Origin of the sequence: Robinsoniella peoriensis (assembly GCF_000797495.1) — a bacterium.
Lineage (GTDB): Bacteria > Bacillota > Clostridia > Lachnospirales > Lachnospiraceae > Robinsoniella > Robinsoniella peoriensis.
On record NZ_JTGN01000010.1, the window covers coordinates 230,686 to 287,410 of the forward strand.

Consider the following 56,725-nt stretch of genomic DNA (forward strand, 5'->3'; position numbering starts at 1 on the left):
ATGTGGGTATTTTGTATGCCGGATTCCGGGAAAAACTGCAGGGGCAGTATATTACGGCAGAAGAAGTGCTGGAAGCCCTTTGCCAGGTGGCTGACCGGTCTGAGATTTTAAAGGGCAGCGTACTTGCATTGGACGGTTTTACCGGATTTACCCCGATTCAGCAAAAATTATTGGAGCGGCTTATGGTGCTGGCAAAGAGGGTCATGGTGACCATAACTATGGATGCCAATGAAAATCCTTTTAAAATTTATGGAGAGCATGAGCTTTTTTATCTGAGTAAGAAAACGATCCGCAGCCTGACTAAAATTGCAAAAGAAAAGCATGTAGAGATATCAGATCCGGTTTTACTGGGAAAGGGGCAGGTTTATCGTTTTAAAGATACCCCGGTACTGGGATTTCTGGAACAGAACCTTTTTCGGAGAAGGAGAGGGAAATACGAGTTCCCCATAGATGAAATTTCTATTCACAATGCCAAAAATCCAACGGAAGAGGCTAATTTTGTGGCGCGCACGATTAAGCAGCTTACAGGTGCAGGGTACCGCTATCAGGATATCGCTGTAATCACCGGAGATATGGCGGCTTACAGCAGTTATATCCGTAAAGTTTTTGAAGCCTGCCGGATTCCATGTTTTATTGATGAGACTAAGACTATTTTGTTAAATCCTTTCATAGAATTTATCCGTGCGGCTTTGGAGCTGGTGCAGAAAAACTATTCCTATGAAAGTGTATTTCGTCTGATGCGCACCGGGCTTTGTGATGTGTCACGGGAGGAAACGGATCTGCTGGAAAATTATATACTGGCGGCAGGTGTGCGGGGGTATGGTAAATGGCAGAAACCATTTGAAAAAGTTACCCAGCGAAATGATGAACAGGTGTTAGAACAGTGTAACGAAATCCGTGCAGCCCTTATGGAGAAGCTGGTGCCATTTACAAAGGTGCTGAAAAATAAAAATGCAACCGTAACCAAATGTACAGCGGCTTTGTATGAGTTTATTGTTTCCTGTGATATTCAGCGTAAGCTAACGATTTATGAAGAGGAATTCAAAGAGCAGAACCGGTTGGATATGGCAAAAGAATACAGTCAGATCTATGGGATTGTGATGAATCTTCTGGATAAATTAGTGGAACTTCTGGGGGAGGAGTGCTTATCCTTAAAGGATTTTGCTCAGATTCTGGATGCCGGTTTTGAAGAAGCAAAGGTAGGAATTATTCCCCCTGCGGTAGATCAGGTTGTTGTTGGTGATATCGAGCGAACGAGGTTAAAAGCCATAAAGGCGCTCTTTTTTGTAGGGCTTAATGATGGCTGGGTGCCAAAAGCAGGAGGAACGGGGGGGATATTATCTGACCTGGAACGAAATGCCCTGGAATTAAGCGGTGTGGAACTGGCTCCTACCGCAAGGGAAAATATGTATACGCAGAAGTTTTATTTATACCTGAATTTAACAAAGCCTTCCAGCCGGCTGTATTTGTCTTACAGCAAAGTGGATTCAGATGGAAAGACACTCCGTCCCTCTTACGTGCTGCATGATATGGCAAGACTGTTTCCGGCGGTGCCCCAAAAGGATGAAGATCTGTACGACAGCATGCTGGACCGGGTGGCATCACCTGGCAGCGGAATTCCGTATCTGATAGAGGGACTGCGCAATATCAGGGAAGGATGTCCCATGCCGGTGGATGAATGGATGGTGATGTTTGACTGGTATAATCAGAATGAAAATTACAGGAAGAAGATAGAAGGCCTGGTGGATGCCGCATTTTATAAGCGGAAGGATGAAGGGCTTCCAAAGGCAGTGGCTTCTTCCCTCTATGGAAGTGTGCTGGAAAACAGCGTAACCAGACTGGAACGATTTGCAGCCTGTGCATTTTCGCATTTTCTGATGTATGGACTGGACTTAAAGGAGCGGGAAACTTATCTGTTCCGGCCGATGGATATGGGGAATATCTTTCACCGGGTGATCGAGCTGTTTTCCAAAAAGGTGGAACACAGCCAATACAACTGGTTTAGTCTGCCGGAAGAAATAAGGGATTCCATGATTGAAGAAACGGTAGAGGAAGTTTCTTCTGAATATGGGGCAAAGATTCTCTACAGCTCTGCGCGGAATGAATATGCCATCGAGCGGATGAAGCGCATTATGCGCCGCACGGTGTGGGCACTACATGAACAGATTAAAGCCGGGACATTTGTGCCCAGCAATTACGAGGTATCTTTCTCCATGGTGGAGGATCTGGAAGCAGTCAATATTGCGCTGACAGAGGAGGACAAGATGAAGCTTCGTGGCAGGATTGACCGGACTGATGTGAAGGTGGAAGAGGATGAAGTATTTGTGAAGGTAATCGATTATAAGTCTGGAAATACAAGTTTTGATCTGGTTGCACTGTATTATGGACTCCAATTGCAGCTGGTGGTTTATCTCAATGCAGCAATGGAACTGGAACAGCGGATTTATCCAGATAAGGAAATTGTACCCGCGGGAATCTTCTATTACAACATGCAGGATCCCATGCTGGACCGTGAAGGGGGAGATACGCAGGAAATCATTAATCAGAAAATCCTGAAAAAACTCCGGCTGGACGGACTTGTGAATGATCGCAGAGAAATCATTGAGAATCTGGATACTCAGATTGGAAAAGATTCCAGCGTTATACCGGTTTCCTATAATAAGGATGGCAGTCCCTCGAAAGCATCCAGTATTGCCAGCAGGGAACAGTTTGGACAGATTTCTAAGTTTGTCAATGATAAGATTACGGAGATTGGAAAACAGATTGTAGACGGGCACATGGAAGCTCTTCCCTATGAGCGAAAGGACAAGACCGCCTGTGATTACTGCATATACCGGGAGATTTGCGGATTTGATGTGAGAATACCGGGCACCCGTTATAATCGTTTAAAAGAATATAAGCCGGACGAAATATGGAAAAAAATAAGCGGGCAGACGCAAGCCGAAGCAGAAAGTGAGGAAAGGTAAGCATGGGAGTAGCATGGACCGAAGACCAGCAAAAGGTCATTGACTTAAGAAATCGTAATATTCTGGTATCAGCGGCTGCGGGCTCAGGTAAAACTGCGGTGCTGGTGGAGCGTATTGTAACCATGGTAACGGATAAAAAGCATCCGGTGGATATCGATGAGCTGCTGATTGTAACCTTTACTAAAGCGGCGGCAGGCGAGATGCGGGAACGTATTGCAAAGGCACTGGACAATAAAGCAGCAGAAAATCCTCTGGATGTACATTTGGAACGCCAGCTTACGCTGGTGCATAATGCTCAGATTACCACTATTGACAGCTTTTGCCAGTATGTTATCCGTAATCATTTTCATGCAATCGGACTGGATCCCGGATTCCGTGTAGCGGATGAAGGAGAGCTGAAGCTTTTAAAAAGAGATGTGGCAGAGCAGTTAATTGAAGACTGTTATGAGAAAAAGGAAGAGGCATTTCTGAAATTTATTGAATGCTATGCATCCGGAAAAAATGATCAGGGGATTGAAGACCTGATTTTTGGACTCTACAATTTCTCTATGAGCTATCCCTGGCCGGAAAAATGGCTGCAGCAATGCAAGAAAGCTTATGAAATAGAATCTGCGGAAGAATTTTTGCAGTCGGACTGGCTGAAGAAATTAACCGATAACCTGAAGCGCCAGCTAAAGGACATAGAAGAGAAGACAGAAGAGGCACTTCGCATTGTCAGGGCGGAAGATGGACCTTATATGTATGAAGATGCTTTATGCCAGGATCAGGCGATGATCCGGAAGATACGTCAGGCAGATAATTACCGGGATTACGCACAGGCATTTGCAGCAATGGGTAAATACGCCAGACTCTCCACAAAAAAGGATGAAGCTGTCTCTGAAAACAAGAAAGAACAGGTAAAAGCAATCCGGGAACAGGTGAAAAAAAGCCTGAAGGGACTGCAGGAGCAGTACTTTTTTGGTGATTTAGAATCCGTGATTTCCGATATGCAGGAAAGCCGGGAAGTCATGGGCGTTCTGATTGATCTGGCATGTGAATTTACGGAGCGTTATGCACAGAAAAAAAGAGAAAAAAACGTGGTAGATTTTAGTGATCTGGAACATTTTGCCCTAGATATTCTCGTAGAGGATAAGGAAGGGGAAGCGGTGCCTACACAGACTGCAAAGGATCTGGCAGAACATTATGAAGAAATTCTGATTGATGAATACCAGGACAGCAACCTGGTCCAGGAATTGATCCTGACCAGCATATCTAAGAAATGTTTGGGAAAATATAATATTTTTATGGTAGGGGATGTCAAGCAGAGTATTTACCGGTTCCGACTGGCAAGGCCGGAATTGTTTATGGAAAAATATGATACGTATCCTGTCACTGACAATATATGCCAGAGGATTGACCTGCATAAGAATTTCCGAAGCAGAAGCCAGGTATTGGTCAGTGTAAACTATATCTTTGAGCAGATTATGGCAAGATATCTTGGAAATATCCAGTACGATGCAGATGCGGCCCTTTATCCGGGCGCAGATTTTCCCGAAAAGCAAAATGAGGTGGATGATTTTACGAATACGGAGATGCTCCTGGTAGATCTGGATACGTTGGATGAGGTAGTAGAGGATGTAGAAGAGAATGCCAGAGAACTGGAAGCCAGAGCCATTGGCAACCGCATTCTGGAGATTGTTGGAAAAGAAGAAGTGCTGGATAAATCTACCGGAATTTACCGAAAAGCCAGATATGGGGATATTGTGATTCTTTTGCGTACCATTTCAGGATGGGCGGATTCTTTTGCAAGAGTTTTAGAAAGTCAGGGAATACCGGCATATACCGGATCACAGACCGGATATTTTTCAACGGTTGAGATACAGACGATCCTGGCATTTCTGAAGATTGCAGACAATCCAAGACAGGAAATTCCCATGGCGGCAGTTCTGAAGTCTCCGATTGGAGGACTGGATGCCAGGGAACTGGCGGCTATAAAAAGTGCAAACCCGGATATGCCATTTTACGAATGCTGCAGGCTGTATGCAGCTGAGACAGCAGAAGAGGACAATGATCATTCTTTCCTGAAAGAAAAGTTAAAGAAATTTTTCGAAATTCTGGATCATTTCCGTATGCTGGTACCCTATACACCTATGCATGAACTTTTGTGGCAGGTGCTGGAGATCACCGGATACGGGGACTATGCAGCTGCAATGCCTGGAGGAGAACAGCGGACTGCAAATCTGAAAATGCTGGTGGAGAAAGCCATGACCTATGAGACTACCAGCTACCGGGGGTTGTTTAACTTTATCCGGTATATCGAGAATTTACAGAAATACAATGTAGATTACGGCGAGGCGAGCACTGTGGGGGAACAGGAAGATACGGTCCGTATAATGAGTATCCATAAAAGTAAGGGACTGGAGTTTCCGATTGTGTTTGCAGGAGGAATGGGCAAGACATTTAACCAGCAGGACAGCAGGAGCAGAGTGCTGCTGCATCCGGAGCTTGGAATTGGCTGTGATTATATTGATCCCGTTCTCCGTGTAAAAAGCCCGACCCTTTTGAAGAAAACCATACAGAGGGAAACCATCAATGAGAACCTGGGAGAAGAGCTGCGTGTATTGTATGTGGCTTTCACAAGAGCAAAAGAAAAGCTGATTATGACCGGTGCAGTAACCAGGATCGCCGATAAGATAAAAAAATGGAGCCAGATCTGCCGCAGGGAAGAGGAAAAACTATCTTTTACCGAGTTATCAGGTGCATCTGCCTATCTGGACTGGGTGATGCCTGCACTTATGCGTCACAAGTCCGCCCGGGAGCTTTTGGAAGCCTATGGGTTTACCAATAACCCGGCACATGAGCTGTATCAAAAAGAAGCATACTTTTCCATCCGGGTATGTCCGGTGAAAGAGCTGGTCACGAGAGAGGCGGCTCATCAAATGGCAATTAAAGTTTCCAAAGAAGAACTTTTGGAACGGGGACACCGGATGCTGAGTGAAGAACAGCTGGAAGCCTTGAATATGCGTATGGATCCGTTATATCCCTATGAACAGGATGCGGATATTCATGGTAAAATTACGGTTTCCGAACTTAAAAAATACAGTCAGTCAATGGATAATCTGCTGAGTATGGGGGAAGAAGAATTTTCTATTTACGAAGAACCGGATATTGTTCCTTTCATACCCCGGTTTATGCAGCAGAAAACCGAAGTACCCGGAGCAGTACGTGGTACGGCATATCATAAACTTTTAGAGGAACTGGACTTTGCCGCAGCTTCCAGCGGTAAGAAACTGGATGAACAGATTGAACGGCTCCTGGAAGAAGGAAAGATGACCGGGGAGGAAATAGATCTGATTGATAAAAGGAAGATGGTCCGCTTTGCCAATTCGGTTCTGGGAAAACGGATGGCAAAGGCCGAACAGAAGGGGAATCTGTACCGGGAACAACAGTTTGTACTGGGGGTTCCGGCATCTGAAATAAGAGCACTTTCAGGCCGTTTACCCGGGCAGTATCACAATCCGGCCTGCGATATGCCTGAGGATAATGAAGAAATTGTATTGATTCAGGGTATCATTGATGCATTTTTTTACGAAGATGAGGCAATAATTCTGGTTGACTATAAGACGGATTATGTACCGGATGACCATGCCGAAATACTGGTGGATAAATATAAGATCCAGCTGGACTGCTATGCCCGGGCATTGGAGCGTATGACCCGGAAAAAGGTGAAGGAGAAAATTCTTTATTCCTTCTGGATGCAGAAGGGAATCCGGATCAAATAAGAAGGGAGGGACCTTTTTGTTCCTTTCCATGTTAAGGAAGTTTTAAGGGGATTTCACACAATTATGGTTGATTTTTCAAATATCAAAAGCTATACTTAACACGACAGTATTTTAAATGAGGAGTGCAAAATGAACTGGATAAAAAAATTGTTTAAAAATCAGGCGGTCCGTTACATTTTCTTTGGCGGATGTACCACACTCGTTAACCTGGTTTCTTATACGCTTATGCGTACAGTATTGGGCATCGACATTACTATAGCCAACTTTATTTCCATATTGCTGGCAATTGCTTTTGCCTATGTGGTAAACAAAATCTTTGTATTTGAGAGTAAGCGAAATACCGTTTGGGAAGTCATTAAAGAATGTGCGCAGTTTGTAGGAATGCGGCTTTTGACCATGTATATTGAAGTATTTGGGGTCGTCCTGCTGAGCTGTGTCTGGGGCATGAATGATTTAATAGCCAAGCTGGTAATTCAGGTTGTAGTATTAGTATTAAATTATGTTTTCAGCAAAGCGTTTGTATTTAAAGAAAAAAAGGATATTTCTGAATTGACGGAAAAAGAATTGAAGATCCGCAGGACAAAGAAATGGTGTGTCATTGCATCTGCGGGAATTCCGGCAATTGTTATGCTGATTGCATACATTGCGAATGGAGTATTTCCGTTTGGGGATCATGGTGTGTTGATTATTGATTCCCTGCATCAGTATCTCCCGTTTTTTACGGATTTTCATGACAAGCTTGCTGCCAGTGAGTCTTTACTTTATTCTTTTGGCGGAGGTCTGGGATATAATTTCTGGGCAACGTATGCTTATTATCTGGCAAGCCCGCTGAATTTCCTGATCGTATTATTCCCGGCAAGGAATATGATGGATGTGATGGCTTACCTGATCATTATCAAGATCGCTTTATGCGGGGGATGTTTTGGATATTACTTAACCACGCGCAATAAAGGGAAGAATTTTACTCCGGTAGTGTTTGCCGTAATGTATGCCCTCAGCAGCTTTATGATTGGATATTATTTCAATTTGATGTGGCTGGACAGCATTGCCCTTCTTCCTATTGTCATGCTCGGCATTGAACGGATTGTAAAAGGGGAAAGCGGAAGGACCTTTGGTCTTTCACTGTTCCTGGGGCTTTATTGTAATTATTATATCGGATTTATGCTGTGTTTATTTTCCTGTCTATATTTTCTGGTACAGTGGATCGCAGCAAAGAGATTTACCATCAAGGCATTTTTTAAATCCGGAATTAACTTTGCCTGGTATGCACTGCTCAGCGGTGGAATGGCAGCGCTTGTTCTGATGCCGGCATATAAGGCGCTGGGAATTACAGAATCCATGGATGACAATGGATTTCCGGATAAGATCAAGTTCTTCACCAGCACCATCGATCAGCTCACCAGCCATTTTGCCTTTGTGGAGCCTATCAACATTGCGGACGACCAGGCTGGGGTAAATGCTTACTGCGGCGTCATTATACTGATCCTGGTAGTACTTTATCTGCTGGATAAAAAGGTGAGCCTGCGGGAACGAATTTCAAAAATTCTGCTCTGTGCACTTTTGGTGCTGAGTTTTAATTTCAATATGCTTAACTTTATATGGCATGGATTCCATACTCAGAATGGTCTGCCTAACCGTTTTTCATTTATTTATATCTGCTTAATTCTGATCATGGGGTATGAAGCTTTCACCCATGTGAAAAATATGCATGCAGTCAAAATTATAATATCCTGTCTTGTGCCCATTGGATTTGTGGTATACTGCATGATTACAAAAGCCGGGGAACGAGATATGTATGTTTATCTGGTAACGCTGGGACTGCTTGTGATTTACAGTATCCTGTTATTGCTCTACCGCTTTATGAAACTTCGGGCGGTGGTTGTACAGAACGTGATTCTGGGTGTTATGCTGGCGGAGATGATCACAATGGGAATCTATGGTGTCTGCAGTAATGGTACTGTTGGAAGAAGTACTTATCTGGATGAGCAGAGTGCCTATAAGAAATTAATGGCGGAGCAGGGAGATAAAGATTTCTACCGAAGTGAAATTGACAGTCAGAGAATGCGTAATGAAACGATGTTCATGGGCGGTAATGGTGTAGTGCTGTTTTCATCCACAATGCCGGCTGCTACGGTAAATATGTGCAAAGGTATTGGTATGGAAGCCCGCACAAATAAGAATGGCTATAACGGTATGACAAAATTGTTTAATGATGTATTTGGAGTCCGTTATCTGGTTTCCAAAGCCGATTCAGATACTCTTTATAATATGAACCGCGTCGGTTATGAAGAGCCACTGGCCCTTTATAAAAATGAAAATGCACTGTCACTAGGCTTTATGGTGGATTCAGCCATTAAGGACTGGCAGATTGAAGGGCTGGTTCCTATGGAAATCCAGGATCAGTTTGCCGGATTGGCTACGGGCAGTGATCCGATGTATACTTTGAGAGAAGAGTACGACATTGAAGAAGGTCCCACATATATTATCCGTCTGTACCCGGGCGAACAGACCTATCTGGAAATGACCTCCAATGTGGAAAAACTGGTGATCAAGACTCCGCAGTATGAGAAGACGATTAACGGTTATAATACCAATCTCTTTGATCTGGGAAGAGTAACCGAGGATGGCAAAGCTAACGTGACCATCACTTATAAAGAAGGAAACGAAAATCCGGTTGGAGTCCGTGTCTATACCTGCAAGGATGAAGATTATGCGAAGATGTATGAAAAACTTTCAGCAAACCAGATGAATGTAACAACGGCGGAAGATGGAAAAATAAGAGGCAATATCGATGTGAAAACAGCAGGAACCCTGCTTACCTCCATTCCATATGATACCGGCTGGAAAGTAATGGTGGATGGAAAAGAAATCGAAACGTATGCTGTTGGTACCGCGCTCATGGGATTTGACCTGAATGAGGGCGCACACGAGATTACTATGGACTTTACGCCGGAAGGATTATGGTCCGGAAGCTTTATCAGCATTGCCAGCATTGTTCTGTTTATGGTTACAATTATGCTGGAAGGAAGAAGCAGAAGGAAAAAAGGCATAATAGCTGAAAGCGAAGAAGAAGATATCGATGACGATGATTATGATGAAGATTATGAAAATGATTATCAAGGTATGACTGGAGCTTACGAAGAATCTGGGTTTGGAGAAAGTTATGAGGATTCAGGAAAATCTGAGTATGAAACAAGATATGGGACTGCAGGAGAATCTGAGTATGAGGAAGACTATGAGTCTGCAGGTAATAAATCTGAATATGAGGAAGACTATGAGCCTGTAGTTGATGAATCTGAGTATGAGGAAAACTATGAGCCAGCGGGTGATGGAACTGAATATGAGGAAGACTATGAGCCAGCAGTTGATGAATCTGAGTATGAGGAAAACTATGAGCCTGTGGGTGATGAATCTGAATATGAGGAAGACTATGAGCCTGAAGGTGATGAATCTGAGTATGAGGAAAACTATGAGCCAGCGGGTGATGAATCTGAATATGAAGAAAGCAATGAGTCTGCAGGGAAACCGGAATATAAAGAAAGTAAATAAGTCTTCATTAGCATCTGGCTATGAATAAGGTAATGCGTTTATAGGAGAACCTGAGCAAAAACGAAGTAAGTATAAGAGTAAAAATAATATGGTTCAAATATACAGCAGATACTGCATGTGTATTTGAACCATAAATTTATTGAAAATGAACAAATAAAAGCTAATCAGGTAAATTAGTTAAGTAGTGTCACATACATCGGAGAAAAGAGGGTTAAAAACGTTATGAATATTACATTTTCCAATAAGTCAAATATGTTTCAAGCGGGAATATTTGCCGTGCTCAATGAAAAAAAGGAAGAGTTAATCAGGCAGGGAAAGAAAATATATAATCTTTCGGTAGGTACACCGGACTTTAAAACCGCTCCACACATCATAGAAGCCGTATCTGAGGCTGCAAAAGACCCGGACAACTACAAATATGCCCTGGTAGATATTCCGCAGCTTATACAGGCTGTACAGGACTTCTACCAAAAAAGATTCCAGGTTGCGCTGGAAGCGGATGAAATTATGTCCATGAATGGATCCCAGGAAGGAATGGCACATTTTGCATGGACATTGTGCAACCCCCAGGATGTGGTGCTGGTTCCGAATCCTGGATATCCTATATTCAATATTGGTCCATCCCTATGCGATGCAAAGACAATACAGTATCCATTATACAAAGAAAATAATTTTTTACCCCGGCTGGATGAAATTCCGGAAGAAACAGCAAAAGCCGCAAAATTTATGGTAGTAAATTATCCGGCAAATCCGGTCTGCGCAGTTGCTCCTGACAGTTTTTATGAAGAGCTGATCGCATTTGCCAGAAAGTATGAAATTGTAATCTTACATGACAATGCCTATTCCGATATCATTTATGGCGGAAGAAAAGGAGGTTCCTTTTTGCAGTTTGAAGGGGCAAAAGAAGTAGGTGTTGAATTTTATTCCCTATCTAAATCATTTAACTACACCGGTGCCAGAATGTCCTTTGCCATTGGAAATAAAAAAATTATCGAGAAATTCCGGGCGGTCAGAACCCAGATCGATTACGGTGTATTTCTGCCTGTTCAGTATGGGGCAGCGGCAGCACTGAATGGACCGTTTTATATGGTAGAAGAGCAGTGCCGGGAATATGAAAAAAGAAATCAGGCGCTTTGCGGCGGACTTCGCAGCATCGGCTGGAATGTGCCAGACAGTGAGGGCACAATGTTTGTATGGGCGCCATTGCCGGATGGTTATACAGATTCGAATGAATTTGTAATGGAACTGATGGAAAAATCCGGCGTCATCTGTGTACCGGGCAGCAGCTTTGGAACTTTGGGTGAAGGATATGTGAGATTTGCCCTGGTGGAGAATGTGGAGCGGATAGAGGAGATTGTGGAGAGTATTCGGGCCAGTGGGATCTTATAAATAGTCTGATAAATTTACTCCGTATTACTTAGTGTTTATAGATTGCATTTATTGTATCAAGGAGAACATTTAAAAGTACTTAATGATAGAATATATTTCTGTAAAATTCACATAGTAAGAGAAATCCATCAAAAAGAGGGCTTGAAATAAAGCCCTCTTTATTGTATTATAGGGAGTAAAGTACAGGCCAAATAAAATGACTTTTATAAATCGGTACAACGATACCGGGCAGCCGGTCAAATTGCTGGTCTATTTTTCCGGTTTAAGGGTATATATGGTACTGGATATAAAAACAGATTAGGGGTAAAAAGTGAATCAGGATTTGTATAATCAGTTGTGTGAGATTGTCGGAAGTGACAATGTACATGTAGATGAAGAAATGAAGAAACATACCACTTTCCGAATTGGAGGTCCGGCAGATTTTTATGTATTGCCTCATTCCAAAGATGAAATTGGACGTGTGGTGCAGGTGTGTAAGAACACCGGAGAGCCGTTTTATGTTTTGGGAAACGGCAGTAATCTTTTGGTGGGTGACAAAGGTTATCGCGGAGTCATTATTCAAATTTTTAAGAATTACAGTGATATTATAATAGAAGGAACGCAGATCACTGCAAAGTCCGGGGCTTTATTGTCGAAAGTAGCTAAGAAAGCTTTAGATGCAGGACTTACCGGATTTGAATTTGCATCAGGGATTCCTGGAACAATCGGTGGTGCGGTAGTTATGAACGCAGGTGCCTATGGCGGAGAAATGAAAGATGTAATTCTTTCTGCCACGGTCATGACACAGGAAGGCAGCATTCAAAAGCTGTCAAATCAGGAACTTCAGTTAGGGTATCGAACCAGTCTGGTAGCCAGACAGAATGATATTGTATTGGAAGTAAGTCTTGAATTAAAAAAAGGTGATCCGGACCAGATCCGAAGCCTCATGGAAGAATTGAAAAATAAAAGAGTTACAAAACAGCCTCTGGAGTACCCCAGCGCCGGCAGTACGTTTAAACGGCCGGAAGGGTATTTTGCCGGAAAGCTGATTATGGATGCAGGACTGAGAGGATTTTCCGTTGGAGATGCTCAGGTTTCAGAAAAGCATTGTGGATTTGTGATTAATAAAGGGAATGCTTCTGCCAGAGACATTGTGGCACTGATGGATGAAGTTACCGGACGTGTGAAAGAACAGTTCGGTGTGACATTAGAGCCGGAAGTGAAAAGATTAGGAGAATTCTAAGGATGAGATTCGTAATTGTTACGGGAATGTCCGGAGCAGGTAAAAGTACGGCGCTTAAGATGCTGGAGGATGTTGGTTATTTTTGTGTAGATAATCTGCCGATACAGCTCCTGCGTAAGTTTGCAGAACTGGCCTGTACACCGGGAAACGAGATAAATAAAGTGGCAATGGGCGTAGATGTGCGAAACGGCAGGGCATTAAAGGAACTGGAACATGTTTTGGAGTCAATGGTAATAGAAGGATTCCATTATGAGATCCTCTTTCTGGATGCGGCAGATGCAGTTCTTGTGAAACGTTACAAGGAAACCAGAAGAGCCCATCCACTTGCAAAAAACGGCAGAATTGATAAGGGAATTGCCGCAGAGCGGGAACAGCTGGTTTTCTTAAAACAGCATGCGGATTATATCCTGGATACCAGTCAGCTGCTGACCAGGGAGCTGAAGCTGGAACTGGATAAGATATTTGTGCAAAACCAGGAATTTAAAAATATCATGATTACTATTTTATCCTTCGGCTTTAAATATGGGATACCAAGTGATTCAGATCTGGTATTTGATGTACGCTTTCTGCCAAATCCTTTCTATATTGAAGAGTTAAAGCACAAGACCGGAAATGACAGGGAAGTACAGGACTATGTTATGGGATATGACATAGCACATGAATTTTTGAATAAACTGACCGATATGGTAGAATTTCTCATACCGAATTACATTATAGAAGGAAAAAACCAGTTGGTTATCAGCATTGGCTGTACGGGAGGGAAACACCGTTCAGTAACATTGGCAAACAGGCTGTTCGAAACCCTTGGTCCCAAGGATGAATACGGACTGAAAATAGAACACAGGGATATTAATAGATAAGAGGGTGTGTTATGTCTTTTTCAAGCGATGTCAAAGAAGAATTATCAAGACAGTCCAGCAGCGCGAGACATTGCCAAATTGCAGAAATTACCGCAATCATAAGTATGTGCGGTGGTATATCCATCTCCAGCAAAGACAAATACAGTGTAAGAATCCAGACAGAAAATATCGCAGTCGCAAGAAAGTACTTTACTTTATTGAGAAAAACCTTTAATATAGAGACGGAGGTTTCTATCAGACAGAATGTGTCTGTAAGAAAAAGCCGCGTGTATATGGTTTTGGTAAAACGACACGAAGATTCACTTATGATTTTGAAGGCTGCCAAGCTCCTGAATAAGGATATGGAAGTAGAAGAAAATCTTTCCATAGTGAATAATATGGTGATTCAGAACACATGCTGTAAAAGGGCATTTATCAGAGGCGCTTTTCTGGCAGCAGGTTCGATCAGTGATCCGCAGAAGTTTTATCATTTTGAAATTGTCTGCACGACCATACATAAGGCAGAACAGCTGCAGGCGATTATTAATAGTTTCGATCTGGATGCCAAAATCGTAGCCAGAAAGAAATATTATGTTGTCTATATAAAAGAAGGCGCACAAATAGTCGATATATTGAATATCATGGAGGCACATGTGGCACTTATGAATTTAGAGAATGTCCGGATTTTGAAGGACATGCGCAACGAGGTGAACCGAAAGGTTAATTGCGAGACGGCTAATATTCATAAAACAGTCAGCGCGGCAGTAAAACAAATAGAAGATATCAAGTATATTCAGTCAACGGCAGGATTTGAGAGTCTGTCCGAAGGATTGGCTGAAATGGCAGAACTACGGTTAGCCCAGCCGGATGCGACACTAAAGGAATTGGGAATGTTGTTAACACCTCAAGTTGGAAAATCAGGAGTAAATCATAGATTGAGAAAATTAAGCAATTTAGCGGATGAGCTAAGAGAGAACAAGGAGGAGAAACATTATGATTAAAAAACCTATCACAATTCAGATTCCAAGTGGATTGGAAGCAAGACCGGTAGCACTTTTGGTGCAGGTGGCAAGCCAGTATGAGAGCGATATCCATGTAGAATGTGGTGACAAGAAAGTGAATGCTAAGAGTATAATGGGTATGATGACTTTGGGCCTGGTAGCAGGTGAAAATGTTAATGTCATTGTAGAAGGCAGCGATGAGCAGGAAGCTATGAACAATATTGAAAAATATTTAAGCAGCAAATAATAATTATAAAAGCAACAAGAAATAAGGGGAGTCGGGAGAACCCGGCTGAGAGTAAACTACACCAATGTTTAGACCCATAACCTGATCTGGATCATACCAGCGTAGGGAAATATACCAATGGAGCAGTTTTCGGAACTTTAGATAAATTGCAGCTGATTGATAAAACCCTATCGAGTAGATAGGGTTTTTGTTTTATATAAAATAATAATATAAGAAATGGAGAAATGAAAGATGAATGCAAGTGTAGCGATCCAAACTTTACCGAAAGCAAAAAATGATGAGGAATTAATCCGTATTGTAGATGAAGTTATTGCGTATATTAAAAGCACGGGTTTAAATTATTATGTAGGACCTTTTGAGACTGCAATCGAAGGTGATTATGATGAGTTAATGGATATTATCAAAGAATGCCAGCACATTGCAATACGCGCAGGTGCACCGTCTGTTGCGGCATATATTAAAGTTTCCTATAAGCCGGAAGGAGATGTACTTACGATTGAAAAGAAAGTTACAAAGCATCACCAGTAAGCTTTATTGTATCAGTGCGATCCTGGCTTTGCTTGTTTTATGGCAGGCGGCATCATCATTTGAACTGGTGCCTTCTTTTATGCTGCCGTCGCCGGTGGCTGTCATCAAAGCATTTGTAAGTGATTTCAACTTATTGATGATGCATTTGGGGACAACGCTGATTGAGGCTTTTCTGGGTCTGGGAATCGGCATATTGACCGGATTTCTGGCTGCGGTGTTGATGGATCGTTTTGAAGGGGTGTATAAGGCATTTTATCCGATCATGGTGATTACCCAGACGATCCCTACAATTGCCATTGCACCGCTTTTAGTATTGTGGATGGGATATGATGTTGCGCCGAAAGTTACATTGATTGTAATCGTAACTTTTTTCCCGATTGCAGTGGGACTTTTAGAAGGTTTCCGGGCGGCGGATAAAGATACCATGAATCTTATGAGATCCATGGGGGCAAGCCAGGGACAGATTTTTCGCTATGTGAAACTTCCCGGTGCGTTGGGCAATTTTTTTACAAGTCTTAAAATTTCAGTCTCTTATTCTGTAGTGGGAGCAGTGATTGCGGAATGGCTGGGTGGATTTCAGGGGCTTGGAGTATACATGACCCGGGTGCGGAGTGCTTATTCTTTTGATAAAATGTTTGCAGTAATTTTTCTGATATCAGCAATTAGTCTGGTTCTGATGTGGCTGGTAACAATACTGCGCAAGAAGTTGATGCCTTGGGATCATTTAGAATAATACATGAAAAAAATGTGATTTATAAATAGTAAAAACATTTGCAAATATTTGCAACAGTGAATGTAATTCGATTAGTGAATATATTTGAAACAGAGAATTTAGAGGAGAATACAAATGAAAAAGAATTTATTGGCGGTTACGTTAAGCCTGACTATGGTTATGGCTCTGGCAGGCTGCGGAACCAGTGCGTCAAAAGGAGAAATAACCGGTGCATCCGGTGATACACAAGCTGTAGAGACAGAAAATCCTGCAGCACAAAAGGACAGTACGGCAGAAGACGGCGGAGAAGCGCAGTCAGAGAGCCAGGCAAAAACAGCAGGAGAAAAGACAAAGCTCACATTTGTACTGGACTGGACACCAAATACCAACCATACCGGACTCTATGTAGCTCAGGAAAAGGGATATTTTGAGGAAGCCGGTCTGGAAGTTGAGATTGTACAGCCTCCGGAAGATGGTGCTACGGCACTTGTTGCTTCCGGAAAAGCACAGTTTGGCGTGGATTTCCAGGATTCGCTGGCTCCTGCATTTGCAAGGGAAGATCCGCTTCCGGTAACGGCAGTTGCAGCTGTGATCCAGCATAATACATCCGGAATTATTTCCAGAAAAGGGGAAGGCATGGACGCACCCAAAGGGATGGAAGACCATGTTTATGCTACCTGGGATCTACCGGTAGAAAAAGCGATGATTGCAAATGTAGTAGAGCAGGATGGCGGTGATTTCAGTAAAGTGAAACTGATTCCAAGCACAGTAACAGATGAAGTGACTGCTCTGAAATCAAAACAGGTGGATGCTATATGGGTATATTATGCGTGGGGTGGTATTGCTACAGAGGTAAATGACCTGCCAACAGATTATTTCGCATTTAAGGATATCAACCCGGTATTTGATTATTATACCCCTGTTATTGTAGCCAATAATGATTTTCTGAAAGATAATACGGATGCAGCAAAGGCATTTATGTCGGCTCTGGCAAAGGGATATGAGGATGCCATTAAGGACCCGGCTGGTGCGGCGGATATTCTCTGCAAGGCAGCACCGGAATTGGACAGCAAACTGGTTCAGGCGAGCCAGGAATATTTAAAGGACCAATATCAGTCGGATGCAAAGAGCTGGGGATATATCGATGCGGCAAGATGGGATGGGTTTTATGGCTGGCTTAATGAAAACAAGCTGGCAGATAAAGAAATTCCTGCAGGATACGGTTTTTCCAACGAGTATTTACCACAATAAGCAGCACGATTCAGGGGGACAAGTGTGAAAGAAAATCGCTTTCACACTGCTGATTAAGATATAGCACAGCTTTCACACTGCTGATTAAGGAATAGCACAAGCCAGCTTGCACGATTCAGGGGGACAAAATGATAAAATTAGCGGCAAACCATATATCAAAGGCATTTGAAGATAAACAGATATTATCAGATGTATCAATAGAGGTAAGTGAAGGGGAACTGGTCTGCCTTCTGGGGGTCAGCGGTGTGGGAAAGACCACACTCTTTAACGTTATTTCAGGGCTGGCTTCACCGGATGGCGGAGAAATTTTACTGGATGGAAAAAATATTACCGGACAGGCTGGGTACATCAGCTATATGCTTCAGAGAGACCTGCTGCTTCCGTACCGGACAATCGAAGATAATGTGGCGCTCCCCCTTCTGGTAAAAGGTATCGGTAAAAAAGCGGCGAGAGAAAAAGTATCTTCCTATTTTAAAGAATTTGGATTGGAAGGAACAGAGAAAAAATATCCCAGCCAGCTATCCGGTGGAATGAGGCAGAGAGCGGCGCTGCTAAGGACCTATATGTTTTCTCAGGGAGTGGCACTTCTGGACGAACCGTTCAGTGCCCTGGACACGATTACAAAAGGTGCAATGCATAAATGGTATCTGGATGTCATGGAACATATCCGGCTGTCAACCATATTTATCACCCATGATATAGACGAGGCCATTATCCTGTCGGACCGCATTTATTTATTAACCGGGCAGCCAGGGCAGATTACAAAAGAAATCCGGATACAGGAGCCAAAGCCCCGAAGGGCTGATTTCAACCTGACAGATACATTTCTGGATTATAAGCGGGAGATTATAAAAGCGTTAGAACAATAAGAAAAGCTGTTATATGAAGGGAGACCTTGATATAATGGCTTTTTTTAGGAATGAGAAATATTGTAAAAAAGCAAACAAATGTTTGAAAAATAGTGTGGGCTGTGGTATACTAGGACACAGTTAATAATGATGAAAAAAGAATCTGAAGTTTTTGCAGAAAGCGAATTTGAATAATATCGGATTTTGCAGGACAAAGAGTATGTGAGCAATTATGATGGATTATTGTTGGAAAGCAGTGAAGGATTAGCGTAACCTGCAAAAGACAGACATTCTTTGAACCTATACTTTTTCGGTCACCACGGAGGTAAAATACATTATGGAGTTCAAATTACAATCAGAATATCAGCCCACCGGCGACCAGCCGCAGGCTATAGCCGAGTTGGTTCAGGGCTTTAAAGAAGGCAACCAATTTGAAACGTTACTTGGAGTCACAGGTTCCGGTAAGACCTTTACGATGGCAAACGTCATCCAGCAACTACAAAAACCAACCCTGATTATCGCACATAATAAAACCCTTGCTGCCCAGCTTTACGGTGAGTTTAAGGAGTTCTTTCCGGAGAATGCGGTGGAGTATTTTGTGTCCTATTACGATTACTACCAGCCGGAAGCCTACGTCCCTTCATCGGACACCTATATAGCGAAGGATTCATCCATAAACGATGAAATAGATAAGCTTCGGCTTTCAGCGACCACATCCCTGGCAGAGAGAGATGATGTTATCATCATATCCAGTGTTTCCTGCATTTATGGATTGGGAAGCCCGGTGGACTATAAGGAGATGGTAATCTCACTGCGCCCGGGAATGGAAAAAGACCGTGACGAAGTGGTTCATAAGCTGATTGACATTCAGTATGACCGGAATGATATGGACTTTAAGCGTGGTACCTTCCGGGTAAGAGGGGATGTACTTGAAATATTTCCGGCAGATTCCAGTGATACGGCTGTAAGAGTGGAGTTCTTTGGAGATGAGGTTGACCGTATCGTAGAAATCGATGTATTAACGGGTGAGATTAAAAGTTCATTGGAGCACATTGCCATTTTCCCGGCGTCCCACTATGTTGTTCCCATGGAGAAAATACTGGAAGCAGCAGCCAATATTGAAGAAGAGCTGAAGGAACGAGTGGCATATTTCAAAAGTGAAGACAAGCTGCTGGAGGCTCAGAGAATTTCCGAGAGAACGAATTTTGATATAGAGATGATGAAGGAAACCGGATTCTGTTCCGGTATTGAAAATTATTCCAGACATTTATCGGGATTAGAGCCGGGAGCTACCCCTCATACACTGATTGATTATTTCCCGGATGATTTTCTGATGATTATAGATGAGTCTCATAAGACGGTACCCCAGATTCGGGGAATGTATGCAGGTGACCAGTCCAGAAAGAGTACCTTGGTTGATTATGGATTCCGGCTGCCCTCTGCAAAAGACAACAGACCATTGAACTTTGAAGAGTTTGAAAACAAAATTGATCAGATTATGTTTGTCTCTGCAACACCGGGAGATTATGAAGAACAGCATGAACTGCTGCGAGCACAGCAGATTATCCGGCCGACGGGACTTTTGGATCCCCAGGTTGAAGTTCGCCCGGTAGAAGGCCAGATCGATGATCTGGTTGGAGAAGTAAATAAAGAAGTAGATAAAGGCAATAAGATTCTGATTACAACCCTTACTAAGCGCATGGCTGAAGATTTGACAGATTATATGAGGGAAATTGGAATTAAAGTGAGGTATCTGCATTCGGATATCGATACATTGGAGCGGTCTGAAATTATCCGCGATATGCGTTTGGGTGTATTTGATGTTCTGGTTGGAATTAACCTGTTAAGAGAAGGCCTGGATATTCCGGAGATTACCCTTGTTGCAATTCTGGATGCGGATAAAGAAGGTTTCCTGCGTTCCGCTACCAGTCTGATACAGACAATAGGACGTGCGGCCAGAAACTCAGACGGGCATGTTATCATGTATGCAGATGTGATAACGGATTCTATGAGACTGGCAATTGGCGAGACACAGAGAAGGCGTGCCGTGCAGGAAGCTTATAACCGGGAGCATGGAATTACCCCTCAGACCATTAAAAAAGCGGTACGTGATATTATCAGTATATCCAAGGCAGTGGCTAAAAATGAAATGGAATTCGAAAAAGATCCGGAATCCATGAGCAGAAAAGAACTGGAAAAACTGGTTGGAGAGGTTCAAAAACAGATGAAGCAGGCAGCGGCAGAATTAAACTTTGAAGCAGCTGCAGATTTACGTGACAAGATGATCACACTAAAGAAACAATTACAGGAGATAGAATAGAATGGCAGTAAAAAATGGTAAGCAGTATATAAAAATAAGAGGAGCTAACGAGCATAATTTAAAGAATGTTACTTTGAATATTCCCAGAAATGAATTTGTGGTTTTGACCGGGCTAAGCGGATCGGGTAAATCTTCCCTGGCATTTGATACTATTTATGCAGAAGGGCAGAGACGATATATGGAGTCTCTGTCATCCTATGCAAGACAGTTCCTGGGACAGATGGAAAAACCTGAAGTAGAGAGTATTGAAGGTCTTCCGCCGGCGATTTCCATTGATCAGAAATCAACGAACAGAAACCCCAGATCCACAGTTGGAACGGTTACGGAAATTTATGACTACTTCCGTCTGCTGTATGCCAGAATTGGTATCCCACACTGTCCGAAGTGCGGGAAAGAGATCGCGAAGCAGACGGTGGACCAGATGGTGGATCAGATCATGGCCTTGCCGGAAAAATCAAAGATTCAGCTTCTTGCACCGGTAATCCGGGGCAGAAAAGGCGAGCATACGAAACTGTTTGAGCAGGCAAAGCGCAGTGGCTATGTCCGTGTCCGTGTAGATGGGAATATGTATGAGTTATCTGAAGAAATAAAACTGGATAAAAATAAAAAGCATAATATCGAAATTGTTGTAGACCGTCTTGTTATAAAAGAAGGGATACAGAAAAGGCTGACAGATTCCCTGGAAAATGTATTGAATCTGGCAGAAGGACTGGTTCTGGTAGATGTCCAGGATGGAGAACCGGTGCGGTTCAGCCAGAGTTTTTCCTGCCCGGACTGCGGTATCAGTGTTGATGAGATCGAGCCCCGAAGCTTTTCTTTTAACAATCCTTTCGGTGCATGTCCGGATTGTTATGGATTGGGATACAAGATGGAGTTTGATGAAGAACTGATGATTCCGGATAAGTCACTGAGTATTGCGGACGGAGCGATTACGGTAATGGGCTGGCAGTCTTGTACTGATAAAGGCAGTTATACCAGAGCGATTCTGGATGCACTGGCAAAAGAGTATAAATTTGATTTGAATATGCCGTATCAGGATCTGCCGGAAAATATCCGCCATATGCTAATTCATGGGACAAATGGAAAAGAAGTGAAAGTATATTACCGCGGACAGCGTGGAGAAGGTGTCTATGATGTTGCGTTTGAAGGGCTGATCCGTAATGTGGAACGCCGCTACCGGGAAACAGGTTCCGATTCCATGAAACAGGAATATGAAGCATTTATGAGAGTAACACCTTGTAAGACCTGTGGAGGACAGCGACTGAAAAAGGAAGCCCTGGCGGTTACAATTAACGATACCAATATTTTTCAGGTGACGGCAATGTCTATACGGAAACTCCAGAAGTTTTTGGATAGTATGGTACTGACAGAACACCAGGAAATGATTGGACATCAAATATTAAAAGAGATTAAAGCAAGAATCGGCTTCCTCATCGATGTTGGACTGGAATATCTGACACTGGCAAGGGCAACCGGAACTTTATCCGGTGGTGAAGCACAGCGTATCCGCCTGGCTACGCAGATCGGGTCAGGTCTTGTAGGGGTTGCGTATATTCTGGATGAGCCAAGTATAGGACTGCATCAGAGGGATAATGATAAGCTGCTGCGTACACTAAATAATTTAAAGGATCTGGGAAATACTCTGATTGTAGTAGAACATGATGAGGACACAATGCTGGCGGCAGATTATATCGTGGATATTGGACCGGGGGCAGGAGAACACGGCGGTGAGGTCGTGGCTGAAGGAACGGCAAAACAGATTATGAAAAATAAAAAATCTGTGACAGGTGCATATCTCAGCGGAAGAATTAAGATTCCGGTTCCGGAAATAAGAAAAGAGCCGGCAGGATTTATTAAAGTCGTGGGTGCAGCACAGAATAACCTGAAGAATATAGATGTAGAGATTCCCCTTGGAGTTATGACATGCGTAACCGGTGTATCCGGATCCGGTAAAAGTTCTCTGGTAAATGAGATCTTATATAAGAGGCTTGCAAGGGATTTGAACCGGTCAAGAGTGATACCCGGAAAGCATGTAACTATCGAAGGAATTGATCAGCTGGATAAGGTGATTGATATCGACCAGTCACCAATCGGACGTACTCCAAGATCAAACCCGGCTACTTATACCGGCGTGTTTGACCAGATTCGTGACTTATTTGCATCTACCTCTGATGCAAAAGCGAAAGGATATAAGAAGGGAAGATTTAGTTTTAATGTCAAGGGCGGCCGTTGTGAAGCCTGCAGTGGTGACGGTATCCTGAAAATAGAAATGCATTTTCTTCCCGATGTATATGTACCCTGTGAAGTATGTCAGGGGAAAAGATACAACCGTGAGACGCTGGATGTTAAATATAAAGGTAAGAGTATCTATGATGTCTTGGATATGACCGTGGAAGAAGCTATGACATTCTTCGAACATATTCCATCCATTCGCAGGAAAATAGAGACTCTATACGATGTGGGATTATCCTATATCCGTTTGGGACAGCCGTCAACCACCTTATCAGGTGGAGAGGCCCAGAGAATCAAGCTGGCAACAGAATTGAGTAAGCGTAGTACAGGAAAGACGATATACATTCTGGACGAGCCGACTACAGGTCTTCATTTTGCGGATGTTCATAAATTAATCGAGATATTACAGCGTCTGTCAGAAGGTGGGAATACGGTAGTGGTAATCGAGCATAACCTGGATGTAATTAAAACGGCAGATTATATTATCGACATCGGCCCGGAAGGCGGAGACAAAGGTGGTACCGTTATCGCTAGTGGTACACCGGAAGAAATCGCCCGTAATCCAAAATCTTATACCGGACAGTATGTAGCTAAATACCTGAATTTAGAAGAAGCATAATGGTAAACGGTAAGGGTGAAACAGAACCCGGTATCATCCTGGTTTTCAAGATAAGTTTTCTATATATAAATAATAAGAAAACTTATCTGTGGAATCCGGCATGATACCGGGTTTTTGCTTTAGGTAAAATGAGATTATTTCGGAAGGTATTTGACGAACTTCGATATATTGTTTAGAATGATTACTAAAGTGCGCTTCAGGCACATTCTAAGTTAGAGCTGGATGAGCATCAGATCAGGAGGTAATATGACTCAAGATGAATTAGATATTTTTTTGCGTTCTTTTACGGAACAGGAGAAGGAAAATCTGGTAAAGGGGACAGTGGATTTTGAAAATCCCAGGATTCATAGAGAATATAGTAAATATAGTTCCATGGAAAAGGGAGCATATTTATTTGAAGGGGATTATTTTATGAATCCTTATGAGAATATCGGCGTTAACCGGCAGGACCGTTTTGTGGATATTAAGCCCCATGCCCACAACTATATTGAATTGAATTATGTGTGGTCAGGAACTTGTGTCCAGATGATTGAAGGAAGAAAAGTAGTCAGTCAGGAAGGAGATGTGTGTATCTTCGATACCAGTGTGGTGCATTCCATAGAAAAAGCAGGTGAGAATGACATTATACTGAATATCCTGATGAGAAAAGAATTTTTTGCATCTGCATTTTTGTCACGAATGACCAAACAAGGGATCTTATCCCAGTTTTTGATGGAAGCGGTGACAAGAAATCAGCAGAAAAAGCATTATTTATACTTTCCATCTCATAACAATCCAAAGGTCAGAAAGATCATGGTTGAGATTCTGCTGGAATATTATAATAAAGACCTGGGAGTACAGGAAGTACTTGACAGTTATATGGTCATACTTTTTACAGAACTTTTGAGAACCTACCGGGATGCGTCCAAAGAAAAAGAAAAGGATGTTTCCCACAATGTTCAGATTCTCTCAGTATTATCGTATATAGAAGAAAACTATGAACATTGTACCCTGAGCGGGATGGCGAAATATTTCGGATTTAATGCTGCGTATCTGACCAATCTCCTAAAGGAAAAGACGGGTAGGAGCTTTGTTGAGCATGTTCAGGAACAGCGTTTAAATAAAGCGCTGGTCCTGCTGGAGAATACAGACCTTCCGGTAACGGAAATTGTAACCATGTGCGGATATAACAACATGAACTTTTTTTATAAGAAATTCAGGGCTGCTGTGGGATGCACTCCCGGAGATTACCGGAAAAGCACAACCTAAAAAATGGTCAATAGAAGCATAAAGAACCGTTATTGTACAACCTGCTGTTTTCATGTAATCTATATAATATAAATATGGTAACTGAATGTTGGATGGGCATGGAAACAAATATAAAAATGGAGGTAGTACAATGTTGAAAATAGCAAAGTTAAAAATGAATTACCAGGAAAATCCCGTGGGAGTTACTGAGGTACCACAGTTTGGCTGGATATTAGAAAGTAATAAACGCGGTGTTATGCAGGCGTCTTATGAGCTGCAGATTGCAGCCGATGAAGAATTTGAACATTTGCTTTTTAACAGCGGGAAGATTACAAGCGATGAATCCGCTCACGTGTTTGCAAATGGGTTACAGATAAAATCTTCTGAAAAATATTTTGTACGTGTGAAAGCTTCTGATGCGGATGGAGAATCCAGCGAATGGAGTGAGACAGGATATTTTGTGACGGCGCTGTTCACAAGTGAGGAATGGAAAGCAGAATTCATCTCTGCAGAGACAAAAGAGAATGCAGGTGAGTCCAAAGGGACTTATGTAAGAAGCAGTTTCGGAGTGAAAGGAAAAGTTAAAGCAGCGTATGCATTCACTACTGCCCTGGGATTATATAAATTTTATATTAATGGTCAGAAAGTTGGAACAGATGAATTAACACCGGGCTGGACTTCTTATCTGAAGCATTTAACTTACCAGACATACGACATCACCACGCTTTTGAAAGAAGGAGAAAATGGTGTAGGAGCAATGCTGGGAGCAGGATGGTATAAAGGTAAAATGGGATTTGTGGGCAACCGCAATAATTATGGTGATCAGACAGCATTTTTAGGACAGATCTGTATTACATATGAAGATGGAACCACAGATACAATAGTGACCAATTCTTCCTGGAAGGGATGTAATGCACCGGTTTTGTTTTCCGAGATTTATGATGGAGAGATTTATGATGCCAGAGAGGAAATAGAAGGCTGGGCAGAAGCCGGATTTGCAGCAGAAGGCTTTTGGGATGTAGAAACTGTTTCTTTCAATAAAGAAGTGCTGGAAGCACAGAGTTTCAGCAAAGTAACAGAGGTAGAGCCGGTAGCGGCAAAACGAATTTTTAAAACACCACAGGGTGATACCGTGATTGATTTTGGTCAGAATATGACTGGCTGGATTCATGTAAAGGTAAAAGGAAAAGCCGGAGATAGAGTAGAACTTAACTGCTTTGAAGTATTAGATGCAGCCGGAAATGTCTATCTGGATAACTTAAGAGGGGCAAAAGAGACTCTTACATATATTTGCAAAGATGATCAGGAAGCGGAATACCATCCTAATTTTACATTTATGGGATTCCAGTTTGCGAAGATTGCAGCTTATCCGGGTGAACCTAAAATAGAGGATTTCACTGCATATGCGGTACATTCTGATATGGAACAGACAGGTACCTTTACATGTTCTAATCCGGATATCAACCAGCTTCAGCATAATATTTTATGGGGGTTAAAAGGAAACTTCGTAGATGTGCCTACAGACTGCCCGCAGAGAAATGAAAGACTTGGATGGACCGGAGATGCTCAGATCTTCTGCCGTACTGCAAGTTATCTCATGAACACTTATCATTTCTTTGCAAAATGGCTGAAAGACGTAGCAGCTGATCAGACACCAGAGGGAGGAGTTCCCCATGTAGTACCAGACATTCTTTCCGGTAAAACAGATGGTGACTGGCTGTTAGAACAGGGAAGTCATTCTGCAGCGGCATGGGCTGATGTAGCAGTTATTAACCCATGGACAATGTATCTCACTTATGGAGATAAAAAGATATTAGAAGATCAGTATTCCAGTATGAAAGCATGGATCGGTTTCATGGAAAAACATGCAAAAGACTATATCTGGAATTATAAATTACAGTTTGGTGACTGGGTGGCATTGGATGCACAAGAAGGCAGCTACTTTGGGGCTACCCCGAATGACCTGACCTGTACCGCATACTTTGCATATTCAACCGGATTATTTGTGAAGATTGCCAGGATACTTGGGAACAGCGAAGATGAGAAGCAATACAGTGATCTGTATGAAAAAATAGTGGATAAATTCCAGAGAACTTTCTTTGACAGTGAAGGGAATATGACTGCCCAGACACAGACAGCGCACATTGTAGCCCTGTATTTTAACCTGGTTCCGGAAGCATACCGGGAAAAGACAGTGGAAGGGTTATTGAGATTACTGGATAAAGAAAATGGACATCTGGTTACCGGATTTGTGGGTACACCGTATTTCTGCCATGCTTTAAGCCAGAACGGACATACAAAAGAAGCTTATGAACTGCTGTTAAAAGATGATTTCCCATCCTGGCTGTATCAGGTAAAAATGGGAGCGACTACAGTCTGGGAACACTGGGATGGCATGAAACCGGATGGAACCATGTGGAGCCCGGACATGAACTCCTTTAACCATTATGCTTATGGTGCAATTGGTGAATGGCTGTACCGTGTAGTTGCCGGAATCGAAGCAGACGAAGAAAAAAGTGGATATAAATTCACCACTATATATCCAAGAATTGGCGGCGGACTGGATTATGTGAAAGCAAATTACTGTTCGGTATATGGAGATATAACCTCCCAATGGAATGTTTCCGGCGATGAAGTAACTATGAAAGTACGTATTCCTCATAATACACAGGCTAAGATTTGTCTGGATCAGGCAAAAGAAGTCCTGGACGGGGATGGTCTGGAGTTTGTGGCAGAGAATGGTTTTATGAGCGCAAGTGCAGGATCAGGATGTTATAGTATACGCTTTAGAAAATGATTGTCTCCCTTTCTGAGTTTCACCTGGCAGCTCTCAGCTTCTCATTGAATTTACAGATTGGATGCGGTATAATAATGGAGTTTAAAGGGAAAAATTAAAGCCATTTTAAATGAAATATTACAGCATTTGAGGGGGAGCAGACTTGGCAAAGATATTAGAATTGGATATGACAAGTGAAGAGGAACTTTGCAATGTAGGGAAGGCGCTGTCTTCACCTATTCGGATAGAGATATTAAAACTCTTGTATGAAGAGGGGTTAATTATTGGAGACATTGCAAAGAAACTGGATATTCCTGCGTCAAGTGCGGCGCTGCACTTGAAGATTCTGGAGAAGGCGGGATTGATTAGAATGGAGACGCAGCCGGGAACCCGGGGGTCTACAAAGCTCTGTAACCGAAAAAGAGATTTTATTACGATTGATTTGTCAGCAGTGAATACGGATATTGATGAAATCACAAGCATTGAGATGCCGGTAGGTGCCTATTGCGCGTGCAATGTATCGCCAACCTGTGGATTATACAGCAGATCCGGAGTGATTGGAATGGAAGATGCGGAGTACAGTTTTTATTTGCCGGAAAGGGTAAATGCCCAGCTCTTATGGACATCCTCAGGTTTTGTGGAATATAAGTTTGCAAACGCAGTGCCTAAAAAACGATTACCGAAACGTATCAGCGTTTCTTTAGAAATCTGTTCCGAAGCGCCAAACTACAGAGAGGACTGGAAATCTGATATAACAGTCTGGATTAATGGTACGGAGTGCGGAACCTGGACAAGCCCGGGAGATTTTGGGGCGAGGCGGGGAAGGCTGAATCCTTCCATATGGCCCAATGGTTCTACACAATATGGATTGCTCATGACATGGGAAGTTCGCAAGGATGGGGCATATATCAACGAAGCCAGGGCTTCAGATATCAAAGTAGAGGAATTGAATCTAATGTCTCTGCCGTATATAGATGTAAAAATTGGAAATAAGGAACATACAAAATATGTAGGTGGATTCAATATATTTGGCAGAGGATATGGAGACTTTGAACAGGATATCGTAATGAATATCGAATATTAAAAAGTGTAAACAGTATTTGAAATTAAAATACAGGTAATGGCTGTTTTAAATAAACGGCAAAGAAAGATTGGCTTTTAGGGCTGATCTTTTTTTGTTTACCTGATTACAGACAGAGGGACGTGAAGAATCTGTGCTGCAAAAATAGAACTATGTGAGAAAAATATACATATTATGACATGATTTATGGTGATAAAAAATAATAGAGCAAAATAAATGTGAAATTATACAATTAATGCAAAATACATATTGACAAAAATGGTAAAATAACGTAATATACAAAATATAGAAACAGAAATATTGTTATAATAATATTTTTTGATTCTCTATTTTATCTATTTAAACAGTAAATATGTTTAAATAACTCGTTAGTGCCGGCAAAACTAACAGGGAGCAGCTTAAAAACCTATAATAATGTTGGAGGTTCTTTATGAAAAAAAGAATAGTGAGTGTGATTTTAGCGGTTTGCGTTTTAGGAACAGCATTGGCTGGATGTGGAAACAGTACAACGGCAGATAATAAGGAAGGGAGCAAAGATTCAACAGAAATAAATACCCAGGCTGACAGCGCTGGTGCACAATCAGACAGTTCATCTGATGGAGAAACAGCGTCAGGTGCTGTAACAGATGTAAACGAGGATGGTACCGTGAACAATCCGGAAAATGTGAAAATAGATGATGGAAAGCTGGTTTTCTGGTCCCTGTTCAGTGGCGGTGACGGAACATTTATGGATCAGATTATTTCAGATTATAATGGGGGAAGTCCCAAAATGGGCGTGCAGTCAATCATGTTAGTGTGGGATGATTATTATACAAAGCTGCAAACGGCTGTTGCTGCCGGGAAAGGACCGGATATCGGAATATCCCATGTGTCCAAACTGCCCGAATTAGTAAATGAAGGATCTGTAATTGCATTAAATGATTATCTGGATCAGCTGGGCGTGGATTTATCCGGTCTGTTCTCACAAAACTCTCTGGATAGTGTAACTTTTGACGGAGATGTATATGCGGTTCCTCTGGATACACATGCTGAAATTATGTATTTTAACAAAGATATTCTGACGGATGCCGGTGTGGAGTTAAATGAAAACGGTCAGCTGGATATTGGAAGTACAGACGAGTTTTATGCTGTCCTGGATAAAATAAAAGCAGTTATCCCGGAAGGCAGCAGTGCATTATCTTTAACTAATTCCGGTGATGATCCATACCGTTTATGGTGGGCTTCTTACTATCAGATGGGTGGAAAAGCCCTGGTCAGCGATGATGGCACACAGGTAACAATGGATAAAGAAATAGCCGTAAAGGCAGCAGAATTTGTGAAAAGTCTTTATGACAAAGGATACATATTAGAAGGAATAGATGATCATCAGGCATTTTTCCAAAGCGGTAAAGCAGGTCTGCTGTTTGCGGGAACATGGGCGACAGGAGCGCTTGAGAGTACGGAAAACCTGAAGTTTGGTGCACAGACGTTTCCACAGTTGTTTGATAATGATGCTTGTTGGGCAGACTCCCATACACTGATTATTCCTTTCAGCAAAGAAAGGACAGAAGACGAGACTCTTGCGGCAGTGGAATTCGCACTGGCTGCATCTTCAGACGGCGGTGCGACCTGGGCAAAATCCGGTCAGATACCGGCAAACCTCAAGGTTCTGGAAAGTGATGATTATTTAAAACTGCCATATAGAAGTGATTATAAGAGTGCATTAGACAAAGCGGTGATGCCAACTAAAAATCCTAATTTCTATGGTATGAAAGCAGGTATGATAGACAGTCTGAATGCATACTGGACGGGACAGACCGATGCGCAGGGTGCAATCGATAATCTTTACGGGGAATTGGAAGCGAATCTGGAATAACAGATTCAATTTCCAGGAAAACGGGAGGTTAAGAAATGCATAAAACAAGAAATAAAAGAAAACAGCTTTTCATTGCACTTGGTTTTGTAGCACCGTTTTTTCTCTTGTATACCGTATTTACCATATGGCCTGTGGTTCAGGGGGTTTACGTCAGTCTTCATAAGTGGACACTGATGGGGAAATTAAAATTTGTAGGACTGGATAATTATCTGAAATTTATAGGAGATAAAAACTTTTGGGGAGCGCTTCAGAATACTACGGTATTTGTGCTGATCACTGCACCGCTTCTGGTGATTACTGCTATGGTTCTGGCACTGCTGGCAAACCGCCCTACCAGGATAAAAAAAGGCCTCAGAATCTGTTATTATCTGCCAAGTGTCCTTTCCGTTTCGGTGGCGGCATTTATTGCAAAATATATGTTCGCACCATACAGGGGGTTTATCAATGGATTTCTTCATGCCATAGGAGTTCTGGGGGCAAACCAGGAACTCCAGTGGCTGCAGGATGGAAACCTGGTTTGGGGGACGATTACATCCATGACGGTATGGTGGACAGTAGGATTCAGTATGATGCTTTATCTGTCAGCGTTACAGGATATTTCGCCCCAGGTGTTTGAAGCAGCAGCAATCGACGGGGCTACGAAACGGCAGAAATTGTTTTCTATCGTATTGCCACTGTTAAAATCTACCACGTATCTGGTAGTGCTGCTGCAGGTAATTGCCTGCTTTAAAGTATTCGGACAGATTTATATGATAACGGGAGGTGGCCCGGCATCTTCTACAAGGCCTTTAATCCAGTATATCTATGAAAATGCCTTTAAGAAAAACAACATGGGCTATGCCTCGGCAATGTCCTATGTCCTATTCCTGATTCTGGTCGTACTTTCGCTGGTACAACAAATGATACAGAGGAAGGGGGAACGAGATTCATGAAGAAAATAAAACCTGGAAATGTGATATTATCGACGATTTCCATAGTAATTGCAATTATTTTTACAGCGCCGGTATTATGGTCACTTGCAGTATCATTTCAAATAGAAGGAAAGCAGATTACTTCGGTTGTGGATTGGTTTCTTCCGCCCTATACGCTTAGTAACTATCCGGAAATCATTCTTCACAGTGAGGTGGCAAGATGGCTGATGAACAGTTTGTTTATTGCAGTTATTACTACGGGACTGACGGTATTATTATCGGCAATGGCAGCTTACGCTATCGCTAAAATAAATTTTAAAGGAAGTAAGGCAATATATTTTTATTTTCTGCTGGGTATTATGGTACCGGCAGAAGCAACCATTGTTCCTCTTTTTATTACGGCGAATGGCCTGAATCTGATTGATTCTTATGCAGGCCTGGTTTTACCGGCTGTGGCAGGGTCTATGAATATGATTATAATGGTTACTTTTTTCCGTGGACTGCCCAATGAATTAATGGAGGCAGTAAGAATCGATGGAGGCGGAGAAATGACCATATTCTTCCGGATATTACTTCCATTATCCAAAGCAGTAATATCAACCGTATGCATATTTGCGTTTATCGGAAGCTGGAACAATTATCTTTGGCCTTTGTTATGTGCCATGAGCAGTCAGAAGTTTACACTTCCAATCGGGATTCCTACTTTTGCGGGTACTTACACCGTAGATTATGTGAAACCTCTGACAGCAAATATGGTGGCATCTGTTCCTATCATTCTATTGTATATTTTATTTGAAAAACAGATCGTACAGGGGATTACCATGTCCGGTGTAAAAGGATGATGTGATATAATGAAGGTAAATGAAAAAGGATGAAAGATAAAATCAGAGAAGGGAAAATGCCACAATATCATTCTTTCATCCTGCTATATGTGGCAGTGTCATAAAAATTGTGACAAAAGGTATATATGATGAGAAGTTACAAAAAAGATTATCCCAGACCCCAGCTGGTACGTCAGGAGTGGGAGAACTTAAACGGTACATGGGATTTTCTGTTTGATGACAGAAACGTGGGAGAAAAAGAAAAGTTTTATACTAAGTTTCCCGGAGAACTTAAGATTGAGGTTCCATTTACCTATGAAACGAAGTTGAGCGGGATTGGAGATGAGAACAGGCATGATCATGTCTGGTACCGGAAAAAGTTTACTGCTGACAAAAATCGTCTGGAAAAAGAAAAATTAATGCTTCATTTTGAAGGAAGCGATTTCCTGACAAAAGTGTGGGTTAACGGGGAACTGGCTGGCTCCCACAGAGGCGGATATTCCAGATTTTCTTTTGATATTTCCAATTTTATAAAAGATGGTGAAAATGAAATCATAGTAAAAGCGGATGACTCCTTTGATATGGCGCAGCCCAGAGGGAAACAGCGTTGGAAAGACGAGAATTTTGGCTGCTGGTATGTGCAGACAACGGGAATCTGGAAAACTGTATGGCTTGAATATGTACCTGTTATGAATCTGTCATCAGTAAAGATTACGCCTTTGCTGGAAAAGGATTGCGTAGAATTGGAACTGGAGATTACGGCTGACTCATATCCAGGGAATCTGGCGGCAGAAGTAGAAATTTCATTTCAGGGAACGATTGTAAATAAATCGGTAATTTCCGTTTTGGAAAGCCGTGTGGAAACCAGAATGAATGTATTCTCCCGGGAAGCAGACGAATGGGGCGTTCGTACATGGTCACCGGAACGTCCTGACTTATATGACATCTCCATTCGAATATTGGAAGATGGAAAGGTATGCGATGAGGTTCTGTCTTACTTTGGAATGAGAGAAATTCGAATTGACAGGGGTAATATTCTGTTAAACGGAAGACCTCTTTATCAGCGTCTGATTCTGGATCAGGGATATTGGGAAGATTCCCATCTGACCCCTCCAAATGAGGAAGCGCTGGTAGAAGATATCGAGAAGATTATGAAACTGGGATACAACGGACTTCGGAAGCATCAAAAAGTAGAAGACGAGCGGTTTCTGTACTGGTGTGATGTGAAGGGAATGCTGGTTTGGAGTGAAGTACCTGCGGCTTACCGTTTTTCTGATGACGCTGTCCAGGAATTTACTGAGGAATGGATGGATATTGTAAGGCAGAATTATAATCATCCAAGTATCATTACCTGGACACCTTTTAATGAATCCTGGGGAATATCCAAGGTGGAGACAGACAGAAAGCAGCAGCACTTTACAGAGGCGGTTTATCATCTGACAAAATCATTTGACCGGTTCCGGCCTGTAATTGTAAATGACGGATGGGAACATACGGTTTCTGATATTATTACGCTGCATGATTATGAAGAATATGGAGATCTCTTCTTCGACCGTTATAACCGTTATAAGGAGGAAATCCTCAGTACCGATATCTATCACAGTAATCATAAATCTGCTATGGCGGACGGATATGCATATAAAGGACAGCCAGTTATCATCAGTGAATACGGCGGAATTGCTTTTCAAAATGGGGAATCAGGCTGGGGATATGGCAATAAGGTAGGAGATGAAGCAGAATTTATTAAGCGATTTGATTCGATTACCACAGCAATAAAAAAGACTCCCTATATCTGCGGATTTTGTTATACCCAGGTAACGGATGTACAGCAGGAGATCAATGGACTTATGAACATTGACCGCAGCTTTAAGGTAGATCCTGAGGTGATTAAAGAGATTAATGAACGCCCCGGGGGATGCTGGAGAGCAGAATAAGATATCATTTTGTGCTGAAAAGTGCATGGAGAAAGATTTGATTCTCCATGTTCTTTTTTTTACCCTTATGTTAAATTAAATACATCAGGAAACAACAAAACGAAGTAAAGAAAAGGGAGGAAACAAAATGAAGATCAGAAAGGTAACAGCACTTTTACTTGCAGCAGCAATGGCAGCCGGCAGTATTATGGGATGCGGAGGAAGTGAAACAAAGACGACAGAAGCATCAAAAGCCACGGACGCAGCAACTGAGGCAAAGACAGAAGCACCAGGCGATGCAGCAAAAGACACAGAGACAGAGGCAGCGAGTAAAGAAGAAGGTTCCGAAGCTTCTACAACGGCTGCAAAAGCAGATGGGGAATGGGAATATAAAGAAGCAGACCTGACCATGCTGATTGACACCGATATGACTTTGGCCGGTATTGAGGCAGTTTGTAATCTGGCAAAAGAGAAATTAGGCATTACAGTAGAGATCGAAACCAGAGCTGGCGGAGCAGATGGTGATAATATTGTTAAGACTCGCCTTGCATCCGGCGATATGGCAGATTTATGCGGATACAATTCAGGTTCTCTTCTGGCAGCACTTAATCCTGCAGAATACTTCATTGACATTTCCGGTGAAGAGTGGGCAAGTAAGCTGGATGATACATACAAAGCATCCGTTACCGTGGAAAATGGGGTATACGGTGTCCCGGCAGCTTCTACACAGGCAGGCGCTATTCTTTATAACAAAGAATTATACGAAAAATATAATCTGGAAATTCCTAAGACATGGGATGAGTTTAAAAAGAATTGTGATGTATTAAAAGAAGCAGGTGAGACAGCCCTTATCGGTACATTTGCAGACAGCTGGACATCACAGGTATTGTATCTGGGAGATCACTACAATGTTCAGGCAAATGAACCTAACTTTGCAAAAGATTTTGAGGCTGGAACAGCAAAATATGCAACGACTCCTGCAGCCCTCAGAAGTTTTGAGAAATTAGCAGATACAACACAGTATTATAATTCAGATTATCTTGCAACTACCTATGATGACGGCTGCGATATGATCGTAAATGGAGAAGGTGCTCATTGGATCATACTGACACAGGCATTATCCAATATCTATGAACTGTACGGGGAAGATGTTAATAAAGTAGGTGTATTTGCAGTACCTGGCGATGACGCGAATGATAACGGATTAACGGTATGGATGCCTACATCATGGTATGGAAATAAAAATTCTGATAAAGTAGATGACATCAAGAGATTCATGGAATTTTACATCTCTGACGAAGCATTAGATGCATATACGTCTGCAATATTACCGGATGGACCATACTGTGTAAAAGGATACGAACTTCCGGACAACGCATATGATGCGGTAAAACAGGAACAGGCATACTTTGATGCAGGAAAGACATCTACAGCTTTGGAATTCCAGACAGCAGTAAAAGGGTCAAATTGTCCGGCAATCTGCCAGGAATGCGGCTCTGGTCAGACAACAGCAGAAGAGGCAGCGAAAGCATATGACGAAGATTGTTTAAAACAGGCAGTACAGTTAGGTCTGGATTGGAAATAATAAACATTCGGAAAGGGGCTGGAGCAAAACAATTGCAACAGCCCTTTCCAAATTGATAAGCATGTATGACGTGCTGTTAATAAAGACTGTTTCCCATGCATGGTTATCAGTCTGGAATTACATAAGTACTGCAGACAATAATTATAAAAGAGAGAAAGGGAAAATGTATGAATAAGAAGAAGATTTATACAACCTGGTTTATGGCACCGGCACTGATCATATTTACTATTTTTTTCATTATTCCAATGCTTACGTCGTTGTTTTTCAGCTTGACAGTATGGAACTTTAAAGATTTCACCTTTGTTGGACTGGACAACTTTAAAATGTTTTTTTCAGAGAGGTCTTTGAATATCGGTATCAAGAACACATTAATCTATGCATTTTTAACTTGTAGTTTAAAGGTCGTAATTGCATTTTTTATTGCCGTATTTCTCACAAGCAAGATAAAAAGTAAAAATATTCTGCGTTCCATCGTATTTTTTCCAAATCTGGTGAGTACCGTTGCGGTAGGTATTGTATTCAGTGCCATGATGCATCCTTCCAAAGGACTCATTAACACAGCGCTTCAGGCAATTGGATTAAATGGGGTAGACTGGCTGGGGAATACCCATCTGGCTCTCTTTTCCGTAATTGGTGTCGATGTCTGGAAAGGAGTCGGTGTTGCAACAGTGATCTATATCGCGGGCATGCAGTCCATAGACAAAACATATTATGAAGCAGCTTCCATCGATGGAGCAAGCGCGTGGCAGCAGCTGAAGAGTGTGACTATTCCACTTTGCCGTCCGGCAATGAACTCTGTTATTATACTGGCATTTATCGGTGGTATGCGCTGCTTCGACCTGATCTGGGCAATGACAGGCGGCGGTCCCGGTTTTGCTACAGACGTTGTAGCATCCATAGTTTACAAACAGTATGCGGCTGGTTTTTATGGATTATCAACGGCGGGTAATGTTATTATGTTTGTAATGATTGCGATTCTGGCATTCCCGTTACAGAGATTCTTGTTAAGTAAGGAGGTTGACTAAATATGAAGAGAAAGAAAGCGCTTTATGCAGCAGGAGATGTGATTGGAATTGTAGTTGCATTTTTTATCTTTATTATTCCATTTATCTTCATGTTTGTAAATTCCCTGAAAGAGAGAAGAGAAGCCAATCTGCTCAGCATTGCATGGCCGAAAGAATTACAGTGGGATAACTTTAAGCAGGTATTGACAACCAGTAATGGTATTGTAATTACGGCATTTAAGAACAGTTTTATTCTTACGGCAGGATCTGTTGTAGTATTGATTATAGTATGCGCTATGGCAGGCTATGTTCTGCAAAGAAGAAATGATAAGACCACTGGTGTTGTAAATGCTCTCGTAATGTCTGGTCTTATGGTTCCGCCGGCTATTCTTCCTACAATCTGGGTAATGCAGGGTTTACATATTTATAAAACCATGTTTGGAATGATCATGGTAGAAGTAGCATTACAGATACCGTTCACAATTATGCTTTACCGTGGATTTATGGGTTCAATTCCGACAGAGCTGGAAGAGGCGGGATATATCGATGGCTGTACAAGAAGCAAACTGTTTACTGCAGTGATCTTTCCACTGCTGAAACCGGTAACTGCAACGGTTACAATTCTGAACGCAGTTACGGTATTTAATGACTTTACTAATCCGTTATATTTTCTTCCCGGAAATAAAAACGCAACTGTCCAGCTGACGCTATACAGCTTCATGGGCAAGTATTCAAGTTCCTATAACCTGCTTTTTGCAGATGTTCTGATAATTACAATACCAATGTTAATTCTGTTTATTATTTTTAACAAAAGAATTGTAGATGGTATGGTAGCCGGAGCCGTGAAGGGCTGAAAAAGAAAAGTAAATAACCGGTACAAGGGAGAAGAGGTTTATTCTTTACTTGTACTGGTATTTTAGCATATCTGCAGTTATAATATTCCCGTAATAAAATGGTGAAAAGACATAGGAGGGACATATGAGATTTCGGACAAGAATGATATTATCTTATGCAGTATTTGTGTTGATGGCAGCGCTTATACTAGGGCTTGCGTACAACCGTTATACAATTCGGGAATATAAGAATAACGAATACAATGATACGCAGTTTATTTCGGAAAGGCTGGCAAATCAGTTTGATGAATCCATAAAAACCATGAAATCTATTACAGACTACATATTGTCAGATACCGGAATGCTGTCTTCCATACGGATGCTGGCAAGTACAGATCACAACAACGAAAGCCAGTCGGGTTATATTGAAGAAGCGAAGACGACAATTCAGTCCGGGATCAATACGGACTATATGATCAAGAATTTCTATCGTGTTCTGGTATTCAATCAATACGGAGATGTAGTAGGAAGTTCCAATTATGAAAACAGGATAATAAATCAAAATAAAAAAACGGAGGATCTGTTATGGCTCTCTAAAGTAGAGGGACATCGTGGAAAACCAGTTCTGATCGGGATACATAAAGATGACTGGGGACTGAAAAGTCAGGAAATGGTCTATTCAATTGCCAGAGAAATACAGGGAAAATCTATGGGGTATATTGAAGTACAGAGAACTGTAGTGCCACCCGGCGTAAATAACTTAAAAGAGCTGTTTGAGCTGCCGAAATCAGGAATGGATGTGGCAGCAGTGACCGAAGACGGAGAGATACTGTATTCCACTTTAAAAGGAAACCAGAATGATTTTTACCGAAAGCTGGCCCAAAAAGATAAGCTTGGAGTGGCCGAATACCGAAATGATGTTACAAATAACAAAGAACTGATAGCTATCAGCAATTCTAAAGAAACCGGTGTTAAGATCATGGTCATAGAAAATATGAACCAGCTAGAACGGGAAATCGGATATGTAGCACCCTTAACCTTTGTGATTGCGGGATGCTTTTTTATGATTTCCATGGTATTTGTGTTTATTGTATCCGGGCATTTGACAAAACCTATTCAAAAATTAAGAGAGCAAATGGAGAATACCAGGATCGAGAATCTGGATCAGGAGGTGTATTTAGATACATCTAACGATGAGATGGAGGCGCTCAGTAAATCCTATCAAAAGGTGTTAACCCGTCTGGATGAATCGATTGTTAAGGAAAAGCGGCTGTCAATTTTGCAGCTTCAGGCGCAGTTTGATACTCTTCAGGCACAGGTGAATCCGCATTTTCTGTATAATGTTCTTAACGTAATTGCAAACAGGGGAATGAACAGCGGGGACGAAACAATCTGTGAGATCTGCGGCAGTCTGGCTGCAATGCTCCGGTATGCCACCAGTACGGTAGAGCGCTATGCTGCCATCGGTCAGGAGCTGCAGTATCTGGAACAGTATTTTTATCTGATTAAATCCAGGTATGAACACAAACTGCAATACCATATGGAAGTGGAGGAAGAAATCAAAGCAGAGATTATTCCCAAAATTGTATTGCAGCAGATTGTAGAGAACAGTATCAACCACGGATTTACCCAGACCTCCCATATTATGGAGATAGATATCAAAGGCTGGAAAGAGGACGGATTCTGGTATATTCAGGTATCGGATAACGGACAGGGGATAGAAGAGGAGGTGCTGAAAGATCTGCAGCATAAAATAGCCAGGATTCGGGACAGGCTGGGCAATAAACGCAGCAACGTGGAAATGGAAATCGGAGGTATGGGACTGATTAATACCTATGCAAGACTTTACCTGTTATATAATGAAGATCTTGTATTTGAAATTAATAATTGTGATACGGGAGCAGTAGTAAAGATAGGTGGAAAGTTAAAAAACTGAGGCTGTATTGCAGGCTATGCCATGGGAAGTAATGAGAAGGTAAGGAGAAAAAGAGATGTTCACAGTAATCGTTGTAGATGATGAACCGGCTGCACTGAATCATATTTGTACTATTATAGAAAAAAAGTGTCCGGAGTTCCAGGTGATTGAACGGGCGGAGAATGGAAAAGAAGCAATGGACAAGGTAAGGCAAAATAAGCCGGATGTGGTAATTTCCGACATTAGTATGCCTATTATGAATGGGCTGGAGCTGGTTGCCGGGATTAAAAAAGAATTTCCCTGGATGATTTCCGTTATTGTAAGCGGATACCAGGATTTTGAATATGCCCAGGGAGCGATCAAATCAGGTGTTACGGATTATATCTTAAAACCGGTTATGCCCTCGGAGCTGAAAAGCCTGTTTGACCTTTTGGAGGAAAAGCTGAGAAAACGTTATTATCTGGAGCGTAATGACGTCATGCGTAAAATATGCCGGGGCATTGATATAGATGAGGCGGTTTTGAAACGGTACTTTCCACAAAACCAGTATTATGGAGCAGTGGTGAGACTCAATGGACTGCCCAGGCGTTTTATGAATGGGGCAGGACGGGAAATATTTTCAGATATTCATGAAATGATGTTTGTATATGGCAGGGATGAAATGGAAGCTCTGTACATCTGTCCTGCTGAATTGATTTTTATGACCAGTTTTGAAAGCATGATACGGGGAAAGATCGCAAAAGAACAGCCGGTATCGGCTTATATGACAGCTGTGATTATGCGTAATCCCTTTGAAGTAATGGAAATGGAGGAAACGGTTAAGCGTCTGTACCGGATGATTGATAAAAAGACAGTACTGGGAAAGACCCAGATTCTGATTATGGACGAGCTTGATAAAAGATGTGCCGGGGAGAAGTTTGAAAACCATCCTGAGTATCTGAGGGAATTTGAGATACTGGCTGAAAAGCAAAAATATGATAAAATGAAAGGAGAAGTCAAGCGTCTGCTGAACTTATGGCAGGATGAAAACCGGCCCCAGATCTGGGTAGAGGGGATGGTGAGACAGATATTTTATATGATGCAGCGTTACAGTGGGCAGATAGAAGAGAACAACGACTATGAATTTATGCTGGAAGAAGCTTTTTTCTACTCCGGGAACGCTGAGGAATTGGCTGAAAATGTGAATGAAGTCCTTTTTAAAGATAAAAAAGAGGAAATCCAGAGCCAGACAAAACTGGATACCCAGGGCTATTTTGAAAGCATTAAAGAATATCTGAAAAAGCATGTAGCCGAACCGGTTACATTGGGCATGGTATGTAAGGAGTTTGGAGTATCACAGACATACTTGAGCAAACTGTTCCGAAAATACGAAGAGTTGTCTTTTAACAACTATCTGACAATGCTGCGTATGGAGCGGGCAAAAGATCTGATGAGTAATGGAGGCAAGGTGTTTGTAAAGGATGTTGCATTACAGGTGGGATATAGCGACCAGTTTTATTTCAGCCGTATTTTTCGCTCCTATACAGGAGTTTGTCCCACTGACTTTATTGAAAATATAGAAAAACAAGAAAAGAGGTAGAGCGATGCTGTATAAAAAAACAGGGGAATTATCAAAAGAAACATTTCAGAATCCGTCTTCTGAATACCGGGGGGCGCCATTTTGGGCATGGAATTGCAAAATGGACAAAGAAAAAGTTGACCATACCTTAGAAGAGTTACAGAAAATGGGCATGGGAGGCGGTCACATTCATTGCAGGACAGGGATGGCAAATGAATATCTGGGCGAAGAATTTATGGATCTGGTGCGCTATACAGATGAGGAAGCGAAAAAGAGAGGAATGCTGGCGTGGCTTTACGATGAAGATCGCTGGCCATCCGGAGCAGGCGGAGGGCTTGTGACCAGAGAAGAAAAGTACCGTATCCGGTTCCTGGTTTTCAGTCCCGTCCCGCTGGAAGACAAGAATGAGAAATCCAATCAGCTATCTTCCAGCGGACAGGCGGTACGCAGCAACAACCGCAGACTCCTGGGACGTTATCAGGTAAAAATAGAGAATGGTTTTCTAAATGATTACCAGATGCTTAAAGAGAATGAAGAAATCCGATCCGGTTACCAGCCCTGGTATGCATATCTGGAAATATCGGGTGATAATCCATGGTTTAATAATCAGGCGTATCTGAACACACTGGATAAAGCGGCTGTGAAGCGGTTTGTAGAAGTGACACATGAGAAATATTATGAGAAACTGGGAGATGAGTTCGGTAAATCCATCCCGGGAATATTTACGGATGAACCCCAGTTTTCCCATAAGACAAGGCTGGCATTTGCAAAGGAAAGAAAAGAGGTTACCATACCATTTACGGATGATCTGGAAGATACCTATAGGGATGTATACGGACACAGTCTTTTAGCAGGGCTTCCCGAATTGTTCTGGGAGCTGGGAGAAGGAAAGTTTTCAAAGATCCGGTATAACTACCACGACCACATTTGTGAACGTTTTACAGATGCATTTGCAGATACCATTGGCGACTGGTGTAAAGCACATGATATTCTGCTTACCGGACATATGATGGAAGAGCCTACGCTGGAATCCCAGACAGCGGCACTGGGAGAAGCAATGCGATCCTACCGCTCTTTTACACTGCCCGGAATTGATATGCTCTGTGACAGAAGAGAATTGTCCACCGCAAAGCAGGCAGAAAGCGCAGCAAGGCAGTACGGAAGACCCGGTGTCATCAGCGAACTTTACGGGGTGACCAACTGGGATTTTGATTTCCGGGGACATAAGCTTCAGGGTGACTGGCAGGCTGCGCTGGGAGTAACTGTCCGGGTGCCCCATCTTACCTGGACATCAATGGCGGGAGAGGCGAAGAGGGACTATCCGGCTGCCATCGGCTACCAGTCCCCATGGTATGAAGAGTATCATTATGTAGAAGATTATTTTGCAAGATTAAATACGGCCCTTACCAGAGGAAAACCTTCCGTAAAAGTAGGTGTCATCCATCCCATTGAATCTTACTGGCTCTATTGGGGAACGGAAGAACATACGGGAGGTATCCGCCGGGAAATGGATGAAAATTTCAAGAATCTGATTGAATGGATGCTCTATGGCCTGGTAGATTTTGATTTCCTTGCAGAGTCTCTGCTGCCGGAACTGACAAATGAGATACAGGTGAAGGGTAAGAAGCTTAAGGTAGGAGAGATGGAATACGAGACGGTTCTGGTTCCGGGATGTGTAACCATCAGACGTTCTACCCTGGAGATCCTGAAACAATTTAAGGCACAGGGAGGAAAGGTTATTTTCATGGGAGAGGCTGCGAAGATGGTTCAGGTAGAACCAAGTAATGAGGTTAAAGAACTGGCACGACAATGCCTCTGTATTCCCTATAACCGTAATTCCCTGCTTGGGGCATTAGAAGAAGAACGGGAACTGGATATCCGAAATGAAGATGGAAACCGGACGGGGAACATCATCTACCAGCTCCGTAATGAAGGAGAAGAACGCTGGCTGTTCCTGGCACATGTGATGCCTATGCCTAACAGTGATATTCCGGCAGAGGAAAAACTTTCTATACGCATCCGGGGAAATTATAGGATAACCCGCTACGATGCCCTTACCGGGGAGATTCACCAGGTGGATACAGTGCTGGAAAATGGTTATACGGTACTGGAAAGAAGCATGTTTGAACATGACAGCCTTCTTCTGCATTTAAAAGCAGTAAACTGCGGCAAGAATTTATGTGATGTAGAGAATCGGAAGGAAGAGGCACTAAAAGACTGTAGCAGGGAGAAACAGATTCAGCTTCCGGAAGAAGTACCGGTAACCTTAAGTGAGCCAAATGTATACCTTCTGGATATGGCGCAGTACCGGTTTGATGAAGAGGATTGGCAGGAAAAAGAAGAAATTCTGAGAATTGATAATCTGTTCCGGGAAAAATTAGCATATCCCCTTCGCATGGAAGCCTTTGCGCAGCCGTGGCTCAATCAGGAAGAGGAACCTTATGAACATAAATTAAGTCTTCGTTTTAGCATATATTCTGAAATTGAATTACCGAAGGTAAGTCTGGCACTGGAAAATGGGGAAGACACCCTTGTCTTTTTCAACGGTGAGCAGATGGCCGGAAAAAGAACCGGATGGTATACGGACAGGGAAATCGATGTGATAGAGCTGTCGCAGCTTAGAAAGGGTGAAAATGTACTGATTACAGAAATCCCCTACAACTCTAAAAGGAATGTGGAAGCAATGTATCTTCTGGGAGATTTTGGCGTCAGGGCACAGGGCAGCAGTGCAGTGGTCATAAGTCCGGTGACATCCCTTTATTTCGGAGATATAACAAGACAGGGACTGCCATTCTATGGAGGAAATCTTACCTATCATATCACCGTAAATACGGAAGAAGCGTTCCTGGCACTGGAAGCCACCATGTTCCGCAACCCGGTATTAAAGGCAGCAATAGACGGAAAAGAAGCAGGATATATCTGTTATTCACCTTATCGTCTGGAACTTGGGAAAGCAGATGCCGGAATCCATCGAATAGATCTGACGGCATTTGGAAACCGGGTAAACACATTTGGTACCATACACAATTGTAACCGCACAGAAGACTGGATCGGACCGAATGCCTGGAGAACAGAAGGAAGCAGCTGGGCATATGAATATCAGCTGCGGGAGACCGGACTTTTAAAGGCACCGGTATTAACAAAAAGAAACGTAATAATTAAATAGCACAAAAAGAAAATCCTCAGCAACGCACGCTGAGGATTTTCTAAAGGAAAGAGAAAAAATTAAAAATATTTTGAGGGAGTACTTCGCAGCGTGTGGGGGCTGCGAAGTGTGAGTTATGAAATATATTAGCTTGTTTGCTAATATAAACATAGTATAAAACATAAATGTGTTCAAACTATGTTCTAATTATAAAGAAAATGTTAATTTACTAAAAAATGCTTTTCATTTTTGTAATAATTGTATATAATAAAAGGCACAACAGTTTTTGGAAAGGGGTAGTAAGATGGCGTCGTCAGATATCGGTATCGATTTGGGTACGGCCAGTATCCTTGTGTATGTCAGGGGAAAGGGCGTCGTATTAAAAGAACCTTCAGTGGTGGCTTTTGACAGAGACACAAATAAGATTAAAGCAATCGGGGAAGAAGCAAGAGTACTGCTTGGCAGATCTCCGGGTAATATAGTAGCGATCCGTCCGCTTCGTAAAGGAGTAATATCCGATTATACTGTTACGGAGCAGATGTTAAAATATTTTATACAAAAGGCAATCGGCAAATTGTCATTTCGCAAGCCAAGGATCAGTATCAGTGTTCCAAGCAGCGTTACGGAAGTTGAGAAGAAGGCAGTAGAAGATGCTACATATCTGGCAGGAGCCAGAGAAGTGCAGATTATAGATGAGCCTATAGCGGCAGCAATCGGTGCGGGCATTGATGTATCAAGACCCTGCGGGAATATGATTGTGGATATCGGGGGAGGCACCTGCGATGTTGCAGTTATTTCATTGAATGGAATAGTGGTAAGTACTTCCATCAAAGTGGCAGGAGATGATTTTGATGAGGCGATTATCCGCTACGTAAGGAAAAAGCACAACCTGCTTATTGGAGAACGAACGGCAGAAGATATTAAAATTCATGTAGGAACGGCAATTGAGCGTCCTCAGCAAAAGGTGATGGAAGTGAAAGGAAGGGATCTGGTAACCAGCCTTCCGAAAACAGTGAAGATTACTTCAGAAGAAGTGAGGGAAGCGCTGAAAGAAGCAACCACACAGATTGTGGATGCAGTCAGAAATGTACTGGAGAAGACCCCTCCGGAGATGGCGGCTGATGTGGTAGACAGAGGAATTGTGCTTACCGGAGGAGGCGCGCTGCTGGATGGACTGGAAGAATTAATAGAAGAAAAAACAGGCATTAACACCATGACTGCAGAGGAACCCATGACTGCAGTAGTTGTTGGTACCGGAAGATATATAGAGTTGATGTCTGCAGAGAAAAATTAGAAAATGAGGCTGTGGTTTAGGTTTGCCGGACAAGCAGAGTGATCTGACGCCGTGAAACTTAAGCGACAGCCTCAGAGCGTGTCTGAAAATTCATTCCCGCCATCTGCACGTCCCGCTTTGCGGTATATTCGCACCAAATTCAGGTTACATAGCCCGCTATGCGCCCTTCATTTGACACGAATCTCCCACAAAGTGTGACGCACAGCTGCCGGAAAGCAAATTTCAGACATGCTCCGGAGCGCGTCTGAAAATAACACGGGTGCGTGCAGACAGCAGGCACAGGAGAAGTTGAATGGAAAGAATTGAAGGTTATGTAGATCATATTGTATTTCGGAACAGCGATAATGGATATACGGTGATGTCTGTTGTCAGCAAAGGGGATGAAGTTACCTGCGTTGGCATGCTTCAGTATATAGGAGACGGTGAATTAATCGAAGCCCAGGGGCATTATACAGAGCATGCTACCTATGGCCGCCAGTTCCAGATAGAAAGTTATGAGATTAAGGTGCCGGAAGATGCCATGGCGATAGAACGGTATCTGGGCTCCGGTGCAATTAAGGGAATCGGCGTGGCGCTGGCAGCCAGGATTGTGCGCCGTTTTAAAGATGATACATTTCGGATTATTGAAGAAGAACCGGAACGTCTGGCAGAAATTAAGGGGATCAGTGAAAAAAAAGCCAGAGAGATTTCAGCTCAGGTTGAAGAAAAACGGGATATGCGTAAAGCGATGATTTTTTTACAGAAATACGGTATTTCCACTGCCCTTGGAGTGAAGATTTATAAAGAATATGGACAGAACCTCTATCAGATCATCCAGGAAAACCCATATAAAATGGCGGATGATATTGATGGGGTGGGATTCCGCATCGCAGACGAGATTGCGTCTAAGGTTGGTATACATACTGATTCTGATTTTCGGATTAAGAGCGGAATTCTTTATAGTCTGCTGCAGGCATCCCAGGAAGGACATGTGTATCTGCCCAGAGAAATCCTGTTTCAAAGGGCAGGAGAACTCCTTGGCATTGCGCCGGATCTGATGGATAAACATCTGATGGATATGGCAGTCGACCGTAAAGTCATTTTAAAGGAAGAAGCAGGTAAAGTGCTGGTATACAGCGCATCCTATTATTATCTGGAACTCAATACGGCAAAAATGCTTCACGATCTGAATATTTCCAGCGTTGTTTCTGAGGAAAAGATCCTTTCCCGGATCAGTACCATTGAAAAAGAAAATGAAACAGAGCTGGACGAAATGCAGAAGTCTGCAGTCACAGAAGCAGTCAGAAACGGACTTCTGATTATCACCGGAGGTCCGGGTACCGGTAAGACAACGACTATTAATGCACTGATTGATTATTTTGAAACAGAAGGATTGATGATATCCCTGGCGGCTCCCACAGGAAGAGCTGCGAAACGTATGACGGAAGCTACCGGTTACGAGGCTCAGACCATACACCGGCTTTTGGAGTTATCCGGAGGGATGGAGGAAATGGCAGGCAGGGTACAGTTTGAGCGGAATGCCCAGAATCCCCTGGAGGCAGACGTCATCATCATTGATGAAATGTCCATGGTAGATATACATTTGATATATGCTCTTTTAAGTGCCATAACTGTGGGAACCAGGCTGATTCTGGTTGGTGACGTGAACCAGCTGCCGTCGGTGGGACCTGGAAGCGTTCTAAAGGATGTGATAGATTCCGGTTGTTTCCCGGTAGTGCGCCTTACGAAAATATTCCGCCAGGCAAGTGAAAGCGATATTGTAGTCAATGCCCATAAGATTAATCAGGGAGAAAAAGTGGTACTGGATAACAAAAGTATGGACTTTTTCTTTTTGCAGCGCAATGATGCAAATGTTATCATAAGTGTGGTTTTGACATTGATACAGAAAAAGCTTCCCAAATTTGTAGATGCCTCTATGTTTGACATTCAGGTTATGACACCCATGCGCAAGGGACTGCTTGGGGTAGATCGTTTAAACGGTATACTGCAGCAGTATCTGAACCCGCCGGAGAAAAGCAAGAATGAGCGGGAACATGGGGACGGTCTGTTCCGGGAAGGGGACAAGGTCATGCAGATTAAAAATAATTACCAGATTCAGTGGGAAAAACGCGGAAGATACGGAATTCCCATTGAAAAGGGTGATGGTGTTTTTAACGGTGATATGGGGATTGTCCGCGAGATTAACACTTTTTCGGAACTGCTAACCGTAGAATATGATGAATGCAGGTTTGTAGAGTACTCATTTAAACAACTGGATGAACTGGAGCTTGCCTATGCGATTACCATCCATAAAGCCCAGGGCAGCGAATATCCCGCTGTAGTCATCCCGCTGCTAAATGGCCCCAGAATGCTGATGAACCGTAACCTGCTCTATACGGCAGTAACCAGAGCAAGAAAATGCGTAACGCTGGTAGGAAGCCCAAATACGTTTTATCAGATGGTAGAAAATGAATTTGAACAGAAACGTTATACGACACTTCAGGAGCGGATCAAAGAATTAAACGATCTTAGGCAGGGAGAATTACAATAAAGATTCTGAAAAACTCTTTAATACTGAAAAACCCTTGGGAGAGAGTTTCAGGTAGAAAATGAATCAAATAAAAGAGCTGCTTCTTGGCATTTTATTTCCCAGGAGGTGTCCCCTCTGCGGAAAAATTGTAAAGCGGACAGAAGGAACGGCATGCAGAAAATGCCGGGAAAAAGTAAAACCCCTCAGTGAGCCTCTCTGCAAAAAGTGCGGAAAGCCAATTTTATGGGAAGAGGCAGAATATTGCTTTGACTGCACCCGGCACCCGCATACTTATGAGTGCGGAGGGGCAGTGTATCTTTATGAGAAAGAGATGAAGGAAGCTGTCCGTCAGTTAAAATACAATAATAAAAGAGAATACGCTGACTTTTTTGCTGAAGAAATCTATAAGCATCTGGGAACCCGGGTTCACAAATGGAATCCGGATGCTGTCATTGCGGTTCCCATGTATTGGAGGAAGCAGCAGAAGAGAGGATATAATCAGGGAGAAGTGCTTGCCCGGAAAACGGCGCACCTCCTTTCCGTTCCCTATCGGAAAAAGTTGGTGAAAAAGGTAATAAATACAGATTCCCAGAAGGATTTAAGCCGCAAAGAGCGAAAAAAGAATCTGAAAAATGCTTTTAAAATCAAACAGCCTGATGTAAAATTAAATGTGGTTCTGATCATTGATGATGTTTATACCACAGGCAGTACGGTGGATGCCGTTGCAAAAGTTCTGCGGGAGCATGGAGTTGGAAAGGTATATTATATCAGTCTGTGTATTGGAAAAGGAAGTTCCTGAACAATAAACTTTTCAATAGACTGTTTTTGTGCTATACTAAATAAAGTATAGCTATGTTTGAGGAGGCCTGTATGATTAATGAAAAACGCATAAAGCTCATGACAAGAATGGCCATTTTTGAGAGTAGAAATGAAGAGGAATTGTATAAAGTAAAGAATTATTTCCGCAGTGATTATATTGGCGTACATATGATTAAAAATGCAATCCGTATAACAATTGTTTTTTTACTGGGGTTATTGGCATGGGGCTGTTATAATATGGACAAACTGGTAAAAGAGATAACCAGTATGGACATTGGCGCACTGGTAATGCGGATTGTTGTTGTATATGTAGTGGTTTTGGTTGTTTATTCAATCATCACCTATATTATTTTTTCATTTCAATATATCAGGGCAAAAGAAGACCTTGAGTATTACCAGATACTGCTGGAAAAACTGGAAAAAGAATATGAACGTGAGGAAGCAGGCCTGCAATCTGCATCGGGTATCAACAGGGATCGAAGTAAAACACTGGGAGGAGACAGGCATGGGAACGTTACTGGAGTTTAAGGAAATTATAAAGAATTTCTATGGAAAGTATGATTCCTATCTGGTTTCCATTGGAAAGTTCTTAATAGCACTATGTGCGTTTATGATGATTAATATCAAACTGGGGCAGATGCATCTGCTGAATAATCCGGTCATTGTAATAATATTAGCATTAGTTTGTTCATTTTTGCCGTTAAATGCAATTGTTTTGTTTGGCGCGGCATTTATAATCGGGCATTTATATGCTCTGTCACTGGAAGCTTTTCTGATTGGCACCGGAATACTGGTGGTAATGCTGCTGCTTTACTTTGGGATTGCCCCCAAAGAGAGTCTGGCAATTATTCTGACACCAATTGCATGTGGGCTTAATATTCCCTGTGCGGTACCTTTGGTACTGGGGCTTGTCAGGACACCTTTTGCAGGAATCGGGATAGCATTTGGAACCATAGGATTTTATACCGTATCTGTTTTGGATGACAAGGCAAAAGGCGTATCGGCAACGGCGAAAGATGCTACCGAGGCCATGGTTCAGAAACTGACGGGCCTGTTGGACAGCATCTTAAAAAATCCGGAGATGATTATCGCCATTATAACGATGCTGGCAGTCATTGTTATGGTCTATGTAATTCGACGCATGGCGATTAAATATGCCTGGTCTGTTGCTATTCTGGTAGGAACATTCATATTCCTGATCAGCACCCTGATGGGTGGAATGGTTATGGGAACTGGAAAAAATTTCCTGGCAGTCATTCTTGGCACAGCAGTATCGGCAGCTATAGGATTTTTAGTAAAATTGTTTCTATTTGAAGTAGATTATAAGAGAACACAAAAGGTACAATTTGAAGATGATGATTATTACTATTTTGTGAAAGCCGTGCCGAAGACGATGGTAAAGCCAAGGCAAAAAGAGATACGGCATGAAGAGCCGGCGCGTAAATCAAGAAATGAGGGGAGCGGCGCTGCCAAGAGGCCGAATCGGGTTCGAAGAGGGGAACCGGGAAGGTCGGATTTGGATATTAAAGATTATTAATTAGAAGGGGCGTGAGAGCAGTGGAGGTTATAAAGAGATTTTTTATGGTAAATCTTTATAAGCTGACGGAGCCTATCTCCAATATTAACTACAGAGATGTGATCGAAATAATTATCCTGACATTTATCGTTTACCGACTTCTGGTATGGATAAAGGATACAAGGGCATGGACTTTGTTAAAGGGGATCCTGCTCCTGGGGCTGTTTGTTTTAATAGCCAATATTTTCGAACTGGATACCATAACATTTTTGATTAATAAAGGAATTGGTTTTGCATTTATGGCAGTAATGGTAATTTTTCAGCCGGAGCTTCGCAGGGCATTGGAAGAATTGGGAGAGAAAAAGATATTTACAACATTAACGCCATTTGATACAGCCAGAGATATCAGAGAACGTTTTAGTGATAAAACGGTAAATGAATTGGTGAAAGCAACAGTTGAGATGGCAAAGGTTAAGACGGGTGCATTAATTGTCATTGAAAATAATGTTACGCTGGCTGAGTATGAAAGAACCGGGATCGCTATTGATTCCATATTAACCAGCCAGTTACTGATTAATATATTTGAGCATAATACGCCGCTTCACGATGGGGCAGTGATTGTAAGGGGGAATCGGATTATTTCCGCTACCTGTTACCTGCCTTTATCGGATAACCTGGCGCTCAGCAAAGAACTTGGAACCAGACACAGAGCCGGTGTTGGAATCAGTGAGGAGACTGATTCATTGACAATTATTGTTTCAGAAGAGACGGGAAGCGTTTCACTTGCCAGCAAGGGCAAACTAATGCGGGATGTTGACGCAGCAGTATTGAGACAGCAATTAGTGATTCTTCAGGATAAATCCGTAGACACGAAAAAGTTCAGACTTTGGAAAGGAAAGGGTAAAAATGAAGAAAAGCTTGGTGAATAACTTTGGTCTAAAACTGATTTCCATTGTACTGGCATTTTTTATCTGGATGATCGTGGTTCAGGATAATGATCCGGAAAAAACGAAGCCATTTACCAATATACAGGTTGAAATGGAAAATCAGGAGAGTATGGAAAAGCTGGGTAAGGTCTATGAGGTTCTGAATAATACAGATACGGTTACCGTGTATGTTACAGGAAGAAATTCAGTGATAAAGGAACTGGACAACTCTGATTTCAGAGTAACGGCTGATCTTGAGAATCTTAATGACCTGGGGACCGTACCGTATGTAATAACCTGTAAGAACTCATCCATTAAAAAAGAAAATATAAAGGTAGAGCCGTCTTCCCTAAAGGTCAGAATTGAGCCCAAGGTAGAAAAATCATTTGCGGTAAAAGCTGTGACTACGGGAAACCCCAAAACAGGTTATGTTATCGGAAATGCAACCGTAAAGCAGGGGGATTCGATTATTGTAGCGGGACCACAGTCTTTGATTAATATTATCAGCCGTGTCGTAGTTGCAGTGGATGTTAACGGACTGAATGAAAGTAAAAGCCTGAAAGGTACACTCAAAATCATCGATAAAAATGATGAAGAGTTTGCTGAGACGAAAATGAAGAGTATGGAATGTAAGACATCCAGTGGTGTTCCAATCACAGAATTAGGATCTGTGGAGGTCTTTGCAGATCTGTGGAGGGTACAGCCCGATATCAAGCTGGATGTGAATGTAGTGGGTATGCCGGCAGTTGGTTATAAGAAGACAGATACTACGATAACACCGGAAACAATCAGCCTTGCAGGAACAGAAAGCGCTTTAAAGGAATTGAACGGTCATTTGCAATTGAATGAGGATGTTTCAGTAGAAGGGGCAACTTCTGATGTTACAAAGAAGATTGAGCTTCAGGATATGTTGGCGGAACAGCATGATTTGAAGTTGGTGGAGACAGCAACGGATACCGTTACTGTAACGGTCGGGATTGAAAAAGCAGGAACAAAAACGGTGTATTTACCGGTGAACAGGCTAAATACGAAAAATATTCCGACAGATTTAAAGATAACACTGACGCCATCGGATAAGATTCCAATCATAATCACAACTACAACAGGTGAGCTAAATGAGTTTGATGCAGAAGATATTAAGGCGACACTGGATTTAAGCGATTATAAAACAGCTGGAACTTATAAAGTAACATTAAAAGTGGAACTGCCAGAAGGATATGTTTTGGCATCTGATGTAATAATTGTTGTGAATCTGGAGAAAAAAGAAGAAACTGCAATTACAGAAAAAAGTACGGTGGAGGAATAATTATGGTTAGTCAAAAGGTAACAGTGAAGAATGCGACGGGCCTTCATTTAAGGCCGGCAGGGGTACTTTGTAAAGAAGCGATGCAATTTAAGTCCTTAATCACATTTACAAAAGACAGCAGTACGGCAAATGCAAAAAGTGTATTAAGTGTGTTGGGTGCCTGTGTCAAATGCGGCGATGAAATTGAACTGGTTTGCGAAGGTGAAGATGAGAATGAAGCATTGGAAACACTTGTAAATGCCATAGAGAGCGGACTGGGAGAATAAGGAAAACCCTGCAGAGTTCAATCTGCAGGGTTTTTTATATCAGTAATTTATTCAGGCAAAAAAGAAAAGCTGCAGGAGATGTTATCCTGCAGCTTTTCTTGTATACATCCAGTACATCCTTGCGCAATTCAACTTTTAAATACGCTCTAGTGAAATAACGGATCAGTCGGATCATGTGTTGCATTGGCATCCATATACTGTAATGCAGGTTTTCCCAGTGGTCCCGGGTTACTTGCATCATCATAGATGGTTACTTTTGTACCAATTGGACAATGATCATAGAGCCATTTTGCATCTGCTACAGTCAGCCGGATACATCCGTGGGATGCAGGTTTTCCAAGCTGATTATAAGTAGCTGCCGGTAAGGAGTTCGGATCTCTGTATCTGGTTACCGGTGCAGAATGGAACAGGATCTCCGGGGTCAGGTGAGAACAATACTGTCCCCAGCTGGGTCCGTCTAATTCATGCCAACGCAGTTTATCCAGCATTGTAAAGTTACCTAGTGGAGTCCATCCAACCTGTATACCGGTAGAACAAAGCATTGCTTTGATTGGTTCACCGTCTGCATACACGGTAATGGTGTTTGCTGCACGGTTTACTTTCACGGTAAGTGTTCCGGTGGATAATAAATCAATTCCGCCGCTGGAACCAAAGTTGTATACTTTTCCATCAACGGTTTGTCTGCCTTTTAACATAACGCCTTTACTGTTGAAGTAATACTTCTTAGCATCATAGGTCAGCCAGCCGGTACGTCTTGATCCCGTATCTGTTTCCAGGTAGTAGGTCTTGGATCCAAGATTCATCCAGCCTTTTTTCATGGCACCGCTGCTCTTGTTAAAATAATAATACTTGCCGCTGATTTTCTGCCATCCTGTTTTCATGGCGCCTGTCTTAGAATCTAAGTAATAAGTAGATCCGCCAAGAACTCTTCTGCCGGTAAGCATTTTACCGTTAGAAGCGAAATAATACCATTTCTTATTAATCTTTTCCCAGCCTGTCTGGCGTACACCCTTGGAATTCAGGTAGTAAGTACTCTTACCCCTTTTAAGCCACCCATTTTGCATAACGCCGGTGGATTTGTTGTAGTAATAATAATTGTTTTTGTATTTTACCCAGCCAGTATACAACTGTCCTTTTTTATTTGAATAATAGGATTTTCCGGAATCTGTAAAACGTCCGATACGGATCTGACCTTTACTGTTTGCAAAATATCTTTTGCCTTTGTATTTAAAAACTCCGGTTTTAATACGTCCATATTTGTCTGAGTAATATTTTTTACCTTTGTATGTAGTGATTCTGTCTGTACGGACAACACCACTGGAAGAAATGAGGTATCTTTTGCCACCTATTGTTTTCAGGCAGTTTTTATACATGGAAACATTAAATGCATAGTACTTTGAACCAATTTTTTTGACTGTTTTTGTAACTAGTGTTCCATCCGGATTGGAATAATATTTTTTCTTATCCGCTGCTGTATTCCAGCCGTTTGTTTTGATTTCCCCGTTCGTCATCACAAAATAGTATGCATTGTTGATTTTCATAGCACTGTTCTTACCGATAATTAAAGAACCATCGCCATTAAAGTAATACTTTTTGCCGTCTACTGTCTGCAAACCAGTTACTAATACACCGTCCGGATTGGAGTAGTATTTTTTGTTTGCATAAGTGTTCCAGCTTTTAAGCTTGATTTCTCCGGTGGACAAAACGAAATACAGAGTGTTATTGATCTTCTGTGGTGCATTGCTTCCTATCAGCATGGAACCGTCTGCATTGTAGAAGTATTTTTTTCCGTTGATCGTCTGAAAGCCAAATCTCATGATGCCATCCGCATCAAAATAGTACTGTTTGCCTTCGATGGTAACCTGACCTGATACACGAATACCGTTCGCATCAAAATAATATTTATTGTTATCGATTTCCTTTATTATCCCTTTCAGGCGCTCTCCATCCTGAATGTAATATGTTTTGCCATCTACGGTATGCCAGCCGTTTTCTTCTATAACAGCTTCGGTTTCGTCCGCTTGCTTAGGAGCAGTTGTGGATGGCTGAATGGGAGCTTCTGTTGCAGGTGGTGTAGCAGGTTCCGTAACAGGTTCGGTAGCATCTGTAACAGGTTCGGATGTCGTCTCAGCTTCTGTACCTTCTGTATTTTCCAGTGTTTCTGTTTCCGAATCACGTTCATTAGTAAGCTGAGTGGCAGTTTCTTCCGTAACAGGTTCTGTGTTAGACTCTGTCTCTGATGCCGTGTTGACGTTGGTTGTCTGAACAGTCTTTGGAGCAGAACCATCGGGTGATTCAGCTGCAAAGGCTACGGAGGACAAGCCTAAAGTCAGACATGCAGAAAGACAAAGAGCCGCTAATACTTTTTTCATTTTCATAAATAAAGCTCCTTTTCTAATTGTGCATAAACGTTCTCCCCACTAGTGTAATATATTAACTTTATATTTTCAATGAGAAATCCCCCTATACCGGAAAAATTAAGAAAAACTTATTAAATAGAACGTCAGTTTCCGGTAAGACATCCGTTGCAATAACAATATGTGCATTTTCTGCATGTAAATGTAAATCCTAAAACTCCAAAACCATCATGAAAGGGTTGTATGTTACGAATTTCAGACTCCTGACAAGACAATTGACATGATATATCTTCTAATATTGCCGATTTACTATTGGTTAAATAAGAGTCGTCAAAGCTGCGTAATTCCTCTAAAGAATCAAATTCCATAATGGAATCCCGGGGATATTTTTTTATATATAGATCCAGTTCGGAAATATGCCTTATATATAAATGTTCCCACATAAAATTCTGAATAGAAGGATCCTGGTATTCCTTTTCCAGAATTGATCGGAAGCGCGAAGAAAAACGGGCATCCCAAAATACATGTCCAAGCATATACCAGGCATCTGTTCCGCCGATATTTACCTGAGTAATTAATCCGTTGGGATCTGCTGCAATACACCATTCATCTGTAGGTCCGTCCGCATACACTGCCGCGTAAAAGGCATGGACTTCCTGACAGTGAAATGGATTCTCAGGAAAATAATTATCGGATGAGCAGATATAGCTGTTTTTTAAATATTTTCTGGCTGCATAGATAGAAGAATGGTTATTACGGGTAGAATACTCTGTATTTTCAATCAGGATTACCCCATACTTTTCTTTCAGATAATTATACTGTTCTTTAAGGTATCCGGTAACGACTATGATTTCGTTAATGCCGGCTTCTTTCAATTGCTGTATCTGCCGTTCAATGAGAACCTCTCCTTTTACGACGGTAAGCCCTTTGGGGTACTCCAGTGAAAGAGGTACGAAACGTGAAGCAAATCCGGCAGCCAGAATAATGGCGTTTTCGACTTTGATTTTCATTATGAAATCTCCTGTGTGATATTTGATGTGACTATTGTAGAAGAATTAGGAGAGAAAGTCCAGAAAAATATTTGGGTTTTGCTGAGAAGGGAGACGCTTTGTAGATAGAGATGGTGAACGGAAAGATGGGAGTGGGAAACTTGTATGGACTCCGTCAGCTTGCCGCAGAACTGGTATTTTCTAACCTTTCCGAAGCGCTTTTTGGCGGCCCGCGGGTATTCACCGAGAAATCCTGATGCATTTCTCGGTTCAGTACCCGCTTAGTATCCGATGGGAGCCAGTCGAATACTATCCGCCAAAAAACACTCCGCAAAGGTAAGTAAATGAACTGTACCCTTTGTCAAGGACATTTTAAAAAGTGGGGCACTTTTTTCGCACCTTTACTTCCAAAGTATCCTGCATACAGGTACACCTCTTTAAATGTCATGGTATTCTATGAAATTTTTTAACTATCCGTATTTTTCTGATATAATTGGCATCCAAGTTCTTCCGGTTTYTTGGCTATGACCGGATGCGCAGGTATTTTGGGAACATCCAGTGGATATTCTCCAGTGATGACAAATTTATAAAACTCATTGGGTGCAAGCTTCGCCAGATGCCATTGGTACCGCTGA

General features: G+C 42.2%; 38 protein-coding genes, 1 pseudogene and 1 riboswitch (1 of these 40 cut by a window edge). Of the genes and pseudogenes, 36 read left to right on the top strand and 3 right to left on the bottom strand.

What is annotated here, in order from left to right; all coding sequences use genetic code 11:
• The 28 genes from addB to mreB all read left to right on the top strand — a co-directional run.
• Window positions 1-2,966, top strand: the 3' portion of a protein-coding gene (addB, locus tag QR40_RS20235; protein WP_044296544.1) for a helicase-exonuclease AddAB subunit AddB. Its footprint begins 472 nt before the window's first position; only the last 2,966 of its 3,438 coding nucleotides appear in the window; its start codon lies off the left edge, out of view; its stop codon occupies window positions 2,964-2,966.
• A 2-nt stretch (window positions 2,967-2,968) separates the two neighbouring features.
• Window positions 2,969-6,727, top strand: a complete 3,759-nt coding sequence (addA, locus tag QR40_RS20240; RefSeq protein ID WP_044296545.1) for a helicase-exonuclease AddAB subunit AddA — start codon at window positions 2,969-2,971, stop codon at window positions 6,725-6,727.
• A 129-nt stretch (window positions 6,728-6,856) separates the two neighbouring features.
• Complete coding sequence (locus QR40_RS20245; RefSeq protein ID WP_044296546.1) at window positions 6,857-10,276, top strand: GtrA family protein; 3,420 nt, start codon at window positions 6,857-6,859, stop codon at window positions 10,274-10,276.
• A 222-nt stretch (window positions 10,277-10,498) separates the two neighbouring features.
• Window positions 10,499-11,665: an aminotransferase class I/II-fold pyridoxal phosphate-dependent enzyme gene (locus tag QR40_RS20250; protein ID WP_044296547.1), complete on the top strand. Its 1,167-nt coding sequence runs from the start codon at window positions 10,499-10,501 to the stop codon at window positions 11,663-11,665.
• Window positions 11,666-11,975: 310 nt separating this feature from the next.
• Window positions 11,976-12,887 (top strand): UDP-N-acetylmuramate dehydrogenase, encoded by a 912-nt coding sequence (gene murB / locus QR40_RS20255; RefSeq protein ID WP_027296732.1) that lies wholly within the window; start codon window positions 11,976-11,978, stop codon window positions 12,885-12,887.
• Window positions 12,888-12,889: 2 nt separating this feature from the next.
• The gene (gene rapZ, locus QR40_RS20260; RefSeq protein ID WP_027296733.1) at window positions 12,890-13,747 is read left to right on the top strand and encodes an RNase adapter RapZ; all 858 of its coding nucleotides are present in this window, start codon (window positions 12,890-12,892) and stop codon (window positions 13,745-13,747) included.
• Window positions 13,748-13,758: 11 nt separating this feature from the next.
• On the top strand, window positions 13,759-14,727 hold the full coding sequence (gene whiA / locus QR40_RS20265; RefSeq protein WP_027296734.1) for a DNA-binding protein WhiA: 969 nt from the start codon (window positions 13,759-13,761) through the stop codon (window positions 14,725-14,727).
• Window positions 14,720-14,974: an HPr family phosphocarrier protein gene (locus QR40_RS20270; protein ID WP_027296735.1), complete on the top strand. Its 255-nt coding sequence runs from the start codon at window positions 14,720-14,722 to the stop codon at window positions 14,972-14,974. The genes whiA and QR40_RS20270 overlap by 8 nt, the downstream gene beginning before the upstream one ends.
• 14 nt (window positions 14,975-14,988) lie before the next feature.
• Window positions 14,989-15,099: riboswitch (TPP riboswitch) on the top strand.
• Between the two features lie 106 nt (window positions 15,100-15,205).
• The gene (locus QR40_RS20275; protein WP_044296548.1) at window positions 15,206-15,502 is read left to right on the top strand and encodes a thiamine-binding protein; all 297 of its coding nucleotides are present in this window, start codon (window positions 15,206-15,208) and stop codon (window positions 15,500-15,502) included.
• Entirely contained in the window at window positions 15,471-16,235 is a 765-nt protein-coding gene (locus QR40_RS20280) for an ABC transporter permease (RefSeq protein ID WP_027296737.1), read from the top strand. Before QR40_RS20275 ends, QR40_RS20280 begins: the two co-directional genes overlap by 32 nt.
• A 114-nt stretch (window positions 16,236-16,349) precedes the next feature.
• Window positions 16,350-17,465, top strand: coding sequence for an ABC transporter substrate-binding protein (locus QR40_RS20285; protein ID WP_044296549.1), 1,116 nt, complete (start codon window positions 16,350-16,352; stop codon window positions 17,463-17,465).
• A 128-nt stretch (window positions 17,466-17,593) separates the two neighbouring features.
• Complete coding sequence (locus QR40_RS20290; RefSeq protein WP_044296550.1) at window positions 17,594-18,334, top strand: ABC transporter ATP-binding protein; 741 nt, start codon at window positions 17,594-17,596, stop codon at window positions 18,332-18,334.
• A 316-nt stretch (window positions 18,335-18,650) separates the two neighbouring features.
• A complete protein-coding gene (gene uvrB, locus QR40_RS20295) occupies window positions 18,651-20,633 on the top strand; it encodes an excinuclease ABC subunit UvrB (protein ID WP_044296551.1) in 1,983 nt (660 codons plus the stop codon).
• 1 nt (window position 20,634) lies between these two features.
• Window positions 20,635-23,484, top strand: coding sequence for an excinuclease ABC subunit UvrA (uvrA, locus tag QR40_RS20300; protein ID WP_044296552.1), 2,850 nt, complete (start codon window positions 20,635-20,637; stop codon window positions 23,482-23,484).
• 246 nt (window positions 23,485-23,730) lie between these two features.
• Window positions 23,731-24,732, top strand: a complete 1,002-nt coding sequence (locus QR40_RS20305) for an AraC family transcriptional regulator (RefSeq protein WP_044296553.1) — start codon at window positions 23,731-23,733, stop codon at window positions 24,730-24,732.
• Between the two features lie 130 nt (window positions 24,733-24,862).
• Window positions 24,863-27,508 (top strand): alpha-L-rhamnosidase, encoded by a 2,646-nt coding sequence (locus QR40_RS20310; RefSeq protein WP_044296554.1) that lies wholly within the window; start codon window positions 24,863-24,865, stop codon window positions 27,506-27,508.
• Window positions 27,509-27,650: 142 nt separating this feature from the next.
• The gene (locus tag QR40_RS20315) at window positions 27,651-28,571 is read left to right on the top strand and encodes an ArsR/SmtB family transcription factor (RefSeq protein WP_027296744.1); all 921 of its coding nucleotides are present in this window, start codon (window positions 27,651-27,653) and stop codon (window positions 28,569-28,571) included.
• A gap of 427 nt (window positions 28,572-28,998) precedes the next feature.
• Complete coding sequence (locus tag QR40_RS20320) at window positions 28,999-30,423, top strand: extracellular solute-binding protein (RefSeq protein WP_027296745.1); 1,425 nt, start codon at window positions 28,999-29,001, stop codon at window positions 30,421-30,423.
• 35 nt (window positions 30,424-30,458) lie between these two features.
• Entirely contained in the window at window positions 30,459-31,355 is an 897-nt protein-coding gene (locus tag QR40_RS20325) for a carbohydrate ABC transporter permease (protein ID WP_044296555.1), read from the top strand.
• On the top strand, window positions 31,352-32,176 hold the full coding sequence (locus QR40_RS20330) for a carbohydrate ABC transporter permease (protein ID WP_027296747.1): 825 nt from the start codon (window positions 31,352-31,354) through the stop codon (window positions 32,174-32,176). The genes QR40_RS20325 and QR40_RS20330 overlap by 4 nt, the downstream gene beginning before the upstream one ends.
• A gap of 125 nt (window positions 32,177-32,301) precedes the next feature.
• Window positions 32,302-34,089, top strand: a complete 1,788-nt coding sequence (locus tag QR40_RS20335; protein ID WP_044296556.1) for a glycoside hydrolase family 2 protein — start codon at window positions 32,302-32,304, stop codon at window positions 34,087-34,089.
• Window positions 34,090-34,216: 127 nt separating this feature from the next.
• Entirely contained in the window at window positions 34,217-35,653 is a 1,437-nt protein-coding gene (locus QR40_RS20340) for an ABC transporter substrate-binding protein (RefSeq protein WP_027296749.1), read from the top strand.
• Window positions 35,654-35,820: 167 nt separating this feature from the next.
• On the top strand, window positions 35,821-36,678 hold the full coding sequence (locus QR40_RS20345; protein ID WP_027296750.1) for a carbohydrate ABC transporter permease: 858 nt from the start codon (window positions 35,821-35,823) through the stop codon (window positions 36,676-36,678).
• Between the two features lie 2 nt (window positions 36,679-36,680).
• Entirely contained in the window at window positions 36,681-37,511 is an 831-nt protein-coding gene (locus tag QR40_RS20350) for a carbohydrate ABC transporter permease (RefSeq protein ID WP_027296751.1), read from the top strand.
• Window positions 37,512-37,635: 124 nt separating this feature from the next.
• Window positions 37,636-39,426, top strand: a complete 1,791-nt coding sequence (locus QR40_RS20355; protein WP_044296557.1) for a sensor histidine kinase — start codon at window positions 37,636-37,638, stop codon at window positions 39,424-39,426.
• A 55-nt stretch (window positions 39,427-39,481) separates the two neighbouring features.
• Window positions 39,482-40,984, top strand: coding sequence for a response regulator transcription factor (locus tag QR40_RS20360; RefSeq protein WP_044296558.1), 1,503 nt, complete (start codon window positions 39,482-39,484; stop codon window positions 40,982-40,984).
• A gap of 4 nt (window positions 40,985-40,988) precedes the next feature.
• On the top strand, window positions 40,989-44,129 hold the full coding sequence (locus QR40_RS20365) for a hypothetical protein (protein WP_044296559.1): 3,141 nt from the start codon (window positions 40,989-40,991) through the stop codon (window positions 44,127-44,129).
• A 283-nt stretch (window positions 44,130-44,412) separates the two neighbouring features.
• Entirely contained in the window at window positions 44,413-45,402 is a 990-nt protein-coding gene (mreB, locus tag QR40_RS20370) for a rod shape-determining protein (protein ID WP_044296560.1), read from the top strand.
• A 58-nt stretch (window positions 45,403-45,460) separates the two neighbouring features.
• On the opposite strand, the pseudogene QR40_RS33835 reads toward mreB, so the two are convergent.
• A pseudogene (locus QR40_RS33835) lies at window positions 45,461-45,724 on the bottom strand (DUF6783 domain-containing protein).
• On the opposite strand from QR40_RS33835, the gene recD2 reads away from it, so the two are divergent.
• From recD2 to QR40_RS20405, 7 genes are all read left to right on the top strand, one after another.
• Window positions 45,695-47,932 carry an SF1B family DNA helicase RecD2 gene (gene recD2, locus QR40_RS20375; protein WP_044296561.1) on the top strand — a complete coding sequence of 746 codons (2,238 nt, stop codon included), beginning with the start codon at window positions 45,695-45,697 and terminating at the stop codon, window positions 47,930-47,932. The pseudogene QR40_RS33835 and the gene recD2 sit on opposite strands and share 30 nt — an antisense overlap.
• Window positions 47,933-47,990: 58 nt before the next feature.
• A complete protein-coding gene (locus tag QR40_RS20380; RefSeq protein WP_044296562.1) occupies window positions 47,991-48,710 on the top strand; it encodes a ComF family protein in 720 nt (239 codons plus the stop codon).
• A 71-nt stretch (window positions 48,711-48,781) separates the two neighbouring features.
• Complete coding sequence (locus QR40_RS20385; RefSeq protein ID WP_044289761.1) at window positions 48,782-49,258, top strand: hypothetical protein; 477 nt, start codon at window positions 48,782-48,784, stop codon at window positions 49,256-49,258.
• A complete protein-coding gene (locus QR40_RS20390; protein ID WP_052430965.1) occupies window positions 49,236-50,267 on the top strand; it encodes a hypothetical protein in 1,032 nt (343 codons plus the stop codon). The genes QR40_RS20385 and QR40_RS20390 overlap by 23 nt, the downstream gene beginning before the upstream one ends.
• Window positions 50,268-50,311: 44 nt before the next feature.
• A complete protein-coding gene (gene cdaA, locus QR40_RS20395; protein ID WP_044289762.1) occupies window positions 50,312-51,175 on the top strand; it encodes a diadenylate cyclase CdaA in 864 nt (287 codons plus the stop codon).
• Entirely contained in the window at window positions 51,153-52,478 is a 1,326-nt protein-coding gene (locus tag QR40_RS20400; RefSeq protein WP_027296759.1) for a CdaR family protein, read from the top strand. The genes cdaA and QR40_RS20400 overlap by 23 nt, the downstream gene beginning before the upstream one ends.
• Before the next feature lie 2 nt (window positions 52,479-52,480).
• The gene (locus tag QR40_RS20405; protein ID WP_027296760.1) at window positions 52,481-52,744 is read left to right on the top strand and encodes an HPr family phosphocarrier protein; all 264 of its coding nucleotides are present in this window, start codon (window positions 52,481-52,483) and stop codon (window positions 52,742-52,744) included.
• Window positions 52,745-52,890: 146 nt separating this feature from the next.
• On the opposite strand, the gene QR40_RS20410 is transcribed toward QR40_RS20405, so the two are convergent.
• Both QR40_RS20410 and QR40_RS20415 read right to left on the bottom strand, forming a co-directional pair.
• Entirely contained in the window at window positions 52,891-55,122 is a 2,232-nt protein-coding gene (locus tag QR40_RS20410) for a L,D-transpeptidase family protein (protein ID WP_044296563.1), read from the bottom strand.
• A gap of 125 nt (window positions 55,123-55,247) precedes the next feature.
• Entirely contained in the window at window positions 55,248-56,111 is an 864-nt protein-coding gene (locus tag QR40_RS20415) for an NTP transferase domain-containing protein (protein ID WP_044296564.1), read from the bottom strand.
• Window positions 56,112-56,221: 110 nt separating this feature from the next.
• Here QR40_RS20415 and QR40_RS32660 point away from each other — a divergent pair, with 110 nt between their 5' ends.
• The gene (locus QR40_RS32660) at window positions 56,222-56,347 is read left to right on the top strand and encodes a hypothetical protein (protein ID WP_276325451.1); all 126 of its coding nucleotides are present in this window, start codon (window positions 56,222-56,224) and stop codon (window positions 56,345-56,347) included.
• Window positions 56,348-56,725 lie beyond the last annotated feature (378 nt).

What these genes read in the sequence shown, in the direction of transcription:
- addA (WP_044296545.1), top strand. Translation starts at nt 2,969, where the DNA reads ATGGGAGTAGCATGGACCGAAGACCAGCAAAAGGTCATTGACTTAAGA.
- QR40_RS20245 (WP_044296546.1), top strand. Translation starts at nt 6,857, where the DNA reads ATGAACTGGATAAAAAAATTGTTTAAAAATCAGGCGGTCCGTTACATT.
- QR40_RS20250 (WP_044296547.1), top strand. Translation starts at nt 10,499, where the DNA reads ATGAATATTACATTTTCCAATAAGTCAAATATGTTTCAAGCGGGAATA.
- rapZ (WP_027296733.1), top strand. Translation starts at nt 12,890, where the DNA reads ATGAGATTCGTAATTGTTACGGGAATGTCCGGAGCAGGTAAAAGTACG.
- whiA (WP_027296734.1), top strand. Translation starts at nt 13,759, where the DNA reads ATGTCTTTTTCAAGCGATGTCAAAGAAGAATTATCAAGACAGTCCAGC.
- QR40_RS20270 (WP_027296735.1), top strand. Translation starts at nt 14,720, where the DNA reads ATGATTAAAAAACCTATCACAATTCAGATTCCAAGTGGATTGGAAGCA.
- QR40_RS20275 (WP_044296548.1), top strand. Translation starts at nt 15,206, where the DNA reads ATGAATGCAAGTGTAGCGATCCAAACTTTACCGAAAGCAAAAAATGAT.
- QR40_RS20285 (WP_044296549.1), top strand. Translation starts at nt 16,350, where the DNA reads ATGAAAAAGAATTTATTGGCGGTTACGTTAAGCCTGACTATGGTTATG.
- QR40_RS20290 (WP_044296550.1), top strand. Translation starts at nt 17,594, where the DNA reads ATGATAAAATTAGCGGCAAACCATATATCAAAGGCATTTGAAGATAAA.
- uvrB (WP_044296551.1), top strand. Translation starts at nt 18,651, where the DNA reads ATGGAGTTCAAATTACAATCAGAATATCAGCCCACCGGCGACCAGCCG.
- uvrA (WP_044296552.1), top strand. Translation starts at nt 20,635, where the DNA reads ATGGCAGTAAAAAATGGTAAGCAGTATATAAAAATAAGAGGAGCTAAC.
- QR40_RS20305 (WP_044296553.1), top strand. Translation starts at nt 23,731, where the DNA reads ATGACTCAAGATGAATTAGATATTTTTTTGCGTTCTTTTACGGAACAG.
- QR40_RS20310 (WP_044296554.1), top strand. Translation starts at nt 24,863, where the DNA reads ATGTTGAAAATAGCAAAGTTAAAAATGAATTACCAGGAAAATCCCGTG.
- QR40_RS20320 (WP_027296745.1), top strand. Translation starts at nt 28,999, where the DNA reads ATGAAAAAAAGAATAGTGAGTGTGATTTTAGCGGTTTGCGTTTTAGGA.
- QR40_RS20325 (WP_044296555.1), top strand. Translation starts at nt 30,459, where the DNA reads ATGCATAAAACAAGAAATAAAAGAAAACAGCTTTTCATTGCACTTGGT.
- QR40_RS20330 (WP_027296747.1), top strand. Translation starts at nt 31,352, where the DNA reads ATGAAGAAAATAAAACCTGGAAATGTGATATTATCGACGATTTCCATA.
- QR40_RS20335 (WP_044296556.1), top strand. Translation starts at nt 32,302, where the DNA reads ATGATGAGAAGTTACAAAAAAGATTATCCCAGACCCCAGCTGGTACGT.
- QR40_RS20340 (WP_027296749.1), top strand. Translation starts at nt 34,217, where the DNA reads ATGAAGATCAGAAAGGTAACAGCACTTTTACTTGCAGCAGCAATGGCA.
- QR40_RS20345 (WP_027296750.1), top strand. Translation starts at nt 35,821, where the DNA reads ATGAATAAGAAGAAGATTTATACAACCTGGTTTATGGCACCGGCACTG.
- QR40_RS20350 (WP_027296751.1), top strand. Translation starts at nt 36,681, where the DNA reads ATGAAGAGAAAGAAAGCGCTTTATGCAGCAGGAGATGTGATTGGAATT.
- QR40_RS20355 (WP_044296557.1), top strand. Translation starts at nt 37,636, where the DNA reads ATGAGATTTCGGACAAGAATGATATTATCTTATGCAGTATTTGTGTTG.
- QR40_RS20360 (WP_044296558.1), top strand. Translation starts at nt 39,482, where the DNA reads ATGTTCACAGTAATCGTTGTAGATGATGAACCGGCTGCACTGAATCAT.
- QR40_RS20365 (WP_044296559.1), top strand. Translation starts at nt 40,989, where the DNA reads ATGCTGTATAAAAAAACAGGGGAATTATCAAAAGAAACATTTCAGAAT.
- mreB (WP_044296560.1), top strand. Translation starts at nt 44,413, where the DNA reads ATGGCGTCGTCAGATATCGGTATCGATTTGGGTACGGCCAGTATCCTT.
- recD2 (WP_044296561.1), top strand. Translation starts at nt 45,695, where the DNA reads ATGGAAAGAATTGAAGGTTATGTAGATCATATTGTATTTCGGAACAGC.
- QR40_RS20380 (WP_044296562.1), top strand. Translation starts at nt 47,991, where the DNA reads ATGAATCAAATAAAAGAGCTGCTTCTTGGCATTTTATTTCCCAGGAGG.
- QR40_RS20385 (WP_044289761.1), top strand. Translation starts at nt 48,782, where the DNA reads ATGATTAATGAAAAACGCATAAAGCTCATGACAAGAATGGCCATTTTT.
- QR40_RS20390 (WP_052430965.1), top strand. Translation starts at nt 49,236, where the DNA reads ATGGGAACGTTACTGGAGTTTAAGGAAATTATAAAGAATTTCTATGGA.
- cdaA (WP_044289762.1), top strand. Translation starts at nt 50,312, where the DNA reads ATGGTAAATCTTTATAAGCTGACGGAGCCTATCTCCAATATTAACTAC.
- QR40_RS20400 (WP_027296759.1), top strand. Translation starts at nt 51,153, where the DNA reads ATGAAGAAAAGCTTGGTGAATAACTTTGGTCTAAAACTGATTTCCATT.
- QR40_RS20405 (WP_027296760.1), top strand. Translation starts at nt 52,481, where the DNA reads ATGGTTAGTCAAAAGGTAACAGTGAAGAATGCGACGGGCCTTCATTTA.
- QR40_RS20410 (WP_044296563.1), bottom strand. Translation starts at nt 55,122, where the DNA reads ATGAAAATGAAAAAAGTATTAGCGGCTCTTTGTCTTTCTGCATGTCTG.
- QR40_RS20415 (WP_044296564.1), bottom strand. Translation starts at nt 56,111, where the DNA reads ATGAAAATCAAAGTCGAAAACGCCATTATTCTGGCTGCCGGATTTGCT.
- QR40_RS32660 (WP_276325451.1), top strand. Translation starts at nt 56,222, where the DNA reads ATGGTGAACGGAAAGATGGGAGTGGGAAACTTGTATGGACTCCGTCAG.